The sequence below is a fragment of the Mesorhizobium sp. WSM4809 genome, assembly GCF_055811655.1.
The window spans coordinates 1-57,671 of the sequence record NZ_JBVVQW010000026.1 but is presented as its reverse complement, the minus strand read 5'-3'; the positions used below and the strand labels follow the sequence as shown (position 1 = coordinate 57,671).

The 57,671-nt window shown below is 59.7% G+C and carries 49 protein-coding genes, 4 pseudogenes and 1 riboswitch (1 of these 54 running past the window's edge); of the genes and pseudogenes, 23 read left to right on the top strand and 30 right to left on the bottom strand.

What is annotated here, in order from left to right; genetic code table 11:
* The 6 genes from virD4 to AC0L24_RS31875 form a co-directional block, all read right to left on the bottom strand.
* Nucleotides 1–1,533 carry the 5' portion of a type IV secretion system ATPase VirD4 gene (gene virD4 / locus AC0L24_RS31900; protein ID WP_473564837.1) on the bottom strand. It extends 213 nt beyond the left edge of the window, so the window shows 1,533 of its 1,746 coding nt (coding positions 1–1,533); it begins with the start codon at nucleotides 1,531–1,533; the stop codon falls past the left edge of the window.
* 228 nt (nucleotides 1,534–1,761) lie between these two features.
* Complete coding sequence (locus AC0L24_RS31895) at nucleotides 1,762–2,634, bottom strand: hypothetical protein (RefSeq protein ID WP_473564836.1); 873 nt, start codon at nucleotides 2,632–2,634, stop codon at nucleotides 1,762–1,764.
* 3,232 nt (nucleotides 2,635–5,866) lie between these two features.
* Nucleotides 5,867–6,061, bottom strand: coding sequence for a hypothetical protein (locus AC0L24_RS31890; protein WP_473564834.1), 195 nt, complete (start codon nucleotides 6,059–6,061; stop codon nucleotides 5,867–5,869).
* 24 nt (nucleotides 6,062–6,085) lie between these two features.
* A complete protein-coding gene (locus AC0L24_RS31885) occupies nucleotides 6,086–6,670 on the bottom strand; it encodes a DUF6088 family protein (protein WP_473564832.1) in 585 nt (194 codons plus the stop codon).
* Between the two features lie 124 nt (nucleotides 6,671–6,794).
* Nucleotides 6,795–7,073: a hypothetical protein gene (locus tag AC0L24_RS31880; protein WP_473564831.1), complete on the bottom strand. Its 279-nt coding sequence runs from the start codon at nucleotides 7,071–7,073 to the stop codon at nucleotides 6,795–6,797.
* Between the two features lies 1 nt (nucleotide 7,074).
* Nucleotides 7,075–7,419, bottom strand: a complete 345-nt coding sequence (locus AC0L24_RS31875) for a hypothetical protein (protein ID WP_473564830.1) — start codon at nucleotides 7,417–7,419, stop codon at nucleotides 7,075–7,077.
* Between the two features lie 547 nt (nucleotides 7,420–7,966).
* Between AC0L24_RS31875 and AC0L24_RS31870 the strand changes: the two genes are divergently transcribed.
* Nucleotides 7,967–8,488, top strand: a complete 522-nt coding sequence (locus AC0L24_RS31870) for a helix-turn-helix domain-containing protein (RefSeq protein ID WP_063171389.1) — start codon at nucleotides 7,967–7,969, stop codon at nucleotides 8,486–8,488.
* Between the two features lie 384 nt (nucleotides 8,489–8,872).
* Here AC0L24_RS31870 and AC0L24_RS31865 read toward each other — a convergent pair whose 3' ends face one another.
* Nucleotides 8,873–9,166, bottom strand: a complete 294-nt coding sequence (locus AC0L24_RS31865; protein ID WP_473564829.1) for a hypothetical protein — start codon at nucleotides 9,164–9,166, stop codon at nucleotides 8,873–8,875.
* 610 nt (nucleotides 9,167–9,776) lie between these two features.
* On the opposite strand from AC0L24_RS31865, the gene AC0L24_RS31860 reads away from it, so the two are divergent.
* From AC0L24_RS31860 to AC0L24_RS31830, 7 genes are all read left to right on the top strand, one after another.
* Nucleotides 9,777–10,064, top strand: a complete 288-nt coding sequence (locus tag AC0L24_RS31860; protein ID WP_473564828.1) for a hypothetical protein — start codon at nucleotides 9,777–9,779, stop codon at nucleotides 10,062–10,064.
* Between the two features lie 167 nt (nucleotides 10,065–10,231).
* Complete coding sequence (locus AC0L24_RS31855) at nucleotides 10,232–10,684, top strand: BRCT domain-containing protein (protein ID WP_473564827.1); 453 nt, start codon at nucleotides 10,232–10,234, stop codon at nucleotides 10,682–10,684.
* 469 nt (nucleotides 10,685–11,153) lie between these two features.
* Nucleotides 11,154–11,489: a helix-turn-helix domain-containing protein gene (locus AC0L24_RS31850; RefSeq protein ID WP_473564826.1), complete on the top strand. Its 336-nt coding sequence runs from the start codon at nucleotides 11,154–11,156 to the stop codon at nucleotides 11,487–11,489.
* Between the two features lie 281 nt (nucleotides 11,490–11,770).
* Entirely contained in the window at nucleotides 11,771–11,956 is a 186-nt protein-coding gene (locus tag AC0L24_RS31845) for a hypothetical protein (RefSeq protein WP_473564842.1), read from the top strand.
* A 49-nt stretch (nucleotides 11,957–12,005) separates the two neighbouring features.
* Nucleotides 12,006–12,305, top strand: coding sequence for a hypothetical protein (locus tag AC0L24_RS31840; protein WP_082827325.1), 300 nt, complete (start codon nucleotides 12,006–12,008; stop codon nucleotides 12,303–12,305).
* Nucleotides 12,302–12,733, top strand: a complete 432-nt coding sequence (locus AC0L24_RS31835; RefSeq protein ID WP_473564825.1) for a PIN domain-containing protein — start codon at nucleotides 12,302–12,304, stop codon at nucleotides 12,731–12,733. Before AC0L24_RS31840 ends, AC0L24_RS31835 begins: the two co-directional genes overlap by 4 nt.
* Before the next feature lie 53 nt (nucleotides 12,734–12,786).
* Nucleotides 12,787–12,951 (top strand): DUF5131 family protein, encoded by a 165-nt coding sequence (locus AC0L24_RS31830; protein WP_473564823.1) that lies wholly within the window; start codon nucleotides 12,787–12,789, stop codon nucleotides 12,949–12,951.
* Here the strand turns inward: AC0L24_RS31830 and AC0L24_RS31825 are convergent.
* The 3 genes and pseudogenes from AC0L24_RS31825 to AC0L24_RS31815 all read right to left on the bottom strand — a co-directional run.
* Nucleotides 12,874–13,178, bottom strand: a pseudogene (locus tag AC0L24_RS31825) (nucleotidyl transferase AbiEii/AbiGii toxin family protein); the annotation flags it as partial. The gene AC0L24_RS31830 and the pseudogene AC0L24_RS31825 sit on opposite strands and share 78 nt — an antisense overlap.
* Nucleotides 13,171–13,787 (bottom strand): annotated as a pseudogene (locus AC0L24_RS31820) (type IV toxin-antitoxin system AbiEi family antitoxin domain-containing protein). The pseudogenes AC0L24_RS31825 and AC0L24_RS31820, both read right to left, overlap by 8 nt.
* Nucleotides 13,788–14,411: 624 nt before the next feature.
* Nucleotides 14,412–14,594 carry a hypothetical protein gene (locus tag AC0L24_RS31815; protein WP_065010976.1) on the bottom strand — a complete coding sequence of 61 codons (183 nt, stop codon included), beginning with the start codon at nucleotides 14,592–14,594 and terminating at the stop codon, nucleotides 14,412–14,414.
* A gap of 102 nt (nucleotides 14,595–14,696) precedes the next feature.
* Between AC0L24_RS31815 and AC0L24_RS31810 the strand changes: the two genes are divergently transcribed.
* The 5 genes and pseudogenes from AC0L24_RS31810 to tdh all read left to right on the top strand — a co-directional run bounded on the left by AC0L24_RS31810 (nucleotide 14,697) and on the right by tdh (nucleotide 22,266).
* Nucleotides 14,697–16,034: a serine hydroxymethyltransferase gene (locus tag AC0L24_RS31810; RefSeq protein ID WP_473564822.1), complete on the top strand. Its 1,338-nt coding sequence runs from the start codon at nucleotides 14,697–14,699 to the stop codon at nucleotides 16,032–16,034.
* A gap of 53 nt (nucleotides 16,035–16,087) precedes the next feature.
* The gene (metK, locus tag AC0L24_RS31805; protein WP_473564821.1) at nucleotides 16,088–17,263 is read left to right on the top strand and encodes a methionine adenosyltransferase; all 1,176 of its coding nucleotides are present in this window, start codon (nucleotides 16,088–16,090) and stop codon (nucleotides 17,261–17,263) included.
* Nucleotides 17,264–17,370: 107 nt separating this feature from the next.
* Nucleotides 17,371–18,363, top strand: a complete 993-nt coding sequence (locus AC0L24_RS31800; protein ID WP_473564820.1) for an adenosine kinase — start codon at nucleotides 17,371–17,373, stop codon at nucleotides 18,361–18,363.
* Between the two features lie 369 nt (nucleotides 18,364–18,732).
* Nucleotides 18,733–18,911: riboswitch (cobalamin riboswitch) on the top strand.
* A gap of 114 nt (nucleotides 18,912–19,025) precedes the next feature.
* Nucleotides 19,026–20,575, top strand: a pseudogene (gene metE / locus AC0L24_RS31795) (5-methyltetrahydropteroyltriglutamate--homocysteine S-methyltransferase).
* Between the two features lie 656 nt (nucleotides 20,576–21,231).
* A complete protein-coding gene (gene tdh / locus AC0L24_RS31790) occupies nucleotides 21,232–22,266 on the top strand; it encodes an L-threonine 3-dehydrogenase (RefSeq protein WP_473564819.1) in 1,035 nt (344 codons plus the stop codon).
* 224 nt (nucleotides 22,267–22,490) lie between these two features.
* Here the strand turns inward: tdh and AC0L24_RS31785 are convergent, their stop codons facing one another.
* On the bottom strand, nucleotides 22,491–23,528 hold the full coding sequence (locus AC0L24_RS31785; RefSeq protein ID WP_473564818.1) for a cytochrome-c peroxidase: 1,038 nt from the start codon (nucleotides 23,526–23,528) through the stop codon (nucleotides 22,491–22,493).
* 529 nt (nucleotides 23,529–24,057) lie between these two features.
* Between AC0L24_RS31785 and AC0L24_RS31780 the strand changes: the two genes are divergently transcribed.
* The gene (locus AC0L24_RS31780; RefSeq protein ID WP_027163647.1) at nucleotides 24,058–24,525 is read left to right on the top strand and encodes a Ros/MucR family transcriptional regulator; all 468 of its coding nucleotides are present in this window, start codon (nucleotides 24,058–24,060) and stop codon (nucleotides 24,523–24,525) included.
* A gap of 206 nt (nucleotides 24,526–24,731) precedes the next feature.
* Complete coding sequence (hemN, locus tag AC0L24_RS31775) at nucleotides 24,732–26,069, top strand: oxygen-independent coproporphyrinogen III oxidase (RefSeq protein ID WP_473564817.1); 1,338 nt, start codon at nucleotides 24,732–24,734, stop codon at nucleotides 26,067–26,069.
* A gap of 443 nt (nucleotides 26,070–26,512) precedes the next feature.
* On the opposite strand, the gene AC0L24_RS31770 is transcribed toward hemN, so the two are convergent.
* The gene (locus AC0L24_RS31770; protein ID WP_473564815.1) at nucleotides 26,513–26,917 is read right to left on the bottom strand and encodes a prephenate dehydratase domain-containing protein; all 405 of its coding nucleotides are present in this window, start codon (nucleotides 26,915–26,917) and stop codon (nucleotides 26,513–26,515) included.
* 701 nt (nucleotides 26,918–27,618) lie between these two features.
* Nucleotides 27,619–27,831, bottom strand: coding sequence for a cold-shock protein (locus AC0L24_RS31765; protein WP_008874821.1), 213 nt, complete (start codon nucleotides 27,829–27,831; stop codon nucleotides 27,619–27,621).
* 770 nt (nucleotides 27,832–28,601) lie between these two features.
* On the opposite strand from AC0L24_RS31765, the gene AC0L24_RS31760 reads away from it, so the two are divergent.
* From AC0L24_RS31760 to AC0L24_RS31745, 4 genes are all read left to right on the top strand, one after another.
* Nucleotides 28,602–29,906, top strand: coding sequence for a M16 family metallopeptidase (locus AC0L24_RS31760; RefSeq protein WP_473564841.1), 1,305 nt, complete (start codon nucleotides 28,602–28,604; stop codon nucleotides 29,904–29,906).
* 4 nt (nucleotides 29,907–29,910) lie between these two features.
* A complete protein-coding gene (locus AC0L24_RS31755; RefSeq protein ID WP_473564840.1) occupies nucleotides 29,911–31,293 on the top strand; it encodes a M16 family metallopeptidase in 1,383 nt (460 codons plus the stop codon).
* Between the two features lie 976 nt (nucleotides 31,294–32,269).
* On the top strand, nucleotides 32,270–33,745 hold the full coding sequence (locus AC0L24_RS31750; protein ID WP_473564814.1) for an NAD-dependent succinate-semialdehyde dehydrogenase: 1,476 nt from the start codon (nucleotides 32,270–32,272) through the stop codon (nucleotides 33,743–33,745).
* Nucleotides 33,746–34,241: 496 nt separating this feature from the next.
* The gene (locus AC0L24_RS31745; protein ID WP_473564813.1) at nucleotides 34,242–35,015 is read left to right on the top strand and encodes an HAD-IIA family hydrolase; all 774 of its coding nucleotides are present in this window, start codon (nucleotides 34,242–34,244) and stop codon (nucleotides 35,013–35,015) included.
* 412 nt (nucleotides 35,016–35,427) lie between these two features.
* Here AC0L24_RS31745 and AC0L24_RS31740 read toward each other — a convergent pair whose 3' ends face one another.
* Together AC0L24_RS31740 and AC0L24_RS31735 are read right to left on the bottom strand one after the other, a co-directional pair.
* Nucleotides 35,428–35,772, bottom strand: coding sequence for a DUF2285 domain-containing protein (locus AC0L24_RS31740; protein ID WP_473564812.1), 345 nt, complete (start codon nucleotides 35,770–35,772; stop codon nucleotides 35,428–35,430).
* Nucleotides 35,690–36,235, bottom strand: a complete 546-nt coding sequence (locus AC0L24_RS31735; RefSeq protein ID WP_473564810.1) for a transcriptional regulator domain-containing protein — start codon at nucleotides 36,233–36,235, stop codon at nucleotides 35,690–35,692. Before AC0L24_RS31735 ends, AC0L24_RS31740 begins: the two co-directional genes overlap by 83 nt.
* A 1,018-nt stretch (nucleotides 36,236–37,253) precedes the next feature.
* On the opposite strand from AC0L24_RS31735, the pseudogene AC0L24_RS31730 reads away from it, so the two are divergent.
* Both AC0L24_RS31730 and AC0L24_RS31725 read left to right on the top strand, forming a co-directional pair.
* Nucleotides 37,254–37,825 (top strand): annotated as a pseudogene (locus AC0L24_RS31730) (prolyl oligopeptidase family serine peptidase); the annotation flags it as partial.
* 239 nt (nucleotides 37,826–38,064) lie between these two features.
* Nucleotides 38,065–38,760, top strand: a complete 696-nt coding sequence (locus tag AC0L24_RS31725) for an OmpW/AlkL family protein (RefSeq protein ID WP_473564809.1) — start codon at nucleotides 38,065–38,067, stop codon at nucleotides 38,758–38,760.
* An 840-nt stretch (nucleotides 38,761–39,600) separates the two neighbouring features.
* On the opposite strand, the gene AC0L24_RS31720 is transcribed toward AC0L24_RS31725, so the two are convergent.
* Nucleotides 39,601–39,834 (bottom strand): helix-turn-helix domain-containing protein, encoded by a 234-nt coding sequence (locus AC0L24_RS31720; protein WP_473564808.1) that lies wholly within the window; start codon nucleotides 39,832–39,834, stop codon nucleotides 39,601–39,603.
* Between the two features lie 117 nt (nucleotides 39,835–39,951).
* Here AC0L24_RS31720 and AC0L24_RS31715 point away from each other — a divergent pair, with 117 nt between their 5' ends.
* Both AC0L24_RS31715 and proB read left to right on the top strand, forming a co-directional pair.
* Complete coding sequence (locus AC0L24_RS31715; RefSeq protein ID WP_473564839.1) at nucleotides 39,952–40,236, top strand: DNA -binding domain-containing protein; 285 nt, start codon at nucleotides 39,952–39,954, stop codon at nucleotides 40,234–40,236.
* A 597-nt stretch (nucleotides 40,237–40,833) separates the two neighbouring features.
* Nucleotides 40,834–41,697, top strand: a complete 864-nt coding sequence (gene proB, locus AC0L24_RS31710) for a glutamate 5-kinase (protein ID WP_473564807.1) — start codon at nucleotides 40,834–40,836, stop codon at nucleotides 41,695–41,697.
* Nucleotides 41,698–41,874: 177 nt separating this feature from the next.
* Here the strand turns inward: proB and AC0L24_RS31705 are convergent, their stop codons facing one another.
* The 14 genes from AC0L24_RS31705 to AC0L24_RS31640 form a co-directional block, all read right to left on the bottom strand.
* The gene (locus AC0L24_RS31705) at nucleotides 41,875–42,597 is read right to left on the bottom strand and encodes a LuxR family transcriptional regulator (RefSeq protein WP_473564838.1); all 723 of its coding nucleotides are present in this window, start codon (nucleotides 42,595–42,597) and stop codon (nucleotides 41,875–41,877) included.
* A 156-nt stretch (nucleotides 42,598–42,753) separates the two neighbouring features.
* The gene (locus AC0L24_RS31700) at nucleotides 42,754–43,773 is read right to left on the bottom strand and encodes a CaiB/BaiF CoA transferase family protein (RefSeq protein ID WP_473564806.1); all 1,020 of its coding nucleotides are present in this window, start codon (nucleotides 43,771–43,773) and stop codon (nucleotides 42,754–42,756) included.
* A gap of 322 nt (nucleotides 43,774–44,095) precedes the next feature.
* Nucleotides 44,096–45,283, bottom strand: coding sequence for a mandelate racemase/muconate lactonizing enzyme family protein (locus AC0L24_RS31695; protein WP_473564805.1), 1,188 nt, complete (start codon nucleotides 45,281–45,283; stop codon nucleotides 44,096–44,098).
* Nucleotides 45,284–45,287: 4 nt separating this feature from the next.
* Nucleotides 45,288–45,809, bottom strand: coding sequence for an acyl-CoA thioesterase (locus AC0L24_RS31690; protein WP_473564804.1), 522 nt, complete (start codon nucleotides 45,807–45,809; stop codon nucleotides 45,288–45,290).
* Nucleotides 45,810–45,811: 2 nt separating this feature from the next.
* Nucleotides 45,812–46,597 (bottom strand): enoyl-CoA hydratase-related protein, encoded by a 786-nt coding sequence (locus AC0L24_RS31685; RefSeq protein WP_473564803.1) that lies wholly within the window; start codon nucleotides 46,595–46,597, stop codon nucleotides 45,812–45,814.
* Between the two features lie 88 nt (nucleotides 46,598–46,685).
* Complete coding sequence (locus AC0L24_RS31680; protein ID WP_473564802.1) at nucleotides 46,686–47,813, bottom strand: zinc-binding dehydrogenase; 1,128 nt, start codon at nucleotides 47,811–47,813, stop codon at nucleotides 46,686–46,688.
* A gap of 2 nt (nucleotides 47,814–47,815) precedes the next feature.
* Nucleotides 47,816–48,979, bottom strand: coding sequence for an acyl-CoA dehydrogenase family protein (locus tag AC0L24_RS31675; protein WP_473564801.1), 1,164 nt, complete (start codon nucleotides 48,977–48,979; stop codon nucleotides 47,816–47,818).
* On the bottom strand, nucleotides 48,979–49,821 hold the full coding sequence (locus AC0L24_RS31670; protein WP_473564800.1) for an enoyl-CoA hydratase/isomerase family protein: 843 nt from the start codon (nucleotides 49,819–49,821) through the stop codon (nucleotides 48,979–48,981). The genes AC0L24_RS31675 and AC0L24_RS31670 overlap by 1 nt, the downstream gene beginning before the upstream one ends.
* A gap of 18 nt (nucleotides 49,822–49,839) precedes the next feature.
* Nucleotides 49,840–51,933 (bottom strand): acetate--CoA ligase family protein, encoded by a 2,094-nt coding sequence (locus AC0L24_RS31665; protein WP_473564799.1) that lies wholly within the window; start codon nucleotides 51,931–51,933, stop codon nucleotides 49,840–49,842.
* A 458-nt stretch (nucleotides 51,934–52,391) separates the two neighbouring features.
* Entirely contained in the window at nucleotides 52,392–53,348 is a 957-nt protein-coding gene (locus AC0L24_RS31660) for a GlxA family transcriptional regulator (RefSeq protein ID WP_473564798.1), read from the bottom strand.
* 447 nt (nucleotides 53,349–53,795) lie between these two features.
* Nucleotides 53,796–54,473 carry a class I SAM-dependent methyltransferase gene (locus tag AC0L24_RS31655; protein ID WP_473564797.1) on the bottom strand — a complete coding sequence of 226 codons (678 nt, stop codon included), beginning with the start codon at nucleotides 54,471–54,473 and terminating at the stop codon, nucleotides 53,796–53,798.
* Nucleotides 54,474–54,895: 422 nt separating this feature from the next.
* Nucleotides 54,896–55,999: an alcohol dehydrogenase family protein gene (locus AC0L24_RS31650; RefSeq protein WP_473564796.1), complete on the bottom strand. Its 1,104-nt coding sequence runs from the start codon at nucleotides 55,997–55,999 to the stop codon at nucleotides 54,896–54,898.
* Nucleotides 56,000–56,308: 309 nt separating this feature from the next.
* Entirely contained in the window at nucleotides 56,309–57,238 is a 930-nt protein-coding gene (locus tag AC0L24_RS31645) for an isopenicillin N synthase family dioxygenase (RefSeq protein WP_473564795.1), read from the bottom strand.
* Nucleotides 57,235–57,671 (bottom strand): methyltransferase domain-containing protein (locus tag AC0L24_RS31640; RefSeq protein WP_473564794.1); only part of this gene is annotated, 437 nt, incomplete at its 5' end. The genes AC0L24_RS31645 and AC0L24_RS31640, both read right to left, overlap by 4 nt.

Here is a 57,671-nt window from a genome sequence, read left to right as displayed (position 1 = left end):
GTCGTCATCGAGCAGCCGAATCTGTTCGGGACGCAGCAGCGGTGCACCTTGATGCGAATTCTGAATGTTCCAATCGAACGTTCGCGCTTGGCTGTAGGAAATCGATTTGGCTTCGAACGTGTATTCACCGATGGCTTTGGAAATGTAGGTTGGAGTCTCGTCATCGGCCGTGGCCATGAACACTTGCAGGCCGGTATTGCTGAGAAAATTCTGCTTGCCAGCCTCGCCATAGGCCCCCGTCAGTGCCGAGAGGCTTTGGATGATGAGCATGAAGCGACCCTTGTAGCCCGCGATGGTCGTAATTGCGGTCTCGATCGCCTCCAGCTTACCCAAGTGCTTGAATTCATCGAGCAGAAACAGAACTTCATATTTTTCATCCCGCCGAGGCAGCGACCGCTGTAAAATTGAAACGACTTGCTGAAAGAACAGGCGTATCAACGGCGCGACCACCTCAAGATCGTTCGGACCAACGCAAAGGTAGATGCACGTTTTGCGACGGCGAAGATCGTAGACCGAAAAATCCGAGCGACTTGTTGCCGCCTTAACAGCGGGATCCGCCCACAAATTGAGGCCGCCATCGCCAAGGACGGACGTGTAGGAGGTCAGGATTTTTGTATCGTTCCCCGCCATGTCGTCGAAGATGCGTTGTGCCTCTTTGTTCCGGGTCTCCATGGCGAGTCGCGCGAAGAGCTTAAACTTCTCCCCCGGCTGGGCGAAGAGATCATAGACGGCGCCGATTGTTGGCGTGCCCCGCTCGATGCAGGCGAGGATGCCCGCGACAAAGAGATCTCGCGCGCCGTTGACGAAACCTTGCGCGCCCTCCCCCTTCGCCGTAATCAGGTTTGCCGCCAAGCGGCGGGCCTCGGTGAATTGCTGCTGTGGAGACAGCGCTATGAGGTCCAACAGCGGGTTGTAGCAATTCGTGCGCCGCTCCGAATCCAGCGGCGCAAATTTGAACACCTCCGCGCCGGCGGCCTGGCGCGCTCTCGAGGTAAGCTCAAAGAGCTCCCCCTTTACGTCGAGAGCTATCACCGAGCCTTTGAATGTAAGTAGCGTTGGGATGACGATGCCGACGCCCTTACCAGCACGGGTCGGTGCAACGATAAGGCTGTGAGGCTGCTCGCCATTGGTCAGGTAGTAACCAGGCCAGAAAGGGCCACTCGTCTTCCCAAAGACGGGGCCTACCACGCCACGGTATCGTCGCAGATAACCCGTGTGTCGCATTTCATCCACTCGCGCCCAGCGCGCCGTCCCGTGATGTTCGAGTTTGCGCCGCAATACGATCTGCTGAATCAGCAAGACGACCGCCGACGTTGCGAGCACGATACCTATGCCCCGATAAAAGATGGGGGTTGCGAAACCCAGATAGAAGGGCGTCTCGAACCAAAAGGCACGGATGTCAAACGTCATCAAAGCCTCGCCGCTACCCCCATGGCGGAACGTTGCGTACAGACTTGCCGCGCAGAAGCCCAAGGCGAGTGAGCACGCGATGCTAACGGCTATGTTGGGGGGCGTCGTTTTTGTTGAAGGCATTGTTCCATCGCCGGATTAGCCGTTGCTAATGCTGCTGCGCTTGCTTCAGACACCGGAGCGACGTCGCCGCTCGACAGATCGATGCCTCAGCGGGTTGTGCGATGCTTGCGTCGCACAACCCGGCAGACGTGGTTTTTGAAAGTTACGCTAAGGCAGGTACATCTACGGCCAGCGCATTGGAAATGGCAAGGCCGTCGGGGAGAAGGCGCACTTACCATGGCCAAGACCTCAACGGCCGGAGCGATCTCTGCTTCTGGAGGCAGCCATTAGATCCTCGCGGGCGTGATTGTAGGCGCGGCTTATGGACTGCCCGACTTGACTACCCCGCTGCAGCTGCTGATGGGAGGTTTGCGGGCCTACTGTATCACGGACTGAAGCCGCAATATCTGCTATGTGGCCGTCCAAATTCGCATTCCGTTCCTCCGCTGCATGTTGCGGCGGAGGCATGTTCTGCAACAGGCCATGCAGGTGGGGAAGTGAGTTAGCTTGCGCTTGTTGATTTGGGTCTAACTGATGATACACGGCGACAACAGCATTTTGGGCGGTCGCCTTGACCATTTGGTGCTGATTAGGATCAGCAGCCAATTCCATCGCCTGGTCAAAAATACGAGATTTATGTTCATCATTAAATTTACTGAAGTTTTGCGCCACAAACATAACCCCTAGAGCTTTCTCCATTGGATCCATGTCGCCAATGCGATTGATAAGAGCAGTCTGCTTCTGGGGTCCCAGAAAATGGGCTACGTTACTAGCCGCATGGACTTGGAACAATGCTACATCGGCCGAGTTGAACCCCAATCCGTCCGTCAATCTGTCGGCCAGAGCGTTGGCTGATCCTCCGAGCTGGTTGTTGCGCCTATCAAATCTGCTGAGGTCAGACTCTTGCCCGGGGGCCATGTCCTGAACGGCGCGTCGCATTTGCCTCTCGGCGGATTTGAAGCTCCCAAGATCGCGTGCTGTCTCGCGCGGGTTAGCGGTTACTAGCCGTTCTGCAACATTGGTCAGTGGCCCGGCTGGAAGGCCATCGTGGTTACGCCGTTGCTCGGCCCTCCTCCCCTCGCGGGATGAACTTCCAGCTGCACGTTTGCTGTCGCGATCCATTGCTCGGCCTCCAAAGTCGTTATTCTACCCAATGAGGTTACCACCTAAGCTTGACCTGCTGAACCGATATGATGTTACAGTTGTAGTCTGGCAGAGGGTTCCCAGCTCTGTGGGTCTGCCAAGAGCCCGCCCGAGCCAAGGAAATATGATAAGGCTGGCATCAAATGCGATGAGTGGGGTCTGCCAGAGGACATGAATGGCGCGCCGTCGCCGACTCTTCGCCTCCCCTTCCGGTCCTTGCAAGAGCCCGGCATGATATCCCCGCGGTAGGTTCTCCTTTGGGCGCAGGCTTGCATGCTCAAGGGTTTCGATGAGGACCATCGCCCACTCCGGCTGATCAGCCGCGGCCGAGCTGTCGTGCTCCCTCGGCAAGGAAATCAGTCGAGACCTGACCGGCAATTTGCGCAGCGCCGCGCCAATAGCATCGGTGTACCATGCCATCGCCAAGGCATTCCTGCTGCAGGCCACAAGTGGCAATCCCCCGGCCCAACCGGCGCCAGGCGAAGAGCAAAGGTCCGACGGCGAAAACGCGCGCGGGCGGGCAGCACGGCATCGCGCAATGCCGCTCCGTTCGCGACGCGGCCGCCTGTCGTCGATGCGCCGCGGTCGTCAGCACCAGCCCCTGGCGAGCCAACCGTCGGCTGGGCGATCGCGACATCTTCAATGCCTTTGTGCCGGGATTTTCTCAACGGGAGCCGCCTGGCGCAGCCACTCGAGACGGACGGCATACTTCAGCGCCACCGTGACCAGTGCAATTGCCGCGCGGCTTTGCGCCCCAACCGCATTGATGCAGGCGTGCCACCGACTAACTTGCGTTGGCTGCAACATCCCCTCGCCTTCCGCGCCCCTGGACGGTGCAGGACTCACAGAAACCTTCAATCCCCAAAGACGGTCAGTTTCTCGCGTTCCTGTCCGGGCTAACTGTGGATGGTCCTACGATGGGGTCCAACCGTTCGGTGGATGAGGGTGCAAGTGGCGCCGACGCGCTCTGCTTGTCAGACGCCATTGGTAGACCGCGGGAATGCAGCCATCCTGGCCGACACAATGCCTGTTTTTAAGCACAGCCTGAATGGACGCCTTATCAAGGCTCAAAACGCTTCAGCTTACCGTCGCGGTCGCCTTAGCACGCCCTCACCACCCATATTTCTGCGCGATGCCAAGGTAAACGATCCAAGCTAACAGTCACGCCAGATCTCGAATGGCATCCGACCGCAAAGAAGTATTTTCCAAGGAGGTGTGCACGGTACGTGTTGCCTCTTTTGCCGATGCCCCCGCGCCTCGTCGCCGAGTTGGCTCTGGCTCGCGTGGTCGCGACCGAAGATCTCAAGCCTATGGCCCAGCCAGAACGACAGTGTCGACTTTGTAACAATGTCAGAGGTCCGACTGATACGGGCGGCCCGCAACCGTGCGGTTGAAAGCTTTTCTCTTTTGGCACGCTTGGTGCAGCAGATGATCCTCAAACGTTGCACGGAACCTCGATAGACCGAGAGGGGAATCCCAGGAATGAACATAACAGGCATCATTGCGTCGGTCGCGCTGTCGACTTGGTCTGAAGATGGACGCAGGCCTGATATCGCTAGAGGTCGATCCTACAAAGCGGCATTTCACGTCCTGGGCGAACCGGATGCGGAGAGCAACATGGCGGTCAGCGTTTTTCACGTGTGAAAGCCTGTGACGCGCTTCGAACTTAGTTCGACCGCAACCTATGGGAACAGGGAGCCACCTGCAGCCAGAGCCAGAACCAAGGCACAGTGACCGATATCTACCACGATCACTGCAACATCGACGAGATCGTTGGATCATCAGGCACGGTTGAGGACACCAACTATGATGGAGCATCGACAGCGGCGACGGGTAGGAAAGTCTGCTTAGCGACCAGCATCAGGTTGCTACTTTGAAGGAGCCTCTCACATCGAAGGCATCGTAGAGCCGGCCGGAGTTGCCTCTCGCCTGATGCCGAGGCGCGCCTCAAACCATTGTTGCCTGGCAGGTCTTTGCCGCGCTGTGCAATTTGGGAGACCACGCGTCAATGAATCGGATCAGCTTACTTCTGCTGAGCGCATTCGGGGTTCGGACCTGTGTCCCTCAAGGAAGAGAGTGGTTCGATCCGGCACAGGCCCTTGGGCGGGGGGGCTTGGGTGAGCCGGTGCCGGACCGAACCGTCTCAGGCAACGCCGGCTATGTCGTGGGATATTGCGGCGACTTCGTGGCCAAAACGTGACGGTAATGTGTCGTAGATTCACCGATTCCAACACGCGCATTGCAAACGTGACTGGACGCCTAAGAAACCGCGCAGCGCTGCTGAGTTTGTCGGGAGCTCTGCACGTGGGGGCTAGCTTGGCTGTGAAACAGCCGCCCGATCAGACGTCGGATTGAGGAAGGGAAAAACTCGCAATGTTGTTTCTCCGGGGCGCCGGGCGACATACAACCGCAAGCCAGCCGGCGTCGCCCGGCCACATAGAATTCGACCATCTCCTTCGAAGGGCTCACAACAGAAAAACGTGTGCATCAGGACATTCGGATCCGAAGCAGGAGTCATGCGCTTCAATCTTGCGAGTGATGCAAAGGACCCGGCGATTTTCCTGATCTGGCAAGGCCGTTCCGTTTGTCGGCATGCCGGAATGACGGAATGACGGAAAAACGGACCGGCCCCGAGTCGGGACTATACGGATAAGGCGAGCCGGCAGGGTGTGGGGTCGGGTTATGGGCCGTTGGGGGAGACGGCATAAGGGGCAGGGTTTCGCGGCGCCAGTCGATGGCAGCGGCGGCTGGCGCGGGGATCGCGGTCAAGATCGGTTTTCTGGGCCGGCCCGCATCGGCTGCGCCCATTGCCAATTCGCCCGGCCGTTCGCCAAACTGGATCGGACCGGACGGTATCGGCCGCGTTTTCGGATTGACGCCGTGGCCAAGGTCACCGGGGACAAGACTTCAGCCGCGATTTTCGCGCCCGTGACATAGCGGGCTAGCCGCAAGAAAAGAGCCACACGTTCCTGATCCGCGGCACCCGGGCCGACGCTCCGTTCGACGGGCTGAACCTCCGCAAGACCATCGCGCACAAGGTCTTCGCCGACTATCAATCGGTCGGAGCGAATTCGTCTTTGATCCACCCCGGCAAGCGCTTCCTGACCATCTCAGTTAGCTTGCTCGCCTGCGATCAGCTCGGAGGAATGCCGTCCTCGTCAACGTTCCCACCATCAAGGACTTTGTCATGTCATAGGTCAGATCCAAGTCTTCAGAGACTGTCGATCAGCCGATAGACTTTGGAAAGCGATGTTCCCCCTTTGAAATCCAGGAGGTCCTTGACTGCGGATGTGTAGATAGCGTCAAGCGTCGCGACGACCATGATGTCCTTTTCAAGGATATGCGGCTCGCGTCCCAATGTTTCCGAAGCGGCCAGAAGAGCGTCTCTTTGCAGGCTACGTTTCAAATCGAAGAAGGTTCACCGCTCATTTTATGCTTTCGAGATCGCCGCATGGACCCAAGCGGGCACTTTCGCCTTGAGAGCGACTACGCGAGTCCATTCCTCGGGGGTCAGTCTGTTCTTGAGCAATTTCGCGTAGTGGACACCGTTAGCTCGGCCAAGGTGCGCGATTGCCCGGATGGCCTCGCCCGACCTGTTCTTTGGCAGGCTCGTGATCCAAGCGGGTCCGTGCTTGAGGCGTATTGTGCGGCGGCCAAGTTTCAGGTTCTTCGACTTTCCGGTCGTGAGAAAGACTTTTTGAACCGGAACTTGTGTCGTCAGGCCCAGCTGGTTCGCCGCCGTAGCACCGGAATTGACGACCTTCTCACCTGCCAACGAGGCGTACGACTTCACGACGGCTTCCGCTTCCGGCAGCACATATCCATAGGGCGTTTTTCTAGAGGGCGTGTACATTCCCCTGTAGACGCGCGCCAGTTCGCCCTTTTTCGCAAGTCTGCTCAGAGCTTGATCGGCTGCCGCACGGTTTCCAGAGCCAACGAATTCCTTCGAAGTGAGCAAAGCACCTTCCTTGGCTCTTTTCGTACGCATTTGAACCGCTCGCGTGACCCCTTCCATGGCATTAGCTCCTGTCATAGAGAAGTTTCGAGTTTCTGACCGAATTGGCTCTTATCATATTGATTGCAAAGAAACAGTTCAAGATGGGCTATGGCCCAAATCTGGACGCTATATTCCACCCAAATTATGACGCGGCCTGCCTGTCCAAACCGGCCGTCTGGCATTGAGCTTTTGGAACGGGATCAGGCTGCCGCAGGTCTTCGAGCCTTCCTGCATGGATGAATGAGGCATCCCGGGTAAGGCGGCTGCGGAAGTTGGTCGAGTCATTACCGCCTTCGCCCGCAACTTCAGGCCCGACGAGGTTGCCGATGACCGGCAGCTCCATGTCGGGGCCGCGGCTCGAGGGTTTTTGGGAATCAAATCGCGACCATCTTACGGCCGCACCAAAGTCGAAATCGGCCAATTCAGAATTCGAGCTTCAGCGTAGGATCCACAGTTCCCCGTGTTTTCCTGAAGGTCTCGCCGAAGTCGTCTTTCAGAGCCACATTGGCCAACGCAAATTCGACGAGCTCGGCATCAGATGTCAATCCAGTTCGAGCTTTGGCCATCTTAATGAGATCAGCACTCACCCGTCCCGCAATCCTGCCGTCCTTCTCAGCGCGCAGGCCGGATTCTTCCGCCCTCTGCAGAACGGCGTTAATCCTGGCCAAGCGACGCATCTGCAATTTCTCAGCCAGTTTGGAAAGGGTTCTCGTCCGCTTGCCCTTGGATCCTTGGCCGCGACGCGTACGTACAGCCGTCTTCGTCATCGGGGTTTCCGCAGATTCCGTTTAACAAAAAACGATTTTAAACAACATAGCAGGCAAGGTGTTTTTTCAAAGACCCCAAATAGAAGGCGGTTGTTGTCAGCCCCGGAGGTTGCGTTGCTGAAGCCCTCCAAAAGGAGGGATCGCACGCGCTCGCGGGCCAAGCTCGCAGCTGTGAGTTTTCACCTCGTCCGAGCGGCCCGGCAGCGCCAAGTTGGCGCGATTCGGGAGTGCTAGCACCGCGCCAATTCGAAGACCGGTGCGGCCTTGACCCTCGCCAGCACCTGACATACTTTCTATAAGCAATTTGCGTAGGGAACGCGTGTGCAGCCCGATGATATCGAACTCATTGTGGACGCTGAAATTTCGGAGGACCCATGCCTCCTCTTTGATGTCGTCACGCCCGATGGCGTGCTTCAGCTATTGGGGGACGTGGAGATGGGCAGCAACCATCTTGTTGTCCGTGACCTCCATATTGGGGGCGATGCCCAGGTCCAATGGGGTTGGTCCAAATTGCGCAAGCTCGGTCGAGTGATCGCGGAGAAGCTCAATGTCGACTACATCGAAGTTCATGGAGCGGTTCGGACAACGGGTGCGAACCCGGGACGTCGTCCAGGTGTCGTCAGGCTCTCCCGTCCGGCTGAGCCTCAGCTTTCTACACGGCGCGAATACTCCTGAGGCTGCCAGGGTTCTCGTCAGGAGACAGCTGCCGCTGAGGACGGCCCATGCGGTTCTCACGGAGATGGTCGATCAGGGCAAGGCGTTCGTGACCGTTCCTTGCGTCGACGACCTGCGGGCACTGAAGGACGAACTCTCGTCCGCAGGAGTGATCGCGAAGGTTCATGCGCCGCGGCCGATAAGCGTTCGCGAAGTTCGGGATAGCACCAAGCTGTCCCAGGAGGCGTTCTCCGTGAGGTATGGCCTCGATCTGGCAACGCTTCGAAACTGGGAGCAAGGTCGCTCGGAACCGGATGCAGCGGCGAATACTCTGCTTTGGACCATCGCCCGGAATCCGGAGGCAGTCGAAAAATCGCTCGACATGGAGGACGAAGTGGCGGCGCCGTCTCCCTAGTAGTCTAAGTCTTGGGGAGAGGCCGTCGGAAGGGCCACTCCATCGCGCGGCTACTCGGCATGCCAATGAACTCCAACCCGACCGCGCTTTGCACCATCGTGGGCATATTCCAATCAGATCCGCAAACTGCAGCACGACCTGTCGAGACGCACGGAGCACGCCCTGGAGGCGGCCCTGCGCCTTCGCGCGAAGACGGCCAAGCATCTCCAGTCCCTTAGCCAGAACCGGAATATCTCGTCACCGCTACGGCCCGGAACTGGCCGCCACCGCCTCCCAGATATACCGGCTCACCGCCACCCTTGAAGAGGTGGCGGCAAGGGTCACTGCGTTGATCGCGCGGCCCGCGAGATTACAGCAGGCAGATCTAGCTGCCTCATGGGAGGTTCACGGTCGGGATTCAGCGGCGTCCTCGTCTGCTGCGGCAGCTAGTCCGATGACATGATGCACCACGAACACATCGACGAGGTACGCAGCCTCGTCCCGGGAAATAGGCAACATGTCTGCCGTGATTTCATTATCAACATAGGACTCGGCGTCCCAAAGGGTGCGAGTCAGCTTCTCGTTGGCCGGCTCAATCCGCTCAATGACCCTTTCGAACGCGGCGTTGGCGGCCTCGATAAGCACGGTACGGTCGGCCCCGGCGACTGGCAGGGACGCAATAACGGCATGGGAATCCATGACGAACGTTTCCTTCTGGAGTGGCGGTCTCTTGCCTCAGCATTTTCGGTCGCCATGCCGACGCTGGTTCTTGCTGGAGTGGCTCGTCGAAGCGCCAGGCGCCACCTTGTGCTCACATGCGCAGCCGCAGGATACGCGAGAATTCGGCAGATGCAAACAAAGTGACAAGGCACGGCAGCGCCAGGGGCAGAACAGTGTCGGCGTAGTGGGCGAAAGCGGTCTGCGAGCTTTAGGTTCCCGCGCGAAGCGGTCTGGAACCAAGCCTGATCCCCGGAGCCGCCGTCGCGCGTCCTGTCAAGCGCAGGCGCGCGCTCTCCGCAAGGGCTTGAGCGGAGCGTTCCCTTGAGGACGAGCACGGCTGCGCGAGGGACAAAGCGCGTCGGAGGCGGACCGGGTTCAGGCGGCCTGATTCTTGGTGAGTCCAGAGCGTCTTCTTTGGCCGGCCGTTCGGGCGAGACGCCGTTCCTGGAGGTGGCAAGATAGCCCTGCCATTTCGAAAGCAAGGAGCTAAGGGGAAGCCTTCCGGTTTCGGCACGCGTTTTCTGGTCGGCGGATAGATGAGTGTTGTGATGTCTGCTACAATCGAAAAGTAGAGTCGAGGGGGGCGACAATGGTCGAAGTGTTCCGCGGAAGGAGCGGTAAACTCGAACACGAAGGGGCCGCGCTCGGTAGAGTCCATGCGCAGGCAAATCACCGCAAGGCGTTGGGGTACTGGCTCGGGTTCTTGAAGGGCGTGATGGCCAGCGAGCGGGTCGAGTGGGCGGAGATGCCTCCACTCAGGGTCGAAGCTGAGCAGTTCCTGTCCCTTCTTCACGACGATGATGCTGCCGAGCTCATTCGCGATCTGGATATTTGGGGTAACGCGCCTGAAGAATCTACGCCGTCCTTGAAACAATAATCGGCATACGCTCACGGGAGTTTGTCACCGCTGACGACAAGGACGAAGTCAACGAGTTCTACGGATTCTGTGCCGGTATCGCCTGCGACAACTCCATTACGCCAGCAGAGGTCGAAAAACTGCTGTCCAGGTTGGACTCGAGTGTGGTCCTGCGCAGAGACAGTCGCGTGGCATCTCTCGGAGAAACTGCCAGAAGGTCTTTTGCTGACGGTCGCATAACCGCCGACGAGGCAGAAGACATATGCGGGTGGATTGCCCGTCTTGTCGGCGACAGCGCGACAGACACGGGGCTGCCTACCTTCGGCAATGTGGGTGTCATTGACGGCGCCTTGGAGGATGCAAGCCAGTTCGTGATTCCGAGCCGGATGTTCGTCCTCACGGGAAAGTTCGCCATCGGCCCGCGAAAGGCAATCGCGGCGATGATTTGCGAACGCGGCGGTGATTGGAAGGACACCGTCTGCGGCCAGACCGACTACCTCATCGTCGCGGCCGAAGCGTCTCGGGACTGGAAGCACAGCCACGAAGGCACGAAGATCATCAGGGCAATGGAGCTTCGCGAAAAGGGAGGTCGGCCGGATCTGGTTCTTGAACCGATGCTGGCCAAAGCGTTGGGTTTCTGACCGCCTCCATACGGCAAAGGGAAACCCTATTGTCTGGGAGGTGCAGCTTCAGAGCCTGGTCGGAAGCGCGGAGCCTGAACACCTGAGCCTTAGTGAATCGTGATACGGGGCTCTGGCCGCTCGCCACGCTTTTAAGCAAAACTGGCTCGACGTGGCGCTCGGCTGCTATTCCTCCGTCAATGCCGAGATGACCGTTCGGATCGTGGCCGCTCTCTCGTCTGCGACTTGCCCATCGATCGGATACTGACGGAGACAGACGGCCCTTTCACTCACGTCGACGGTCGGCCCAGCGAGCTCCGCTGACGTGAAAACCACGGTCGCCGCGATCGCCGACGTCGAGGTCCCGATCGATGCCGTCACGACGGCGGTAAGATAGAACCTTGGTTCTTTATTGAGATGGGGGCCTCAAGGCTAGATTTGTAATCTTCGTGCTACATAATGGGTGAATCTGTAGCACCAAGGTGACAGAATGCCCACTCCACACAATCCTCCTGCTGCGGTGCGGCGCGCGCTGCGCAAGCTTGGGGCGGACATCCATGATGCCCGTCGACGCCGACGGCTGCCTATGGCCGTCGTCGCCGAGCGCGCCTTCACGTCTCGCTCGACGCTGCAAAGGGTCGAGTCCGGAGAAACCAACGTCAGCGTCGGCATTTATGCCGGCGTTCTGCAAGCGCTCGGTCTCCTCGACGGCCTGAGCCAGGTAGTCGACATCAGCAACGACAGCGTCGGTCAGGCGCTCGCCAGCGCCGACCTGCCCAAGCATCTCCACCTCAAGCGGCCAACCGGCTCGTCCAGCAATGGCTGACTTCGAGGCCATATCGATTTGGACGGCCGCACACGCCGATCGGACTGGCGAGGATCAACGAGACCATTCTCCTCGAGTTGACGGTGCATGGCTTGAGGCCCGACGTGCCGGACTGAGCGCTGTAATCACGGCGCAGGTAAGAGCCGGCCTCCGGCGGGATCCGGACCGCTTCTCGCATGTCAGCGGGGATAGTCCTCCGCTCGGAACAGGAGCCGGATCGAAGCCCCTCAACGAAGGTCACGCGGTTGTTAAAACAACGAACGCATTGAAGTTACTGCCAAATGTTTTCTGGCAACGAGAACATTCCGACCCTGAGGCGTCAAAAAGTCACGCTTTTGATTTTAGGGAAAATCGCCGAAAAAATATTTGGAGGTTTCGTCAACTATCGCGACCGGTTGGACGATTTTGCACCTCGCGGCCGCCCGGCGGCCTGCTCGACGCTCGACAAAAAATACCGTCGTCCTTGATCAAACCCTGCGTTCTGGTTATATTACTGGAAATATGTCGGAGGCAACTATGGGCAGCTCGCAAAGACGCGCCATTCAAAGCTATCGATCTCGCCTTAGCGAGCGCGGCTTGGCGCGCTTCGAAGTGCTTGGCCGCGATGCCGATCGCGACCTTATTCGATCTTTGGCTCGCCGCCTGGCCGAAGATGGGCCGGATGCCTCTAGCCTGCGCGCTGCTGTCAGCCAGACCATCGCGGGCGAGCCACCCAAGCCTGGCGGGATCCTCGCCGCATTGCGTCGTTCGCCGCTGGTGGGAGCCGACCTCGATCTTTCCCGCTCCCATGAAGAGGGACGGAAGATCGACCTGTGACACGCTACCTCCTCGATACCAACATCATCAGCAATGTCGTCAAATCGCAGCCGTCGGAATCGCTCCTGGCATGGATGTCGAGTCAGCGTGACGAGGATTTGTTTATCGCTTCGCTGACCGTTGCGGAAATTCTTCGCGGGGTTCTGGAGAAGCCGCGCGGGAAAAAACGCGACGCACTCGACAAATGGTTCTCTGGGCCTGAGGGGCCGCAGGCGCTGTTTGCGGGCCGCATCCTCTCGTTCGACGACAAGGCCGGGCTGATCTGGGCGCGGCTGATGGCAGGAGGAAAAGCGGCTGGCAAGCCGCGCAGCGGGCTCGACATGATCATCGCCGCTGTCGCCGGAGCGAACGAGTGCGTGCTGGTAACGGATAACGAAAAACACTTTGCCGGGCTCGAGGTCGTCAATCCGATACGCGGACTGGTTTGATGCGGCGGCGGGTCCAGGAATGCTCGGCACGGTATGACTGAAACTCAGATAGAGTGGACTCCGCTTGGAACTCAGTCGCAGGATGGTTGATCGTTACGGCAGGCTGCGCCCATTGTTATGCAATGGAGATGGCCAAACGCGCCATCGCCAGCGTCCTGCGCCAGGACCTCCCGAAACGTCGCCAGCATCGTCTCCGCGCTCGGATCGCCAAAACCTAGCAGGTCAAGTTCGCGTGTGCCGCGGTGCGGATCATTCGAACAGCTCATCATCAGCATCGCACCCTTCAGCACGAAGCAGTCAGCGTGGGGTGACTGGCTAAGCCGGAAAAGCAGCCGCTCGAGGGCGAAGCGGGTCAGAGCCAGATCGAGGTCTGGCCGCTTACCTTGGCGAGTTGCAGCAGACGTGCGCGCACTGAGGCGCCGATGTTCTTGATCTCTTTAGCCATTGGCAGTCAGCGCCTCGATATACGGCCGGATGACCGTGGCGACACCGCCACGCTCAGCCTGCCTGCCAATTTCGCCGGGCGTGGCCTGCGCTGGCGAAGCGCTTCCTGGAGGCCCTCGATCGCCACCGACAGGCCGATCTTGTTGCGATATCGGAAAAGTCCGCGATTGTTTTGACAACCCCAAAGACCTTTGCGGTCACGCCCTCGACAACATGAGTTTCTACGCTGTCGTTGAGCAGATTTCGGTAAAACGCACGATGCGAATGGGTGTGCCTCGGGTTTGGGAGCCCAGTCTTTCTGGCCGATGACCAGCCATACCTGTCTCGGAAGCTGATCTGTCAGCTGGTGGAATGCCAGGGCTGACAAGGCAACGCCTTTGGGTACGCGCTTGGCAGCCTCCGCTAGGCTATGATTAGCGTCGAGCGGCGCATCGGAGAGTTGGTGGATGCCGCGTGCGAGCCGGAGCACCTCCCCATCCCGTTCCATGCGACTCATCGTGGCCGCTGTTACGCCGGCGTTGCGCAGCTCCGCGAGACGCGCGATTCCGCGCACTGTCAGAACTGCGTGGGCGATTTGGCGCTGGGCAGCGGGCTCTGGCTGATACGACATCTCGGAACTAAGGGGTTACAGTCTGAGGATTTGTATCACCTTTGAGAATCAATGGAAGCCAATCGTCAGCCGCGCCGCAGCCATGCTTTGAGCTCGCCGTGGACGGCGACGCCTTCGAGCAGGATATCGGTTTCCCCTTGGGATGTGGTCCACCGGGACAGAGATCGGAGCCATGGACAAGATGGATTTCATCCCCGCGATGCTGAGCGTCCCATCGCGCGGCGACCGGCGCATGAAGGCCTCGGCCGTACGCCGCATCTTCGCAAGCCGGCCTTACCGCGCAGCCGCCGTTGTGCTGGGGCGCATCCGGTATGCACGTGCCGCAACAATCCTTCAAAGAAAATCGCGGACTTTTAGCACTCTAAACCGCTCAGAATATGTACGTTGAGCCTATCATTTGGGCCGCGGGTCGAGACCGTGGCATATCGGAAAACGATCTGCGATGCGGTCGGCGTATTGGCCTTGTCGGACGACAAGATTGCCTCTGAAAGAGTGGGAGGACGCCAAATGGAGGAAGTTTGCCAGCCGATGATGACACTGGTCAGGCGCCTAAAGGCGGCGGCTCATCTTGATCGACTTCGAATCCTGGGGCTTTGCGCGCATGCGGACCTGACCGTCTGCGAGCTAGCAGAAGTTCTGAGTCTGTCTCGCGAGCACGTGGTCGCACACGTCCGCCAGCTCGCCAGAGCCGGCTTTCTTCTCGGCAACGAACAGCGCCCCTGGCCTTCGTACCACCTCGAAGCAGGAGGCTCGGACGGCGGCTTGGTTCAATTGTTGGTTGATCTCCTGCCCCACGGCGATGGCCATCACAGACAAGACCTACAGCGCCTGGTGGCGATACAGGGCGCGCGGTCCAAGGTGGCCGCCTGCTTGTCCTGAAACTTAGTCTCAATGGAGCGCGAAGCTGATATGAACAATTCGACTGGCGGCGCGATCGCGGAGCTTGACACTTGCGAGTGGCCTCACCTGGCTGTCGCAGATTCTCGCGTTCACGAGCTGCTTTTAAGACAGGAGCGCCAGGAGCGGACGACCCTCAAACTTATCGCCTCGGAGAACTTCGCGTCCTCCGCGGTGCTGGAAGCGACCGGGTCTATTTTCACCAACAAGTATGCCGAGGGATATCCCGGCGCGCGCTACTACGCCGGAAACGAGATTGTCGATGAGCTTGAAAACCTCGCCATAGAGCGATTGAAGGCGCTGTTCGGCTGTGAACACGCCAACGTGCAGCCTTATTCCGGCTCGCCGGCCAATCAGGCTGTCTGTCGAGCGCTGTTGTGTCCGAGAGACAAGATGATGGGCTTGACCCTCCCCGGCGGGGGGCATCTGACGCACGGTTGGGCCGTGAATTTCTCCGGCACTGACTACCAGCGAGTTCCGTACGGGCTGCACGAAAAGACGCAGCAGATTGACCATGACCGCTTGCGCGAGACGGCCAAACGGGAACGACCGAAGCTCATTTGGGTCGGCGGAACTGCTTATCCGCGTATCTTTGACTATGAGGCAATGGCCGACATTGCTTCGGAGGTGAACGCCTATCTGGTGGCCGACATCGCCCACATCAGCGGCCTCGTTGTCGCAGGAGTGCATCCAAACCCTGTTGGCCGTTGCGATGTTGTCACCAGCACCTCTCACAAATCGCTCCGCGGCCCTCGCGGTGGCTTCATCTTGTCAAGGAATGAAGACCGCTATCAGGCGCTCTACCATTCCAAGAGCAAACACAATCTGGCCAAACGCATAGACCGTGCCGTGTTCCCTCTCCTCCAGGGCGGACCGCACATGAATACGATTGCCGCGCTAGCTGTCGCTCTGCACGAAGCAGGCAATGCATCCTTCCGTGTGTACGGTCAGCACATCGTCAACAATGCCAAGGCTCTGGCCCAGGCCCTTCTGGAGCGAGGTTATGAACTCGTCACGGGGGGCACTGACAATCACATGCTGATCCTTGATCTTAGGGACCGGCCGCTGTCTGGGAAAGACTATGCCGAGCGCTTGTCGCAAGCAGGGATCATTACGAACTTCAACATGGTGCCGGGCGACCGGCGCCATCCCGCGCTCACCAGCGGCATACGCTTAGGCACGCCAGCAGTGACGTCTGTGGGCATGGGCGAGGCGGAAATGGTGCAGATTGCCGCTTTCATCGACCTGGTTTGCCGCCAGCCCGATGATTCGGACGTGCATGCCACAGTACGCAGAGACGTTGCCGATTTCTGCGCTGCGTTCGACGTGCCTGGCATCTCCGACAGGTAAGACGGCCGGATCAACTGTCACATCAATTCCAACGTTTGAAGCGAGGACATTCCATGACCAGACAATTCGTGTTCTCTTCCGAATCGGTCGGCGCGGGACATCCCGACAAGATGGCCGACAATATCTCAGATGGCGTGCTTGATGCGATCCTTCGCAAGGATCCTAAGGCCCGAGTTGCTTGTGAAGCGTTGGTGAAGTCAGGGATGGTCGTTCTGGCTGGCGAGATCACCAGCCACGCGCAGATCGATTACAGCCAAGTTGCCCGCGATATCATTTTGGACATTGGATATGACGACGATGCGATCGGCTTTGACGGCCGGCGTTGCGCCGTGATTTTGGCCTTGACCGAGCAGTCGCCCGACATCAGCCAGGGCGTCGACGAGGGACGAGGGCAGGATCTCGATCAGGGAGCAGGGGATCAGGGCCTCATGTTCGGGTACGCGTGCAACGAGACCGAAACATTGATGCCCTTGCCAATCCAACTTGCTCACGATTTGACAAAAAAACAGGCAGAGGTGCGCCAAACCGGACGCCTTGGCTGGCTTCGCCCGGACGTTAAATCTCAAGTCTCCGTCCGCTATGAGGGTTTGCGCCCGGTAGCGCTTGATACCATAGTCTTGTCGACGCAGCATGACGAGGAGGTCTCACAAGCCACGGTGCGCGAAGGCGTCATTGAGGAGATTATAAGGCCGGTCTTGCCTCAGGATCTCGATACGACGGGGATAAGATTCCTGGTGAATCCAACAGGCCGGTTCGTGGTCGGTGGGCCGCGCGGCGATTGCGGGCTTACCGGACGCAAGATCATCGTCGATTCCTACGGCGGGATGGGGCGTCACGGCGGTGGCGCCTTTTCGGGCAAGGACCCGTCGAAGGTTGATCGATCGGCCGCCTATGCGGCGCGGCACGTCGCAAAAAACGTCGTTGCCAGCGGCCTTGCGGAGGTGTGCGAGGTTCAGCTTGCTTACGCGATCGGTGTCGCCGCGCCGGTCTCTGTCCTCGTCAATACATTCGGAACCGCAAAGATTGATGAAAAGAGGATCGAGCGCGCCGTCCTTGAGCTTTTCGATCTCCGGCCGAAAGGCATCATCAAGGCGCTTGATCTCTTACGGCCGATTTACCGCAAGACCGCGACATACGGACACTTCGGCCGCGAAGAGCCGGAGTTCAGCTGGGAAAAGACGGACAGAGCTGACGAGCTGTTGCGTGAGGCAGGACCGGCAGCCGCGTGAGGCGCCGGTATTGGACGCGTCGGCATAGAGCGACCGATTCCACACTCGTAAGAAACACCCGCTAAGGCGTGGCAAGAAGCCGGCTCGGGTTTTTGGCGGAGATTTTGATGCCGGATCATGACGTGCTTTGCATCGGCAATGCCATTGTCGACATCATCGCCCAGTGCGACGAGGAATTCCTCGAGACCAACGGCATCATCAAGGGCGCGATGAACCTCATCGACACTAAGCGCGCCGAACTGCTCTACAGCCGCATGGGCCCAGCGATCGAGGCGTCCGGCGGCAGCGCCGGCAACACGGCGGCCGGCGTTGCCTCCTTCGGGGGCCGCGCCGCCTTCTTCGGCAAGGTCTCCAACGACGCGCTGGGTGAGATCTATGCGCATGACATCCATGCCCAGGGCGTCGCCTTCGACACCAAGCCGCTTCAGGGCGAGCCGCAGACGGCACGCTCGATGATCTTCGTCACCCCCGACGGCGAGCGCTCGATGAACACCTATCTCGGCGCTTGCGTCGAGCTCGGGCCGGAGGATGTCGAGGCCGACAAGGCGTCGGGCGCCAAGGTCACCTATTTCGAGGGTTATTTGTGGGATCCGCCGCGGGCCAAGGAGGCGATCCGGCAGACGGCCAAGCTGGCGCACGCGGCGGGCCGCGAAGTGTCGATGACCTTGTCGGATTCGTTTTGCGTCGACCGCTACCGCGACGAGTTCCTCGACCTGATGCGCTCGGGCACCGTCGACATCGTCTTCGCCAACAGCCATGAGATCAAGTCGCTCTACCAGACCTCGTCCTTCGACCAGGCGCTCGCCCAGATCCGCAAGGACTGCAAGATCGCAGCCGTGACGCGCTCGGAAAAAGGCTCGGTCATCGTGCGCGGCGACGAGACCGTGGTCATCCAAGCGACGGCCATAAAGGAGCTGGTCGACACGACGGGCGCCGGCGATCTCTATGCCGCCGGCTTCCTGCACGGCTACACGCAAGGCCGTGACCTGCAGACCTGCGGCGACCTTGGCTCGCTGGCCGCCGGATTGGTGATCCAGCAGATCGGCCCGAGGCCCCGGCAGAATCTGCGCCGCGAGGCTGAGCAGGCGGGGCTGTTGTAGGGCAGCATCTCGGCCACGTATTGCCCACCTTCCGTTGTGCAGGCTGTCCAGACAAGCGCGTGTAAATCGAACGTACCAGTCCGAGAAGCATGCCGGTTTTTCTCAAAATTCCTGATTGTTGAGGCTCAGGAACGTTGTCGCACTTCGGGCCAGTACTGCCGCCCGATGATGAATGGCCAACACGCGCCCTTTGACGAAGTCGTTTTGAGACGGGATCGTACAAGAGGCAGATTGCCCGAGGGGCGAGCCACAGTCTGCACACACCGGAAAGTCGCTCAGAAGGCTCAGCTCTACGGGGACATGGAAACAAGCCGCAAGCGAACAATCCACATAAACACATAAACATTTCTTTATACGGCATTGACAAGAAAGTGGGCTGCACCGCAAGGCGCTGCCGTAGCGGAGCTAAGTGGGAAGCCGGTGCAATGCTGGCGCTGCCCCTGCTGTAAGCGGCGAGCCAAACCCATCAATGTCACTGGGGCGAACTGCCCCGGGAAGACGGGGCAGAGGCTGTGACCCGCAAGACCTGCCACGGCTAACAACGTCCACGGGCGGGGTGTCTGGTGGCCGCGGCAGCTCGGCGTTGATGCCGGCCTGCTAGCGCCTTCCTTTTCCCCGCCCCACCATCGGGGTATGGAATGAATGTCTCCCAGCAAGTTCCCATAGCAACGCTTGGCGTGCCGCGTATCGGTCGCCGGCGAGAACTGAAATTCGCGCTCGAAAGCTACTGGTCCGGAAAATCTTCTGCTGCCAACCTTCTGGCGACGGCGAAGGCGTTGCGTGCCGCCAGCTGGAGCGAACAGCACGACCGCGGCGTGTCGAAAATTCCGTCGAACGATTTCTCACTGTATGACCATGTGCTCGACACCGCAGCAATGGTCGGCGCCGTCCCAGCTCGTTACGGCTGGACGGGCGGCGAGGTCCCGCTCGACATCTACTTCGCGATGGCGCGCGGGACGCAGGGCGACACCGCGGGTTGCGGACCGGCCAGGGCCCAAGCCTTGTCCGAAGGCAGGGAGGCCGTAACAGGCGGGCTGAAGGCTTCTGATGAGGCGGCCGCCGCGCGCGCAATGTCGACAAAGGCCATAATCCGCTCGTCCGCGGGCGCGTCAGCAGCATTGACGGCGCCATGAAGCAACGAAAGAGCGCATTTGCCAAGCGCTCGAGAGTCCAGGCTGACACGCTCGCCCTGCCGCTGTTCCCGACGACGACCATCGGGTCCTTCCCGCAGACGCCCGAGGTGCGCAGGGCACGCTCCGCTCATGCGAAGGGTCGGCTGAGCTATATCGACTACCTTGACCTTCCTGAAGAAAGAGACTGAGGGCGCCGTTCGTTGGCAGGAGGAGATCGGGCTCGACGTGCTGGTACATGGCGAGTTCGAACGCAACGATATGGTGCAGCATTTCGGCGAGCAGTTGTCCGGCCTCGCCTTCACCCAGCATGGCTGGGTGCAAAGTTACGGCTCCCGGCTCGTGCGCCCTCCCATTATCTTCGGCGACGTATCGCGGCCCAATCCGATGACGGTTCTCTGGTGGCAATTTGCCCAGTCGCTGACGAAAAAGCCGGTGAAGGGCATGCTCACTGGCCCAGTGACGATTCTTAACTGGGTTTTGTGCGCGACGACGTACCCCGCGCCGAGGTCTGCCGCCAGATCGCACTCGCCATCCGCGATGAAGTGGCCGACCTCGAGAAAGCTGGCGCAAGGGTGATCCAGATCGATGAGGCCGCGTTTCGCGAAGGCTTGCCCCTGCGAAAGTCCGATTGGAAACATTATCTCGGCTGGGCTGTCGAATGCTTCCGGCTCGCCTCGACGGGTGTAGAGGACGCGACCCAAATTCACACCCACATGTGCTATTCGGAGTTCAATGAGATCATCGACTCGATCGCTGAACTGAACGCCGACGTGATTTCAATCGAGACGTCGCGCTCCAAAATGGAACTGCTGGAGGCCTTCACCAAGTCGAAACATCCGAACGAAATCGGTCCCGGCGTCTACGACATTCACTCGCCACGTGTCCCCGAGATCGGCGAGATTTTGCATCTCGCCCAACTTGCTCGCGAGCGACTGTCGGACGGCCAACTGTGGGTGAATCCGGACTGCGGCCTCAAAACAAGGAAATGGGAAGAGGTCCGCCCTGCCCTCATCAACATGGTCGCCGCAGCCTGCGCGCTGCGGGAGGAAGTGCAGTCGCAGGCCGCTGAGCCACTGTAACCGTCAAATATGTGACCAGCGGGCCTCGCGGATAATTTAAGATGGAAAGGACGGCATCGAAAAGCCGCGAAGAGGTCGGTCGACGCTTGCGAGTCCAACCTTGTCGTCCAGCCGAAGGCCGCTGGACGGCTGAGCGGCGGGGCAGGATTTGGGACGCCGATTCTGGTCCGAGGACGGATGATTTCGACCACGAAATAGAGGAAGGCGGTTTTGTCCGTGAGCTTCTGCCTCTCACACAGCCAGCGGTCAACAGACACTTCACCGAGGGCGAACGATGCCCCCCGTGCACCGGCACTATCGAGATATCGGCGGCGAGGTCGACCCATCAAGAGCGTCGGTGTCGATTGACTGCGTCGCATGTGTCGGACGACAAAATAGCCATACCGCTCAGCCGCAAGCTGCGACCATTCCTCATCGCTTGAATTGAAGCCGGCTGCATCTGGCACGGCGTGTGCTCCGCTCCTGCTGAAGTTCGCTGGGACAGAGCTTTTCACGCGCGCACGGCTCGCGGTGGTGTGTTGCTTCGACACAAACGCCCCCGTGGACATTACGATCGGTCCAAGAAACACAGCTGCTCCCCGAGCCTATCTTTCGTCATGCAGGCTACCCGAGCAGTCGGGAGGAGTGGAACCAACCAAGTTGTAAGGAGCACCTGTATGTCTAACATGATGAAGGCGCTGGTGAAGGCCAAGGCCGAACCGGGCGTCTGGATGGAAGAGGTGCCGGTGCCGGAGATCGGCCCCAACGACGTGCTGATCAAGATCAAGAAGACGGCGATCTGCGGCACCGACGTGCACATCTACAATTGGGACCAGTGGGCGCAAAAGACGGTGCCGGTGCCGATGGTGACGGGCCATGAATTCGTCGGCACCGTTGCCGATTTCGGCGCAGCGGTCACCGAATACAAGGTCGGCCAGCGTGTATCGGGCGAAGGCCACATCGTCTGCGGCCATTGCCGCAACTGTCGCGCCGGGCGAGGGCATCTGTGCCGCAACACGCTCGGCGTCGGCGTCAACCGTCCTGGCGCCTTCGGCGAGTATCTGGCGATCCCGCAGCACAATGTCGTGCCGATCCCCGATGATGTGCCCGACGAGATCGCCGCGATCTTCGACCCGCTGGGCAATGCCGTCCACACCGCACTCTCCTTCGATCTGGTTGGCGAAGATGTGCTGGTGACCGGCGCCGGGCCGATCGGCATCATGGGCGCGCTCGTCGCCCAATGCGTCGGCGCGCGAAAAGTGGTCATCACCGACATCAATCCGGTGCGGCTGGCGCTGGCGAAAAAGCTCGGCGTCCAGCATGTCGTCGACGCGTCCAAGGAAAAGCTGCGCGATGTCATGCCGGCGCTCGGCATGACCGAGGGTTTTGACGTCGGCCTTGAAATGTCGGGCGCCGCACCGGCCTTCCGCGACATGATCGACACCATGAACAATGGCGGCAAGATCGCCATTCTGGGCATCGCCCCGACCGGCTTCGAGATCGACTGGAACAAGGTCATCTTCAAGATGCTGCATCTCAAGGGCATCTACGGCCGCGAGATGTTCGAAACCTGGTACAAGATGATCGCGCTGGTGCAGGGTCCGCTCGATGTTTCGGGTCTGATCACGCACCGCATCGGCATCGACGATTTCCAGGCCGGCTTCGATGCAATGCGCAGCGGCAGTTCGGGCAAGGTGGTGATGGACTGGTAGGGCGACGGCCGGCGTGATTTTGCGAAGGTGGTGACGGGACACCTTCGCCTGCCGACGATCTCCTCGCGCGGGAGCATGGCTGGTGCAACGCAATGGCACCCCTCCAACGTGCGCCGCTCAACCGTGGGGGTATCGCGGCCCAATCCGACCACGCTCGTGGCAGGTCGCCCAAATCGGGCAACAAATGGTGACGGCCCCGACGTGATCGTCTTCTTCCCCCATGCCTAGGATCGAGGCCGAGGTGTCCTGGGCGTTTCAGGCGGCAAGATGGGATATGTGATCTCCGGTCGCTTTCCGGTCAGCGAATGAAGGTAGGCAACGATCCGATCGATTTCGATTTGGGTCAGCTCTTGGCCAAGCTGGGTGGTGCCCATGATCGCGACCGCCTTGCCCAGGTCCCAGACCTTGCCCGAATGAAAGTATGGCGCGGTGATTGCTACATTGCGCAGCGACGGCACGCGGAAGACATAGGAATCCTCTGGTAAATTGGTGACGGCAAATCGTCCCTTGTCGTTCTCGGGGAGAATGTCGGCGCTAGGCTTCTCAACGAGGCCGAATGGATAATAACCGTCCCCACCAAGATTGACACCGGAATGGCAGGATGAGCAGCCCTTTTCGATGAAAAGGGCCAGGCCCTGTTTCGCTTCTGGGCCGATGGCGGTGTCATCGCCATTGAGATAGGCGTCGAAGGGGGCGGGCGTGACCAGCGTCGCCTCATAATCTGCGAGTGCGATGGCTAGGTTATCGAAGGTGATGGGTTCGGCCCCCCGCGGGAAAGCTGAACGGAACCACTCCACATATTGCGGCATCGATTTGAACGTCTCGACCACTTGGTGCGGTGTGTTGGCCATCTCGGCACCGGCCTGTATCGGCCCTTTGGCCTGAGCTTTCAGGTCTTCGGCGCGACCGTCCCAGAACTGCGATTTGTTGAAGACAGAGTTAAACACCGTCGGCGCGTTGCGCTGCCCCTTCTGCCAACCATGGCCAATCGAAGTTTCACGATTGTCGTCGCCCCCGGTGGCCAGGTTGTGGCACGAGTTGCACGAGAAGACGCCTGAGGACGAGAGGCGTGGATCGAAGAACAGGGCCTTGCCGAGGGCAATCTTCTCCGGCGTGCTCGGGTTGTTGGTGACTTCCGGTATCGATGGCAAGGGCTTGAAGATGGCCAGTGCCGTTTCTCTGAGGTCTGGTGGAATGGACTGCGCAGCAAAAGCCGTGGCTGCGACCAGCGCAACAGCTATCGCAGGAAATAGAATTTTCATAAATGGAGTCCTTACGATGTGCACGGAAACCATTCTCCACATGCGGCCCGGGAACGCCCTGCGCTAGATCAGCGGATCAAGGGAATGGTGCCTGCCGACCAAGAGAATCGAGCGGCGGAACAGTGTTTGCGATTCCTCGCGCGATGACGGTTCCAATGGTGGGCGCGCGCAATCGCTGTTTGTGCGCCTGAGGGTTGGTCGGTTCCGTTGCCCGTCTCCACATGCTGCCGCAACGCCCACCTGTTTCATGCGGCAAAGTTTCTGCCCCCGGCGCATGCACGGCTCAGGTCTACAAGCTTTCTGCGTCCTTCTTTGCAATTCAGACCGACGCGATCGGGGCTGAACGGCGGATACCGGCGCAGTTATGGACAGCGATTACCGCGCAGATTAGTGACACGACAGCGTGGAGTGGCGCTATAGGCCTCGGTCCTGGACGAGCAATGAACAATCCTGTCGGGAGATTTGTTGCTTTCATCGGAAATCACCCCTAGAAGCGACCGCTCCGCAGACCAATCCACCGGAGAGTTTCATGCCAGAAGAAGACTTTGAAAACGCCAACAACCTCATCGACCTTACCGCGGATGTTGTCTCAGCCTATGTTTCCAACAATCCCGTGCCGGTGGGCGAACTGTCTACCCTGATCGGCCAAGTGCACGAAGCTTTGAAACGCACGGCATCCGGTCGCGTCTCGGCACAAGAGCCGACGGTGTTGACGCCGGCCGTCCCGATCAGGAAATCGGTGACACCGGACTACATTGTCTCCCTTGAGGACGGCAAGAAATTCAAATCGTTAAAGCGTCATCTGGCGACCCATTACGGGCTGACCCCCAACGAATATCGCGCCAAATGGGGTCTGCCATCAGACTATCCCATGGTCGCGTCGAACTACTCGGCTGCGCGCTCTGCGTTGGCCAAGACAATGGGACTCGGCCGCAAACCGAAAGAGCCTGAGGTCTCGACGCCCGAGAAGCGGTCTAGAAAGAAGGTACCAGCGTGACTTCCTCCATCCAGACCCGTTGTGGGGCTGGCGGCTCGATCAGCAAGATGTGAGCGAAACACTCGAAAAGGCGGGATCAAAATCCCGCCTTTTCCCTTGGCACGGTGTGATTACACGCCGCGAAGCGGAATGGAACTGACATAGCGCAGAGACACAGGAGACCGCAGGGGTAAAAGGACCAACTTTTCAGCTTGGGACGGAAACCGTTGCAGACCTCTATCCTGAAAGAATATCGCGAGGCTCTCCTGCCTTGGTACACCATCTATCCGACTGTAGCGGAGTTCACCGCCAGCGTCGGGGCCGAAAGCTATGAGGATTGGCTAAGAGGTCTGCCTGCTGACGATTCGGTGTCGCTCTATCTCCACATTCCGTTCTGCCAATCGATTTGCTGGTTTTGCGGCTTCCCGACCACGATTGCCCGCAATCAGGGGCCGATCCTCAACTATGTGGAGATTCTGCGTAACGAGATTCGTTTGGTCTCGGAGAAAGTGCAGCAGGGGCTCGTGGTGAACGACGTGCATTTTGGCGGTGGAACCCCGACCCTGATCGGGGCAGCCGAGTTCCTGGCCACTATAAAACTCCTGCGCCACCGCTTCGCGTTCAGGGAAGCCGCCACGATCGCCGTCGAAATTGATCCGCGCACCTTCACAGCCGAGATCGCCGAAGCGTTGGGAGCAGCGAACGTAAGCCGCGCGAGTCTGGGGGTGCAGAGCTTTGATCCGATCGTTCAAAAAGCGATCAACCGGGTCCAGAGCGAGGCGCAGACGGCCGCTGCCGTCGAAAAGCTGCGCCGGCACGGCGTGAGCGGCATCAACTTCGATCTCATTTTCGGTCTCCCGAACCAGACGCTAGAGTCCTGCGTCCAGACTGCGGCGGCGACTGTCGCCATGCGTCCCAGCCGACTTGCGGTGTTCGCCTACTCCCACATTCCATCGGTGATAAGAAATCAGCGCCTGATCGAGAAGACTGCGCTGCCGGACAGCGTCGCCTGCGCCGAACAGGCTGCCGCCGTGGCAGAGACGCTGGTTGCGGCCGGCTACCGTGAGATCGGCCTCGACCATTTCGCCTTGCCGGACGACGAACTTTCGCTGGCGCAGACCAGCGGTCGCCTACGGCGTAACTCGCTGGGTTACTCGGCCGACACCTGCAAAACCCTGATCGGCTTCGGCGCGTCCTCAATCGGGCGGGTCGGCGAGGGCTACGTCCAGAACGAGGTGACACGTGAGTCCTACATCCGGCACATAGCAGTTGGCCGTCTGGCAACGTCAAAAGGCTACCGACTCACAGATGAAGACCGCGCGCGAGCCACAATCATCGAGCGGCTGATGTGCGATTTGCAGGCCGATGTGCCGGCAATTTGTGCGGCCTATGGATTCGATCCAACTCGCCTTCTCGATTCGGCTGCTGAACGCCTGGCGAAGCTGGCCGAGGATGGGATAATGGACATCGAGAAGGGTTTCATCCGGGTGCGTCAGGAACATCGCTTCGTAATTCGCGCTGTTGCTGCCGCATTCGATGCTTTTCTCGACCGGGCTGTCCCATAGCACAGCCAAGCATGAGGGGGCCAAAGCGATCGCTTATGCCAAACGGCCTGCTCGTAAAGCCGCCGCAGGCCCCCGTCACGGCGCCCTGCGCGGATTAAGCGTTTGACGTTCCCGAATGGGCGAGCTTGCCGTAGGATCATAGTGTGACAACGGTGACGGGTTCGCGCCCGATGAGTCGACTCCGTGCCTATGAATACCACCGTTTCGCAGGCAAGAAATTGGGTCGACGAAAGATCGTCGGCGCGATGATCTCGTCCACTTCCCGAGGCACGCTCGTGCTCATCGCATGAAACTCGATGCGGCGGTCCCCTGTTCGTCAGTAATGAGGATCAACAGTTTTGGGACTATGGCGGAAACTAGCCTAAGCCAGCTAATAGCGACTGGGTAGGATCCGAGAATTCTCAGGCCACCAATCTCCGCCAATGCGGCCAGGCCCGGGTGCGTCAAAACTGCCCTGCGACATCGAGGACAAATTGATGGCTGTCCAGCCGCTCGCATATCGGACGCTGGTAGACAGTGAGCACGGCTAAATTGTGCTTCGAGAACCTGGTCAGGACACAACTAAGATTTTGCTCCGGAACGCGGAGGTGAAGTTTTGTCCGGTCAAATCCTGTTGGCGCAGGGCTCCTGCGCCCGAGCACCCACCAACGCGTAACGTTATGCAGGCCTTCTTCAATTCCTGCTCGCAATATCTGCAGATTATACAGCTTGGCACCAAGCGCAGGACCGAATGCCGCTATCGAGGGAGAGTTTTGCTCAGCCACGAAATATGTCGCTCCCCCACGGCTCTCTCGCTCGACGTGGGGCATGTTCTGTCGAGCCACCCCGGCCACCTCCTGCAGGGCCACGGGGTGGGCCGACCACCTTAGTGATCATCGAGAAATTCGCATCTCTGCTGGCCATCAGGCTGTAGCTCAGGATCTTAGGGTACTCGGCGACAATCGTGGGAGACGTCAAGCGCAGAATTTGGTCGAGGTAGGGAGTGCCGACCAGCGAGGTCGTAGCTGGGACGCATGCAATGTCGACGCAGCCATTCTCATATGCTTCGAACAATCCGTCGCCGAACGGGTGAGTTCAACTCGGTCACCAAGAGGTCCAGCGAGGCTTGATGGGTCCAGGTCCCCTCAGGGCCAATGTACCCTGCCCTCTTGATTGCGGAGGTGTCGATGGCTGGAGGCTGGCTGAATTGCTCGTTCCCCGGCGCACTCGATCGATAATGCGTCAAAGCCCACATTCACACGCACGCGGTTCATGACCGAACATATAGCAGTGATCGGTGTGAAGCGACCCGGCCCACAAGAAGCCCGCAGCTTGATCTCAGTCGTTCTGATACGCGCTTGTCGCTGTCGGCATCTGCTAGGTAAGAACTATTGTAGACAATAAGAGGGCTGGGACCCGCTCTCTTCGCTTGCAAAAATCTGTTTCAGCAGAACTTAGCAGATTGCCGCAATCCCCCGCCCGGTCGCCGGGAGTCCGTGTTCTTGCCCGCTCATATGGCGCGGTCAGTGGCCCTTCTGCCCGGCTCTTGCCGGGCAGAAGCAGAAAAAGATCAGCCAGCTTTGCTGAGACTGCCTGCGGAGGACTTGCCGGTACGGCGGTCCTGTTCGACCTCGTAGTTAATCTTCTGGCCCTCATTGAGGGTCGAAAGGCCCGCTCGTTCGACAGCGGAAATGTGTACGAAAACGTCCTGACCTCCGTTGTCAGGCTGGATAAAACCGAATCCCTTGGTGCTGTTGAACCACTTCACCGTTCCAGTCGCCATAACGTATTCCTTTGTAACCATCCAATGTAGACAGGCTATAAGCCAGGTCCGCTTCATATCCGAGATTTTAGGGACAGCAAAAGCGAAAATAGCAAAAGCCCCGGTCAAATCGCAAATCGGCTCGAGAGCTCCATCGTGACCGCCTGTCGCAGACAGCGTCTCCCGCTGGCGCTCCGAATGGCAAACACAAGTTCTGCAACGCTCCGGTAAATTCAAGAACCGCGTCTATCGCCGGTTCGGAGCCGTGTTAGGGACCACCGATCGGCCGATGTTAGCAAGAGCACGCTGATGAACCAGCAACTGCGCGCTAACGTCACCATGTTCGCGCCCCTCTGCGAAGGATGCACCTAGCAACTCTTAAACGTGAAGCGCTCCCAGGCGGTGTCTGACGTCGGACAATGTCAGGGGTACCGCAACACAGATTCCGGTGGATCGCATCGCCGAAACGGCTTTCCTCATCTGGCACGGCTCGTGCGCGGGTTCATGCAAACGCGCAGGAGAGTCGTCCCATGATCCCCAAACAGAGAAATGCCGTCCCATCTTTCGCCGGCCTACTCAAAATTGCCACACGAGCGGGGCCTGGCAGCATTGTCAGGGCTTGTCTGGACCGGCGCTGCCCACCGATCCGCCTTCTCCCCGTGAGGGCGCCAGGGACGCAGCACCTTGAAAGTGACGGACAACTCACTTCCGTTCGAGCCTTGTCCATCGCCCCCTCACTAAAACCGAAGCGACCGTCTGTCTGTCTGCGGGGTGCACTCTATGCGACCGCGATGGCATTTCTGACGACCGAGCCTGCGGCGGCCGCCAATGGCATCAAGGCAACGAATTTCCTGCTCGAAAATGGCATGGAGGTTGTCGTCATACCCGATCACCGCGCGCCCATCGTCAAACATATGCTGTGGTACAAGGTCGGCAGCGCCGACGAGCCTCCGGGCAAATCCGGCATCGCGCATTTCTTCGAGCATCTGATGTTCAAAGAGACGGCCAATCACGGCGCCGGCGAGTTGGACCGCGCGGTGGCCGAGATCGGGGGCTCGCTCAACGCCTTCACCTCTTACGATTATACTGCCTTCTACGAAATAGTGCCGCCTTCGGCACTGGAGCAGATGATGAGCTACGAGGCTGATCGCATGCGCGATCTCACCCTCACAGATGACGTCATCGACACCGAGCGGGACGTGGTCCGCGAGGAGCGTCGCCTGAGGGTCGACAACAATCCGCAGGCGCTTCTCGATGAGGAGGTCGTCACGACGCTTTGGCAGAGCCAACCTTACCGCATCCCGGTGATAGGCTGGATGCACGAGATCGAGAAGTTGAATCGCAGCGACGCCGTCACGTTTTATTACAAATACTACTGGCCGAACAATGCCGTGCTGGTTGTGGCGGGCGATGTCGAACCGGAGAGCGTGAGGGCGCTTGCCGAGAGGATTTATGGCAAGCTCCCACGTGGACCTGAGCTGCCGCCGCGTGAGCGCGCCTCCGAGCCGGTGCAGAACACCAAGCGCGTATTGACGCTGAGCGACGACCGCGTTTTGGTCCCCCTCTTCTCCAGACATTGGGTCGTGCCGTCCTATCGCACCGCCGAGCCTGGCGAAGCCGAAGCGCTGGACCTCCTGGCGGAGATCCTCGGCGGCGGCAACCGAAGCCGGCTTTACCAGGAGCTCGTTGTCGAGCAAGGCATAGCCGCCGCGGCCTACGCTGATTTCCAAGGCAACATGCTGGATGCTGGCAAGTTCAGCATCCGAGGCTGGCCGCGCGGCGACGCCGAGCTTGCGGATGTCGAGGCTGCCGTCGACGCCGAGATAGCGCGCATCGCCAGCAACGGCGTCACCAGCGACGAACTGGAGCAGACGAAAAACCGCTATATCCGCTCGTTCATCTTCGGCCATGACGAGCAGGGCACCGTCGCCCGCCTGTATGGCGCCACGCTTGCCACGGGCGGCAATGTGAAAGACGTCGAGGAATGGCCAGACCGCCTCCGCAAGGTCACGGCCGATCAGGTTAAGGCCGTGGCGGCCCGCTACCTCGTGTCTGACCATTCGACAACCGGCCATCTCCTGCCCAAGGAAAATTGACATGATGACGAACCTCTACCGCAGGGCCATTCCACAGGCATTGCCCTCTCCTTTTGGACAAGGCTGGCGCCTCGCCTCTTCGCTGGCTGTGCTTTGCCTTGCCATTTTGTTCCTCACTCTCCCGGCACTTACCGCGCGTGCTGCCCTGAACATCCAGGAGGTGAAATCTGAACAGGGGATCACCGCCTGGCTGGTAGAAGACCATACGCTGCCGATCATCACGCTCCAGTTCGTGTTCGACGGCGGCACCAGTCAAGACCCGGCCGGTAAAGAGGGGCTTGCCGAATTGATGGCCGGCTTGTTCGACGAGGGCGCAGGCGATTACGGCGGCGACTCCTTTCAGGTGCGGCTCGATGATGCCGGCGCTGAGATGGGCTTTCACGCGGGGCGTGATGGCATCCATGGCTCGGTGCGCATGCTTTCCCTGCGCCAGGACGCCGCTTTCGATCTCATCAGGCTCGCGTTGAACAGGCCCCGCTTCGATCAGGAACCCCTTGACCGAATCCGCGCTCAGCTTCTCTCCGGCATCATCGCCAACGAGCGCGAACCTCACGCGATCGGCGAGGATGCCTGGCGGCGCAGTATCTATGGCACGCACCCGTATTCGAGGCCGCCCGAGGGCACCAAGAAAAGCCTGACCCGCATTACGCCCGCCGATCTAAGCGCCTTCCACAAGGCCGCTTTCGCCAGCGGCGGGCTGCACGTCGCGGTCGTGGGCGACATAGATGCCAAGTCCCTGAGCGCAAGGCTCGACGAGTTGTTCGGCGATTTACCCCCGAAACAGACGCTTGCGCCGGTGCCTGATGTCACGCCGAAGCTCGGCCGGTTGACCTGGGTCGAATACGCCCTGTCCCAGACTTCGCTCCGGCTGGCTTTTCCCGGCATCGGGCGCACCGAGCCGGAATTCTATGCTGCGCAGTTGATAAACGATATATTGGGTGGGTCATCTACCTCACGGCTGTACCGGGAAGTGCGCGAAAAGCGCGGCCTTGCCTACGGTGTCTCCTCTAGCTTGGAAAGCCACCAGCATTCCAACACGCTTGTCGTGGCCACGTCGACGCGCGCCGACAGGGCGGCCGAGACGCTCGGCCTGATAAGACAGATAATCAAGGAGCTGGCGGACACGGGCCCAACAGCGGCCGAGCTCGATGCGAGCAAGAAGCATCTGATCGGCGCCTTTGCTATCAACCATCTGGGTTCCTCCAGATCCATTTCAGCCACGCTTCTCGCGTTGCAACTTGACAAGCGCGGCATAGATTACATTCAGCGCCGCCAGGCCCTCATCCAACAAGTGACGATCGACCAGGTCAGGGCGGCGGCGAAGAAGCTGCTTTCGGCCGAGCCCGCCATTTTGGGCATTGGCACGGGGCTTGCCCCAGCCCCGTGACAACCAGCAGTCTCGCGCTCTGCCAAGGTCCGCATTGATCGTCTTCGGAACTGCGTAAATGCTGAGTGGCTAACCATTGGCAAACAAGGATTCCAACTTTCCCATAAAACGCGAAAGTTAGGATCTCTGTTCACCTTGGACCTGATCGGCAGATCGAGGAGCGCCTCGCAGGCACAATAAGTAGCCCGAGGGGCGTCAGCGCTTGTACCGAGGCGACGGGCGAGAGACACGGGTCCGGCTGCAATGACAATATCGGTCAAGACGGCACTTGCCGAAGTGCCAGACGCAGATGGCGGGACACTGGACTCCACAGCCCCGACGAGGAGTGCTGTTTTCCACTCGGGATCGTCACCTGCTGTGGTCGAAGCGCACTCTTGCGGTTCGGTGGCCGTAAGGATAACGCTCGCCCGCCGTCCCACAGCCCCACAACCATGGCAGTTCGTTTCGTTGGGTATTTAGGTCTTTATCGTATAAAAGCCGCTTCTCTAACTCGTTCAAGGTCATGTGCGATGCAGGCCAGTGCTCTGTTCGCACAAGCGGCGATGGAGCCGGCTTCCGTTCGGAGTCGCCACTTTACTAGTTACTAGGGCCGGCGGACCGATCGGTCTTTCCACACGAGCCTCAAACGGTGCCCATGAGAAGCTTGGAGGAACCGTGCAGAGCAACTTTTTGGAAGGAAGCTCCACCCCAGTTTTTGCTCAGTGATCGTTATGATCTCAACCTCACCTTCGCATTGACCCGAGGACTCCGATCTTGATCCGCAGCGCTGGCCGCGGTGGGGAAGCCGATGCCTGTTGTTCAGGTTGCACTGTCGAGAACCGCGAGTCATCGACAGAAGAATTGAAAATTCTCGCGGCGAGCTGAGTGCAATGGTCTACCAGCCGTCTGACCGAGGCCCTATAAGCACCCGAAGGTGCGGAGTACCACCGACGCCCTGTCGACATACATATCAGCCGAATTTGAGAGGAATCCGGTATTGCCCTTGTGCCTGCCGATGATCCGCCACTTGAAATCCCCGGACCTGTTTGGCGCCATCGATCGCCTGCCGGCGCTCGGCACGCCGATTAGCGAGCGAACATTCGAGGTCCTCAATCCGTCGAGCGGTGAGGTCCTGGCGGCACTTCCCGACATGGGCGTGGAGGAGACACGCGCTGCGATCGACAAGGCCTATGTAGCGCAGCCTGGTTGGGCTGCGCTGACCGCCCGAGAACGCAGTGACGTTTTGTGGCGATGGCATGAGCTGATCATTGAACACGCCGATGATCTTGCCGCGATACTCACTGCAGAGATGGGCAAGCCGTTTGCCGAAGCCAAGTCGGAGATTTCGCACGCGGCTGCGTATCTGCAATGGTACGCCGAAGAAGCCAATCGCATCTATGGCGAGACGATCCCCGCACCGTCGACAGACCGTCGCATGCTGGTGATCAAGCAGCCCATCGGTGTGGTCGGCACGATTACGCCATGGAATTTCCCGGCGTCGATGGTGGCGCGCAAGATCTCGCCGGCCCTGGCGGCGGGCTGCACGATCGTGCTCAAGCCTGCTGAACAGACGCCGCTCGTGGCAGGTGCAATGTTCGCCCTCGCCCACCAAGCCGGCTTTCCCGACGGCGTGGTGAACCTAATTTATGCGTCTGAAGGTGATGGCGTCGGACGTGAACTTTGCTCCAACCCGAAGGTCCGAAAGATCAGCTTTACAGGCTCGACCGAGGTTGGCAGGCTGCTCATGCGCCAGTGTTCGGACCAGATCAAGAAGGTCAGCCTCGAGCTCGGCGGCAATGCGCCGTTCATCGTCTTCGACGACGCCGATATCGACGCTGCGGTTGACGGCGCGATCCAGGCGAAGTTCCGCAACGCCGGGCAGACCTGTGTTTCAGCGAACCGTCTTTACGTTCAATCGAGCGTTCACGATGAGTTCGTTGAAAAATTCGTGGAGAAAGTCCGGTCTTTGTCGGTTGGCGACGGCTTCGCTCCGGCAGTGGACGTCGGACCGCTCATCGACGTGCATGCTTTGGCCAAGATCGAGTCCCACATCGCAGATGCCGTTGCCAAGGGTGGCGCAATTCGATGCGGTGGCGAACGCATCGGCAAGGATGGGACCTTCTTCAAACCCACAGTCCTCACTGAAATCACCAGCATTATGGCGGTTGCGCAAGAGGAGACTTTCGGGCCGCTCGCCCCGATCATTCGCTTCCATGATGCGGATCAGGTTGTGCGTGAGGCCAACGACACGATCTACGGTCTCGCCGCTTATTTCTATGCCTCGAATCTGAAGCGTGTCTGGCGCGTTGCCGAGGCATTGGAATATGGCATGGTTGGCATCAACACCGGGCGTATGTCTTCGGAAGCGGCGCCCTTTGGCGGCATGAAGCAGTCCGGCATTGGGCGAGAAGGATCCCGCCACGGGCTCGAAGACTACCTCGAAATGAAATACCTCTGCATGGGCGGCATCTGATCTCTATGTGGATGGATACCTCAGGCGCAAAATGAACCAAAGGCATGATCGAGCTTTGGCGAACCTTCTGTCGGCTGGTTTCGGGGTCGTTCACCGCGACCTGCGGCCTGTGCGCCTTAAGTGAGATCCAGACGCCCAGCTACGTGAACCGCCTCTACGGCCAGGAGGCAATGCGCCGCTAGCGGACGTTGCTCATCCTATCCAAGCGGCACGTCTCGCCAGGCTAGCGGTTCACTGGAACTAGAGACGCTATTGTCCATCAGCTGCGCTAACGCAGCGAATGTCGTCAAGCCGACGATGCAGGGCGTCTGCACGGTGAGCGGGTGCCACCGACACGTTTACGCCGCAGCCTCCTAATTGCCGCACCGCCAACTGAGCGCCCTTCGCGCATCGCTCTCAATCGGTACAGTCGCCGGCATTCTCGCCTGGAGAAGATTCAGTGAAACCAGACGTGCCCAGGCCCTGCATGCACGAAGACATTGAGGGTTGAGATCGAATGACTACAGCGCATCTGCTCGACATGGACGGGGTCTTGGTCCGGGGCGGCCAACCGATTGCTGGTTCCGTCGGCTATGTCGCCGGGCTAATTGCCAGGGGTGAGCCGTTTCAGATCTTCACCAATAACTCGCGCTTCACGCCCGAAGATCATGCCGAGCGTCTAAGAGCGGTCGGCTTCGCCGTGCAGCCAGAGCACATCTACACCTCGGCGCTCGCCACGGCGCGGTTCATGGAACTGCAAAAGCACGGATCATCTGCCTATGTCATCGGCGACCATGGCCTGGTCGAGGCTCTGCGGCAGGCAGGCTGCCGCATAACGGAGTTTGCCCCCGAGTTCGTGGTCCTCGGAGACACGATTTCGTATCACTACGAGCAGATCGCAACTGGCGCCGAGCTTGTGGCTAAGGGCGCGCGTTTTCTCGCCACCAATCCGGATGCGACTGGCCCGACCGAGCGGGGCTCCCATCCGGCGTGCGGGGCAGTCGCGGCACTAATCGAAAAGGCCACCGGCCGTCAGCCCTATTTCGTCGGGAAGCCGAACCCGTTCATGATGCGCAACGCGCTCGACCGACTGGGAGTGCGAGCTGTCGATACCATCATGGTCGGTGACCGCATGGACACCGACGTGCTCGCTGGGCTGGAATCGGGCCTGAAGACGGCCCTTGTGCTTACTGGGGTGACCAAACGGGCTGACATAGAGCGGTTTCCGTTCAGACCCGACTACGTGGTCGAGTGCCTTGCCGATCTGGGCCAGACCATCGTGAACCGATAAGCCGAACGCAACCCAATACCGACTGGGCGCTTGCTCTAGTCCCGACCGTTACACGCATGCCCGGCAGGAGACTGAGCTCGCTGCCGGGCCGGGTACGCCTTGGGAGGTGGCGTAAGTCCGCGACCTTCGTGGCGGGGGGAACCACTCAGTCCGCGCGTTTTGCCGAGCGTGCATGTACCGTGCCAAGACAAAAAGAAGTTAAAAAGGCCCGAGAGGCAGATTCCGCTACGTTGCGGACTCGACATTGTCGGCTATCGGACGATGCCGAACGTGCCTCTCGTCGTCGACCGACGTTTGAGCAAGAGTGCACCCACAAGGCCGTTCGCTGCCATGTCGAGCCGGCGCACTGGTGGCGACCCCGGTCTAGCTCCGGACTGTTCGCCGGCTGATGCAGAGGGCGGACTGTCCCTTTTCAATGAAGGAAACCCCTGTACCCTCCATGCATGAGGGCGCGGCCACGAGAGACAGCGCGGCGAATGCGGTCGCGCAGATGGTCGCGAGGATCCGTCCAGTCGGCATGGACGCGCCGTTGACCAATCAGCGCTTCGGCGAGCTCGCGATGTGACGCCCCAGCAATTGAGCCGTCGAGCGCACGAAGAACGAAGGTCAAACGGGGACCCCTTTTTTCTGGCGGGAATGAGCGGGCAGGGAGCGGTTGACCGACATTTAGACCATTAAGGCACTCGAGCGCCCTTAGCCGGTGCTTCGAAAGCGTCGCGGGCCAGATGGCCTCGGTACGGAGGCAAACGGGGTGCAAGATATCCGCGCCAGAGACGGCGAGCTGGAGCGTATGCTGCGCGTTGCGAAGAAGGACATGCTGGCTCTTGTCGGGCGCCAGCAGGACTGTCGCACGGCACGGCAATGCCGAGAGCTCGAACGACGCTGTCGCCGACCACACGGACAGCCGTTCTGCAATGACCGGCAGCACATGAGCGCACCATAGCGGAGACCAGAATATGACCGAATTGCACCCATAAGACTCGGCGAAACAGAACACCCCAGCGTGACAGGTCGCCGGCCGCCGCGACCACATCGAGAAAAGGCCGGAAGGACAAAGTATTGGCCTGCTGGCTTGCAGCGGTCACATCAGCCTGGAATGCTGGATTGCGGCGTAAAAACTCCCAGGCCCATTCGCGCGGCGTCAGAGCTGAGGTGTAATTGTATGATCTTTCATCGCGCCAATCAAACTCATCGGCGCCATTCACGAGGACTGCAGGCATGATTTTGCTCCCCTGCCCGCCCCAGGTGAGGTCGAAACTTGCCGCCTGCCAAAGCACCGGCTCCGGGACCACCAGAACTCGATGGATGCATTTCGTCCAAGCGTGTGCCATCGGCATTGTGGAGGGCAGAACACGCCGGCAAATAGCGGCGAGACCGTCGGACCAGCGGAGTGACAGCCAGCACGGCCTGAGCACCCCAAACGAATTGGCTCGATAACAATAGTCGAATCCTGCGTTGCTCTCCTGACGTTCCTTGAAGATCTAGCGGCGTGGCGGTGGATTGAACGCTGATTGTGGGCAGATTGTCGTAGCGCCGGCGTTATAAGCTTAGTCATGGAAGGTCTCCTGGGGGAAATTCCCACCATTGGAGGCCAAGTTTCAGGCTATGGCAGCCTGTATAGATGTACAGGGATGCCGACAGTTCAGCGGACCCGTGGGCGATTGCTTTGCGGTGGTGCTCACGCCGTGCGAACGGTGTGCACGTGGAGCGCGGCGGCCGGGATGCGCGTGTTGGCAGAGGATGATCAACCATCCAGGTGGGCCAAAAGGAGCCCTCCGGATTTCCGAGTTTTTGCCGCTCCGGCGTGGACCCCAGACGCTCTCAGTTCGCTCAAGGCGGCAATCGACTCGTGGTGTCGTTTGCCAATTGGTCCGGAAGCGTTCTGGCGCGAAGGTGTTGCGGTCCAGCCAAGTTCATTGTGAGGTTCACTCTTGAGTTCTGCATTGTGCCGCCGAAATTGCCGCCCGAGCTTGATCCGGCGATTACGCGGTGCGCCCGTTGTCGCATACTCGACGATGTCGGACATGCGACACAGCGCTACTAGAGTCATCGCACTGTTTTGAAGCGTTTTCTCAGTTGGCACGACAGATGCAGTCCTGTGCGCAAGAGCACTCTGGCGCCGACTGAGTAGAACCCTCTGATGATCACGCTTTTCGAAGATGCGGGCGCGCCCGCCAACACTGAGCATTCCCGCGCGTACCGAAACCTTTGCGCTTTCACTCGTCCGGTTATCGGGACATGACCGAGTTCGATTTCCGACCAACAGTGAATGCACCCGACGACGACCCCCATCTTTGGCTTGAAGATGTAGAAGGCGAACGGGTCCTTGCGTGGACGGAAGGCCAGTCGGCGAGGACCCTGAAGTATCTCGGTGGAACGCAGTTCGAGCGTGACCGGGCGGCGCTGATGGCGGCAATCGACCGCCCCGATAGGATTCCCCTCGTCACGCGCCGGGGTCAGTACCTCTACAATTTCTGGCGAGATGCCGGAAATCCGCGCGGACTCTGGCGCCGGACCACCCTTGCCGTCTACCTGACGACGGATCCCCAATGGGAGCTACTGCTCGATCTGGATGCCCTCGCGGCTAGCGACGGAGAGGACTGGATCTGGGGCGGGGCGTCCATCGAGCCGGAGAAACGGAAAAGAGCCATTCTGCGGCTCTCGCGCGGCGGCAGTGACGCGGTCGTGCATTCTGAATTCGACTTAGTGTCGCTGACGGTTTCAATCTTCCAGATGCCAAAGGCCACATTCGTTGGCTCGACCCTGACACGTTTCTGCTTTGCGGTGCCCTTGGTCATGGCATGGCGAGCGATCCGCATTCATCGCCCTATGCGACAATTTCCTTAGCAGCGCCATCGGCTGGCAAGCGGAGAGCCCTCATTGACGACCGGGAACCCGACAAAGCACGCGAAAAACCAGTGAGTATAGGTTTGGTTGCGACAAAGATGCAAATGCAAAGGCCTCACCTTGACCAAGTGCAGGCCGGGCTTGGCGGGATAATTAATATTCGCAACAGTCTACTATTTCTGACGAGCAAGGAGAGAATATTATGGCGACGACACTAACAAACTTGGCGCGCGGTGTAATAGCGGCCACCACCCTTATCCTGGTCGGACAGCAGGCGGTCGCGGCTGACGTCCCAGAGGTGCCGTGCGACCCCGACGAGGGTGCCTGGGTGTCGGAATGGGCTAGCCCTTGGCAGATCCGCCTGCGCGCCTTGGGGGTTATTACTGAGGATTCGGGCTACGTTAGTGCGGTTCCCGGCTCCGGTCTTTCCTATTCGAACACCGTGATTCCGGAACTCGACGTCTCGTACTTCTTCACGGACAATATCGCCGCCGAAGTCATCCTCGGCACCACATATGCCAATATCACGGGCCAGGGCTCGATTAGTGGGCTTGGCAACATCGGCAAGGCTTGGCTGTTGCCGCCGACGCTGACATTGCAGTACCATTTTACCGATTTCGGCCCCTTCAAACCCTATATCGGCGCGGGCGTGAACTATACGATTTTCTATCATCAGAAAGCCGGCAGCGCCGATGATCTCAAGGTCAAGAACACATTCGGCACCGCACTGCAGGTCGGGTTCGACTACATGGTGGACCAGCATTGGGGCGTCAACTTCGACGTGAAGAAGCTTTTTCTCAAGCCAGACTTCGATGTTACGGTGGCCGGCGCCAAGCTGACCGGGAAAGCGGCGCTCGATCCATGGCTGATAGGCGCAGGTCTCACCTATCGTTTCTGACGACGGAAGGCGAAGGCAGCTTACTCACAGCCGATTGGAATTAAGGGCGCCTCGGGCTGGGCATCGCGCGCTCCTTTTTGCGGTTGTCCCTGCAAGGGAAGGGCGAGCACCATCCTGCGGTGGGCCAAGAACCCTCCTCACACTTAAGGCGGCCTCAACTGGCCGCCTGAAATGGAAGTGCTTAGTGGCGGTCGACCAAGAAAGCTTTTCGTATTGTTGACGGAACGCTGAAGGCAGCCGTTGCCGGCATCGGTCTCCCGGGCTTCATGTCTGAGCTTATGCGCCTGTGCAAGCAAGCACGGACCTCCTCGACACCACCAGGTGCGCACTTCAGCGACGGGTGAGCGCTGCCGGTTCCTTACTGCAGCACCCGGTGCCTGGCATCTGGGAAACATTCCTCGGCCGCCTGAGCCACCTTTGCCTTGCCCCGGCATCCACGGTAGGGTGCCGAGCTACAGCTGGGCCAATGATGACGGTTTGTGATCTCCTGGTAGAGCCTGGCGTCAGAGCCCCGCCCTCACCTGTGTCTCCGCTGGCGGTTGGCTCCCGTCTTGCATGCATCATTTTGTCTCCGCTGCCGATCGAGGGCGGCGAGTTACGACCGGAAAAAGACGGACTGCACCCGAAGAACCGAACAAAGTGAAGGACCCTGAGTGGCGAAGGGCTGCGGGACGCCTCGGCGGGCCTAGAAGGGAGTGCCGCCTGTCTGCGCCATCGGGAGGCCCAAAAAGAAGAGCTGCGCGCGCCTGCGACCCGCGCCAGGGGCGGGAGCTTGGGATTGCGAAGAAACCGGGGCTGGAGGCGCGGCAACCGGTGGCTCCGGGAGGCGCGCTGGCCCAGCTACGTTCGCAGGCTCAACAGAATCTCGCACGGGTCAGCGTCAAGCACTGCTGTTACGTCGAGAAATTCAATGACGTCGAGACGCCGCTCTCCACCCTCGTACTTGGCCACGAAGGATTGGGGACGGCCAAGCCTCTCGGCCAGCTGCTCCTGGGTCAGGCCTTTGGCCTTGCGCAGTGATCTCAGCTGGTCCAGGAACCTCTGGTGGCGGGGAGATCGGAGAGATTTGGGCATCTAGGCGAACCGGACGGATAAAGACCGGCTCAGCCACTAATCCTGGTTCCAGATAATCCCATTTTGGGATATTCTGTCCTGAATCCAGCGATCAACATGCGGGGTTTCGCGGCAGAGATGGATCGATCAACGGGAACGGACGGGGCTCAGAGTTCAGCACTGCGCGACGAGGTTCCCTGGTCGGAGAGCCTCACGAGCTATGACCGGGAGCATTTCAATATCTATCTGAGGATTATCGACGCCTGCGCCGACAATGCTAGCATAGAAGAGATGGCAGATCTCATCCTCGGCATCGACCCCGTCCATGAACCGGTACGCGCCCGCAACGCTGTCCGTAGTCATATCGACCGGGCGAACTGGATGGTGACGACCGGCTACAAGGAACTGTTCGCCGCTGGATGAACGAGCTGTGCGCTCCGTCACGCCACAGGCAAATGAGCACGGCTAAGCCGGTCGGCGATGGATGCATGTTGCCGAGCGCGCGTACCATCTGGATGCTATTCTTTATGATACCAAGCCTCAATTGCTGGTTAAGCGGGGCGACGAGACTGCGATCACTTTTGTTCGCTCCTTGGCCAACGAAATAACAGTAGAAGCTTGCCAGAGCGAAGCCGCTCCAGCGGATTCGGCGGCATTGCATAGGCATCCGCCTCACTTGCATTCGGCTGGAGACCATCTATCGCCACTGGCGAAAGCACCGGCCCACCGCCGTGCTTGCCGGTCGTATCGAGAACGGCCTCATCAGTCCCGTTCAAGCTGCCTCCAATCCCCTTCAGTGCGGAGCGCGTCATGTTCGCCTCTCGGTGATGAAACCGTGAATTGCCGCTACATAAGTTTATACAAGCTTCATGAGCGCCAATCGCCAAGGGTGCTAGGTTCCTCACCAAAATGTAGAGGGTGGCCGCAACTCCGGGCCGTCAAAAAGAGGTCTGACGCTGCTTGTGCTTGTGCACCACAGAGCCCTGTCGCTCGTGTATCGCCAAGAAGAGAGTGGAAATCATGTCTTCATTGTCACTGCAGCTAGACCCAGTGGCAGCAGCGACAAGATCGATCCAATTACTTTCGGCTCAGCGGCTAGTGGTCAAGATTGGCTCGGCACTGCTCGTCGATGAAGTGACTGGCGATATGCGCATTGGCTGGCTTGAAACGCTGATTGCGGATGTAGTGCGCTTTTTCTCACGTGGGCAGCAGGTGATCATCGTCACGTCCGGTGCAGTCGCGCTCGGATCTGCTCAATTCGACGGTCTGGGCAGACCGCTGCGAATGCAGGAGAAGCAAACGGCCGCCGCGATCGGTCAGGTTCGGCTCATCCTTGCTTACGAACAGAGTTTGAAGCGCCATGGTTTCGCTGTGGGACAGATGTTATTGACCGGCGAAGTTATGGAGAACAAGCATCGCCGCCATAACGCAAGGTCGACACTTGAACAACTTCTCAAAATTGGCGTCGTACCTGTCATCAACGAGAACGACACGACTGCAACGGCAGAGATCTGCTTTGGCGACAATGACCGGCTGGCGGCACGCGTCGCACAGATGGTAGGCGCCGACCTTCTCGTTCTGCTTTCCAACGTAGATGGCCTGTTCACCGAAGACCCACACAACAATCCGCTGGCTCGTCTGATTACAGAGGTGCGATGTATTTCCCCCGAGATAGAGGCCATGGCGGGCCATTCCCACACCTGTCACGGTTCGGGTGGCATGGTGACAAAATTGATGGCAGCAAAGACAGCCATGGACGCGGGATGTGGCATGCTCATTGCGAGAGGAAACGAAGCTTACCCACTCACCGCGATCGAGAACGGTGCGCCATCGACGTCGTTTGTTCCGCTCGCCAGAGACAGGGCCACACGCGGGAAACATTGATGAAGTCCTCGCCGCTTGAACCATTGCAACCACTGTCGATTCGGAGGCAGCTTGCAATCCACCGGACGCAGCAAGTTGCATCACAGGCCGGCAGCAATGACGCCTGGGCTCGGGGCCAGTGTACCAACGCCGAAATGACTTGTGCCCAGCATAGGGCACCCAGGGCAGGTCGGTTTTTTAGAGAATCGAAGATCGTGAGGAGGCCAGCAGCGCCACCGCTTGGTCTTTTGTGCGCACGCCGAGCTTGCTCCTGGCATTGTCCAGATGAAAAGCGACAGTGCGCGACCTGATGCCTAGGATGCAGGCTGTGTCGGAGGCGGACTTGCCGCGCGCCGCCCACTGCAGGCACTCATACTCACGTGGTGTCAGCAGAATGCCATCCACCATTCGACCGGTCGAGAGCTTGCGGCGGACATGAACGTGAAAGCATGTTGCCATGAATTGGAGCGCCTGCTCATACCGCTCGGCAACGCGCAGCAAACCGGACGGCTCACGCGCGGCAAAGGTCATCGCCGCAGCACGTCCCCTGAGATCAACAATGGGGATCGTCAATCCACAGCAGATGCCGAACTCTGCAGCTTCGACGAACAGCCTTTGCTGAACCTGCGATATTTCAACGCCACGAAGATCCGAATCCCATAGGAAGGGGCAACCGGCAAGGCGCGCACGCATTATTACGGGATCGATTCGCTGATACTGGTTTCGGAAATAGTGCGCGGTCCAATCGGGCGGATAATTGGAGATCAGCTTGGGCTCGCCGGAAGGTCGCGACGGAAGGGATAGATAAGCGAACGTGAGTAGATCAAGTCCCGAGACAGCGCTGGCCAAGGCTTGCCGGAAATCTGTTTCGTCGACACTCTCCGACAGCTTTTCCAGGAGTGTCTCGAACAAGCGCGGTATGCCTTTCGTCATTGTCCTTACTTAATGTTCCACCAATTGCGACCGATAATATGGTGCCGTCTCTTTCTGTCGATCGGGGGGCTAGACCACGGAGGCTTCTGCAGCAATAGGCGGTCGCGGCGTGAGGATAGTAACCTGCGATCATTCGGTCGCTTCCTACTCCATCGCGCGCTCTCCCGCCACGTCAGTCAGTTCTGGCATGCCGTCAGGATGCGCCTCCGCCAGTGAAAGGACCGGTGTCACGCAAGCGTCGCTATCCGCGAAGACTTTGCTCCAATCGTCCAGCGTTCGAGCCTTGAAACGCTCCGTCAGGCCTCTTCTGGCCTCCGGCCAGCCTTCCTTGCGCTCCATCAATCCGGTTAGTTCGGGCCAGCCGAGCTTCCGCCCGATCTCCGCAATGAACTTCGGCTCCAGCGCACCGGCCGCGAGCCAGCGGCCGTCAGAGGTAGCATAGGTGTCATAGGTAGGCATCCCGCCGCTCAAGGATTCACGCCAGGATTCCTCCAGGTGACCGCCGAGCACGGTCGCAGCCGAGATGTCCGACAAAAGATAACGGACGCCGTCCGTCATCGAGAGGCAGATGCGCTGCCCCTGGTCCGTGCGCGAGCGTTCGAGCAGTGCGGCCAGGATCGCGCAGACGGTGAGGGTACCCCCTGCCGCGTAATCGCCGATGATGTTCTGGGGGGCGACCGGCTTGCCCTGCCGGTCGCGGATCAAGGAGAGCGCGCCGGACATCGCTAGGTAATTGATGTCGTGGCCTGCCCGCGTCGCATGCGGTGCCTTACTGCCGTAGCCTCTGATCTCGCATACGATGAGGTGCGGGTTCTCCGAGCCGAGAACGTCCCATCCGAGTCCGAGCGCCTCAAGCTTTCCTGGACGCATCTCGCTGATAAAGACGTCCGCAGTTCGAACGAGTTGCAGGAGGTCGACACGCCCCTCTTCCGACTTCAGGTCCAGCGGCAGCCGCGACTTGCCCCTGGCCAACGCGTCGTTTGGACCTCCGCGTCCGGCGAGCATCGGGTCGTCGGCGGCTCCCGCATAGTCTGGCTTCGCCTGCATCGGGTTTACGACCGCAATGACTTCCGCTCCCATGTCCGCGAGCACCATCGACGCGAACGGTCCAGGCGCGTTGACAGAAATGTCGATTACCTTGATGCCTGTCAGGGCTGTCTTCATCCGAGGGCGTCTCCAGCCACGATCATGATCTCTTCACCGATCTCGGAGGTGGTGATATGCACAGGGACACTCGTCCGTGCCAGAGTGGATGACCCGCGGGATCATGACTACGTCTCCTGCCTCCATGACACGATGCACAGGCTCGCGCCCTAGACGGCGATCGGGATGATTGACCCTGTCAGGTGCATGCGGTTACGCGAGCATTGGCGAAGTTGACCGGTAGGCCTCCAGTCTGTCTTCGGCCGGCAGCTCGCCAGGCCGCTGGAGTGTACAGCGGGCCGGTCGCGATAGCACGCCGGACTGCTGCGGTGCTCTAGTAGGGTCATGAATGACTCCCGGAATCGGATTGGACAGCTGCTGGATGATCCCTGCCCGGAGCCGTCCCGTGATGCCTGCTGGCCCCCAGAACCACGACGGGATCACCAAGGATCGCCTCGTTAACTTCGACGCCAAGCCCCGGTCCGCAGTTGTCGGGAAGCCGGATTTCTCCGTTGACGACACGAAGGGGGTTCTTCACGAGGGGAAGGTCATCGCTGACGTAGTCATACAGTCCGAAGACGAGATTGCGTGGCAGCGTATGCGCAAGGTGCGTCACCGCGGCGAGCAAGATTCCCGACCCGTAGTAGTCCTCAATCCGGACAGGCACTCCGAGAATGCTGGCAAGCGACATCGCCTGCCGGGTGGCCTCAATACCGCCAATGCAGGAGGTCTTCAGCGAGGCGACGTCCAAAACTTGGTTCTCCACCGCCTCGAGAAAGCGCCGTGGGCTGTCAAGCACTTCGTCGAGCATGATCCGGACACTGGTGCGCTGGGCGACCGTTCGGCACTCCTCGTAGGTATCGCAGGGATTCTCGATCATAGGCGAGAGCTCGCGCAACGTGTTGATCACGCGGATCGTGTCATCGACAAGCCAGCCGCGGTTCGGGTCGTACCAGATGCGCTCATGAGGAAGCGCTATCTCTTCGACCATCCGGATGGTCTCGATATCCTCATTTACCTCGCCTGCCCCGACTTTGATCTGGAAGCGCGAGTATCCCCTCTTACGCTCCCTGTCGAAGGCGGCAAGCGTCTGGTCGCGCGTTCCAATGCGGACCACAGCGAGAACCGGCACGGAATACGAGACGCGTCCGCCCCAGAGGTCAATGAGCGGAAGGCCGTGTGCCTTCGCTGCGAGATCCCACAGCCCCATCTCCAGCGCTGTCTTGGCGTTGCCGTGCCCTCTGAGAGCTGCGGACACGTCCCTCAAGATGGCCGCGACCTGTCGCGGATCGCGGCCCAGCACCACCGGGGAAACGTGTCGGATGCCTTCGCGAGCGCCTGCCGATAGTTCCGGCAGATAGTAAGGTGGCGCCGAGGAAACTTCGCCCCAGCCGACGAGACCGCCATCGGTTTCGATCTTCACCACGAGGATATCGAGCGCCGGATTGATTGACTGGCTCGACACATACCGCGTGAGCTCCATGCCAACGTCGATCGGCACGGAGTAGAGCGTTATCTTCTCGATGCGCATCGGATCACCTATTCTTCAGGGCGACGCCCTGTCCGGCTACAGCGGGAACTTCCTGTCCGGTCTGGGAGTGCATAACCAGTTCGAGCCTCCCTGCGACGACAGGCCGCCAGTTCTCTGGCCGCCGATCTGTCAGGTTGAAACCGAGACACTTTACCTCGTTCGTGGCTGCCAGCTCGTTCGTCTTCGACTTCCAGATGTGGTGGAAGAGGACGAAGCGCTTGTTGTCCACGCCAATGAGCTGCGTGGTCACATGGATCGGCGTACCCAACGCCAGCTCGTTTATGTAGTGGACGTGGTTTTCGACAATGACGTATTCATGGCCATTGCGGACTTCCATCGTGCTGTCAGGACCGTTCAGCCAGTTCCAGAAAGCCCAGTTGGCATGGTCACCTATGGTCAGGTAATGCGCGACATTTACGTGCTGAAAGACGTCGATCCACTCTTCCCGGACTTTCGCCCGGAACAGCGTAAGCGGCGATTCGATATCGCCTGTCCAAGGCAATGGGGCATCATAGGCCTCTGCCATTGTCAGCGTCCTTTCCAGTTGGGCGCGCGCTTCTCCGATAGAGCTGCCATTCCTTCGGCTGCGTCCTGGCTTGCATAGACGCGCCGATACACGGGCAGATCGGCCTCGCGCATTATCCGGTAGGCTTCCCGTTCGCCGTGGCCTTCGGTCGCTCGGTCGATCTCTTTGATCGCCTGCAACGAGAGAGGCGCCGATGCGGCGATCCGATCGGCAAGCTTATGCGCGGCAGACATCAGATGGCCTGCGGGCACGACCTCATTCACCAGACCCCAGCTCTCCAGCATGTGCGCGCTGACTTGCCTTCCGGTGAACAACATCTCCATTGCTATGGGCCGTGGAAGTCGGCGCGGAAGACGGATCACGCCGCCAGCATCGGCTATTAGACCGATGGCGGCTTCCGTGAGGCCGAACTTCGCGTGGGAGGCCGCGACGATCAGGTCGGCAGCCAGCGCAAGCTCGAACCCGCCGCCGAGTGCCAGCCCATTCACTGCCGCGATGACGGGCTTCTTCAGGCCCCAGTACTCCGTGAGGCCAGCGAACCCTCCGATGCCCTGGTCGGCGTCCGCCGCTTCGCCCTCGGCAGCCGCCTTGAGGTCCCAGCCCGCAGAAAAGAACCTGTCGCCGCCCCCTGCGATGATAGCAACCGAGAGGCTGTCGTCTTCGTTGAGCGTGCGGAACGCCTCGCCCAGCTCCTTAGACGTCGCGGCGTTGATAGCGTTGGCCTTCGGACGGTCGAGAACGATCTCGAGTACGCGGCCGCGCCTTTCGGTCTTAACCAACGAGCTCACACACACCTCTCCATGATAGGGACTTGGGTAGCGGGTTTCGATGCTCCACTTGTTGAGAACAAACCGATAGGCCGCGGTCCGGTGATCTTCACTTATAACTCTCCACTTTGGGAGGCACGAGGACGAAGCTGCCGACGTGTTTCTTCTCGAAGAACTCCGACTGAGCAGCGTGAATCTGATCCAGCGGCCAGGACTTCGTACTGAAAGGTTTGATCTGGCCGGAGACGACTAGATCAATCAGACGCGGGAACGTGTCGCGCAGGTAGACCGTGGAACCAAACAGGGATAGGTTTTTGAGATAGAGCGTCCGCAGATCGAGATTGACCTTTGGGCCGCCGATGGCTCCTGCGGTCACGTAACGGCCGCCACGGCGTAGCAGCTTCAGGAGATCGGGAAACTGATCGCCGCCGACCACGTCTGCCACGAGGCTAAGCTTCCTCCCGCCCGTGATCTCCAACACCGCGGAGACGAGGTCCGGTGTGTCGCGGTCGATCACCTGATCGGCGCCCAGTTCGAAAACGTCCGCCATCTTCGTCTTGCCCGCGACGGCAATGGCGGTCGCACCGAGAGCCTTAAGGATCTGCACCAGGAACGTGCCGACGCCACCGGAGGCGCCTGTGACGAGCGCAAGATCGCCTGCCTTCGCACCGGCGATCGAGAGCATGTTCATGGCTGTGCCGCCCGAGCATGGAAGAGTCGCAAGAGCCGCATCCGAGAGCGGAAAGTCTTTCGGGACAGAGACGGCATTGACCGATGGGACGGTAGTGAACTGGGCAAATGCGCCGTCGTGCTCGGCCCCTAAAAAACCAGCGCTGTCGAGTCCTTCGACATCTTCCGGATCGCGGATGTAAGGATCGCAGACGACACGCTCACCAATCCGGCCCGCCTCCACGCCCTCGCCAATGGCCACTATGTAGCCAGCGGCGTCGGCGCCCTGAATGCGCGGGAACGTGAGCCCGCCCTCCCAGTCACCCATGCCCTTCTCGGCCACCCCGAAACCGCTCTTGCCGCCTTCTGCCGTGGTGCCTGAACTAACCTGCTTGTTGTACCAGCCTGTGCGCGTGTTGATGTCCGTGTTGTTCACGCCAGCCGCAGTCACGTTGACGAGAACCTCGCCGGGACCAGGCAGACGAACGGCAACGTCGTCGCGAAGGACCAGCCTGTCGAGGCCGCCGTGACCGACGAGGTGCACGGCCGTCATCGTGTTCGCCGTCATGTTCAGGCTCCTTTCGCACGCATGAGCTGTCGGCTTATGATGTGACGCTGTATCTCGGAGGTTCCCTCCCAGATGCGCTCGACGCGAGCGTCACGGTATATCCGTTCGAGCGGCAGGTCGGCCATTACTCCCATGCCGCCGCAGGTCTGGATGGCCTGATCGGCCACGCGCCCAAGCATCTCGGAGCACCAGACCTTCGCCATGGCGCAGTCCTCAGCGATCGTCGGGGCTTTCTGGTCTACCTTCCACGCCGTGTTCATCAGCAAAAGGTCGCCAATGCGGATGTCGATCGCCATGTCGGCGAGCGGGAAGCTAATTCCCTGGAACTTGCCGATCGGCTGCCCGAACTGCTTTCGCTGAGCCGCGAAGTCGACAGCGACCTCGAAAGCACGCTCCGCACGGGCAACGCATACCGCCGCCACGGTTAGGCGGCCCGGTCCGAGCCAGTCACTCACCACCTTGAAACCCTCGCCTTCGCCGCCGACCATCTGCCAGTCCCCCACGCGGACGCTGTCGAAGTTCAGGACGTTGTTGTAATAGCCGCGGTGCCCCATGTGGTCATAGCCCCTACCGACTTCGAGACCGGGAGTGTCAAGGTCCACGAGGAAGCACGAGATGCGCTTGCGGGGACCACTCGACGTCTCTTCTTCCCCGGTCGCGGCGAACAAGATCACGAAATCCGAATTCTGGGCATTGGAGATGAAGTGCTTCGTCCCATTGATGATCCAGTCGCTGCCGTCCTTGACCGCGCGGGTCTTCATGCCCTTGAGATCGGAGCCCGCGTCAGGCTCCGTCATGGCGATGCATTCCCGCTTCTCGCCCCACATCACGGGTTCGAGGAAGTGGGCGATCTGCTCTCCCTGGCACGCCGCGAGGATGTTGTTCGGTCGACGAACGCATTCGGCCAAAGCCAGTGATGCCCGTGACAGCCCTTTCTCGACGAGTGTGAAGGAAACGCAGTCCAGTGCGGCTCCGCCCACGCTTTCTGGCATATTGCAGGCGTGAAGTCCGAGCGCCATCGCCTTGCGGCGGATGTCGAGTTCCAGTTCGCGCGGCAGTTCACTCGTCCGCTCCAGCAACGTTTCGTGCGGGATGAGTTCGGTTTCGCAAAAGTTGCGGACCGTCCTGGAGAGCATCTCCTGCTCTTCGCTCAGCGAGAAGTCCATTAGTCCAACCCGTCGTAACGAGCATTTGCGTGATCGAGGGCGGTCCGGAGTCCCTTCTCGGCGGTCATCCGGCTGAACTCAGCGTATTCCGGGACAGGCTGTGCGCCCATGATGGCAACCTGCTCGAGGTAGTAGTCCGTCGCGGTCCTGAGTCCCTGCATCTCGTAGACGCGGTTCAAATACATCTTGTGCATCCGCTGCATCTCGCGCGGCATACGCGCCATCAGGGTAGCCTTCCGACGGGTTGACTCCGCGAGTTGGTCCGACTCGACCACCTCGGTGACCAAGCCCATTTCCTTCGCCTGGGCGGCGGTTAGCTCCCGGCCGGTCAGGAGAAGGTCCTTGGCGGTTTTCATGTTCACCACCCAAGGCAGAAACATGCAGTGCCCAGACACGCCGTAGCGTACCTCATTGTAGCCCATTCGAGTGTCGGAGGTGACGATCGAGACGTCGCAGAACAGCGAGAGCTCGAACCCCTTGCCGATCGCGTACTTATGGATCGAGGCTATTACCGGCTTGGTGACGGTCCAGGGAGTGGTGAACTCCTCGAACTGATGGATGTAGTGGGCGCGATACTCGTAGATCGACGTGCGATCCTCCGCGGCGTCTTCGTCAAGATCGTGTCCGGCGCAAAATCCCCGGCCGTTGCCGCGGATGACGATAACATTGACATTTTCGTCCCGGTCGGCGCGCATAAGGCCCGCCTGTAGTTCGGCGATAAGTCGGAGGTTCATCGCATTCAGCTTCTCCGGCCTGTTCAGCGTCAGCCAGCAGATGTGCTCGGAGTCTACCTCGTAGATAAGGTGCTTGTAGTCGGTGGTTTCAGGCGTGATACTCTGCATGGACTTCCCCCTTGGGTGTTAGGCAACACACTTCTTGCGGTGTGCAAGCTTCAGAACCGCGTCCACGGCAAGCGCGCCTTCTCGGCCGACCAGGATCGGGTTGATTTCGATTTTCTCCGCGCCTTCGGCGATAGCGAAGAAGCCTAGGGCCTCGAGCGTGTCGAGCAGCGCCTCGCGGTCGCCTGCGGGACGGCCCCGCCATCCCTTGAGGCGCTCGGCCACCTTCAGGCGGTCCAAGGCACGCGAGAGTTCTTCCCGTCGGAAAGGCGCGGCGACCAAAGTGCTGTCGTTCCAGAGCTCGGCTTCCACTCCGCCGCCGGCGATCATCATGACGGGACCGACGGATGGGTCGTAAGTCACGGAAGCCAAGACCTCGGCAACGGTGTTCGCCGCCATCGCCTCTACGAGGACGAGGCCCAATGGAATGTTCGGTGCGAGGCGACCCATGTCCGATCGCATCTTCTCGACCGCGTCCCGCACGTCCTGAGTCGAGGACAGGCCGATGCGAACCGCACCGACCTCTGTCTTGTGAAGGAGGCGGGAGTCGAGAGCTTTGAGAACGACCGGGAAGCCGATTTCGGCGGCGACTTCGTGGGCCTTCTCGGAATTGCAGACTGTCGACTTGGGAACCCGCACTCCAGCCCCTGCCAGCATCGATTTGGCTGACGCCTCATCTTGATAGGTGCCGGCTTCAGGAACGATCGGCGTTGCCGCGGTCAGCCGCTCCAGACCTGCGGCATTTAGCTCTTCGCGGCGCTCGCGCCACCAGACACCGTGCGACATCGCACGCATGCACTCCTCCAGGCCCTGCATGGCGGCAAGGCCGAGGCTTTGGGTGTGATCGCGGGCGTGGGCCGGGAAGCAATCGATCATGGGGGCCAACTGCATGGCTGCGACGTCCCGCCCTATGCAGGCCGCGCCGAGAGCTTCGACCTGCGCGGCGTATTCGCTGATGTCCCACATGCCTTCACGAGGATAGTTCTGCACCATCAGGGCAGCGTCGTAGCCTTCGTCGAGTAGCGCTGAGTAGATGGCCGTCTGACGCTCCGTATCGTTCCAGGCGCCCATAGTGACATCCTGTGGATTGCCAGGCGTTGCCATCAAGGGAAGGACTTCCCGCAGGCGGGCGAGCCGGTCCCCGGTCGGCTGAGGAAGCTCGAATCCCGCGGCACTGAGGTGGTCGGCGAGCATCACGCCTAGCACCCCGGACACAGCGGTCACGAGAACCCTGCGTCCCTTTGGCACCTGCCCTGAATGGAACAGCTTCAGCGTCTCGAAGAACTCCGATTCCGAGTTGGCGGAGATGATGCCAAGCCTGTCGAAGAGGGCATCCCAGGCAGCCCCTGCACCGGTCATCGACGCGGTATGGGAAGCTGCAGCCTGCGCGCCTGCAGGCGTCTTGCCGAACTTGATGGCGACGATCGGCTTGCCGAGCTCGAGCGCCTTCGCGGCGGCCTTGCGGAGAACCGAGACATCTCGAAGGCTTTCGAAGGAGAGGCCGATGGCAGTAACGCGTGGATCCTCGAGCAGGTAGTCGACGCAGGCTTCCACGCCGGTAACTGCCTGATTGCCGCCACCGACGAGATGCGTGATCGGCAGACCTCGATCGGAGAATACTGCGTCGCAAAGCAGGCCACCGCCCTGGCTGACGACGGCGACGCCCTTTTCGACCGAGTGAAGCCCGAACTGATCCATCATGGCTGCCATCGGATCGACGAAGTTGACCAGTCCGACGGCGTTGGGGCCGAGCATGACCATTTCGCCAGCCGCAGCGACGAGTTCCGCCTGCAGTTTGATACCGTCAACTCCCGTCTCGGCGAATCCGGCGGCGTTACAAACGATTGCTCTGCAGCCCTTGATACGGAGGGATCTAACCGCTTCAAGCGCGGCTTCGCGACGGATCGCGATGAAAGCCAAATCAGGCGCCTGCGGAAGCGCCTCGATCCAGGGGACGCACGGAAATCCTTGCAGGGTCTCGTATTTGGGATTCACCACCCAGGTGTCCCCTGAGAAGCCGAGGTCGCGGTGGTACTTCAATGCGGGATTCAGATTGCTGCCTCCTATGAACGCCACGGACTTGGGGCGGAAGAGGGCGTCGAGCGGCTGTGTCATCTGGTTTCCGATAAGAAGAAGCTTGCCCGGAGCTTAATGTTTAGCTCAACACTGCGTTTGATCCCAACAAACAAAAATATGACCTGTTTGAACAAAGATCTACCAAGTAGGTGGCCGGGCTTCTCGCTTGGCTCGCTATCGCTCACCCCGAACTGGTGGGATTTGTTGAGGCTGACCAAGCGGAAGGCAGCATACGGGCTCGCCGAACATCCCGCGCCGCTGCAATCCGCACCCTAGACCTTCCCCTGGAGTTCCAGATGGTCTTGTTGAACCGGCTGGCGCACAGTCCGCAGGCTTGGTCTCACGCAGAAGTCAACACTGTTACCGAGGTATACCTTCCATTCCTTTCGGCGAAGCCTTTTTTTGAGAAACTGTTGGGGTCACACCAGGTGTGCGCTGCCTGGGCGATTGTCTGTCTTCCTGGTTCGATGACACGGCCTCAAGTCTCCAAGCGAAGGTCACCGTTCCTCTCCGGCTGACCCATAGAGCGATCTGTCGCGGCTCGGAGCCATCTTGAACCGCTTTCGATAGGCACGGCTCAGGCTTTCACTTGCCGGGAACCCGCACATCAGCGCGATGTTGCCTACCCGCTGCTTTGAATTCCGCAACAGATTGCGAGCCCGATCCAAGCGTAGCTCAAGGTAGTACGCTTGCGGCGATCGCCCAAGATGCCGCTGGAAGAGCCGACGGAGCTTCCATTCCTTGGCCTCGAGGCGGTTGGCGATCTCCTTGATCGAAAGCGGCGATTCCATGTTCCCAAGCATCATGTCGATAGCTTTCGCGAGCTCCCGGTCGAGGCGTGGAATCGACCAGTCAAACCCAAAGGATCCATCCGCCCGTCCCGATTCCAGAGGTCGATAATTCAGGATTTCGGCGACGCGCCGTGCGAGTCGTTTGTTCTCGAAATGGGCAATCATGGCCAGGGTCATGTCCATCGTTACGACTCCGCCAGCACTTGAACAGCGGTCATTGTCGAGATCAAACAGGCGATCGGCGAAGAAGGCTTCACCACGACTTTCACGGAATCCGACGATCGCCTCATGGTGTGCGGCGGCAGGCCGCCTGTCGAGCAGGCCCGCTTCGGCGAAGATGAGAGCTCCGGTATCGACGCAGCCCATCAAGCAACCAGACCGCGCCCGGCGCCTCAGCCAATTCAATACCGCATCGGTCTTCATACGGTCCGGGGCGTAGGAGGCCAGCAGGATCACGGCATCCGTCGCTTGTTCATCCAGTCCGCCTTGGATCTCCAGTGAATGGCCCGAAGACGACCGCGGCGTCATCCCATCTATGCTCAGGATGCGCCAGTGGAAGACTGGTCGATGGCTTTCTCGGTTCGCCAACCTCAATGGTTCGGTGACGAGCGACAGCGAGAGAAGCGGAAATCCTTCGCCAATTAGGATCGTTACCAACTTCATATTCGTTCAGGTCATCCCTTGTTGGTTCGGGTCATCCGAAAAGTGTGGCCCGTCGGCAAGTTTCATTGCGGAGGAAATAACCGGGAACTCACGAATTTACTTTGCAGCGTCAATCTGACAAGTCACCGGTTCCATGAGCTTAGACCGGCTGACATTTGTTCGCATGAGCTAGATGGCTGAGTAGCCGACTGGGGCATCAACATTGGGGATGATATCAACACACAGCCAGTCCTACTTCGTCGCCGCCCATCGCCGCAACATAGGTTGCGATACAACGGTCACAGCGAGTGCTCTCCCCACGGCTGAGGCACGACACCAACGGAACGATCGCCTTTCTTATAATAAATCCGGCCTCGTCGACGACCGGGACACAATCCTCATCGCTCCAACGCCTCCACTACCAGTCGCCAACTGGCATCTGATAGCCGCTCCGCTCCGGACCGGCATCTAGGTCGGCCGGCGGCCCCTCAGATGGCAGGGAATGAGGCAGCCGGAGTCCAGTGCGGCCTGGCGGCCCCTCGCGCTGGCGAGCCGGCTATCGGCTACGTCCTTCCCGACGATTGCCTCCAGCTTCTGACACGCCGGACCTTCGAGTAGGGCAACCTCCATGCGGTTGGCCTCCTGCATCTCACGGCGGTAGTCGCTGACCTTGGGTTCGACGAAACCGGCGTCTATGAGACCCTGGAGAGCCTCCGCCGGCTGCGTGAAGGCGAATTTTAATTGCAGCTTCGAGAGCCAGGCAATCACGACTGGGCTCTCGGCGGCGTTTTCCGACCAAAGCCAATCCGCGGCAATGAACCATCCACCGGGCGCCAGCACGCGCAGGAGTTCTGCATAGAGCGTCCGCTTATCGGCGATGTGTAAGAGCGAATCTTTGGAGAAAACAACGTCGAAGCTGGAATCCTTCAACGGGAGCTTACCGGGCATGACCAGTTGGAAGGCGATGCGCTTAGCAAGCCCTTTCTTCGCCGCCAGATCGCGGGCGGATTCAATCAGCTGCGGTTCGACATCGATGCCGAGGACTGTGGCCGCGCCATGCTGCGTCGCCAACAGCATGTCGATGCCGCCCAGGCCGGAGCCGATGTCGAGCACCCGGCGGCCGGAAAGGTCGATGCCCTCCAGCATCTGCGCGACCGCTTTCGGCCCGCCCGGCGAAAGGATACCCTCGCCCCAAACGAATTCCAAGGCATCTGTCAAATCGGTGGGATACTGCATCGGTAGTTCTCCGGTAGCGAGAGGAGTGGATGACTTCCACGGCAGCCTTTTTGCGTCTTCGGATTAGGAATACCAGAGCTGCACATTATCGAAGAACTTGCGCTCTACTGGACTATAGGAATTCAATCAAGTATACGAATTTCAAAGACAATAATTTCGGTGGCTACCCTCTTATTTTACTATTAAATTGGCACCACATGGCGCATCGGACGAATAAATAATCACGCGGCTCGACAACCGTCTCTATACACCACGACCCGAGTTCTGGACCGCTGATCGTGCGCTGCGCGTTCTGCTGATGCGCAGCAGATTTCCTGTGCTCGCAGATTACGTCAGACAGTGACAACGATGTTCCCAACGTGGCGCTTTTCCATGAAAGCCTGTTGAGCCTTTGCAAGGTCCGGCAGTGCATACTCCGCTGCAACAAGAGGCCTAAGCAAACCACGTTCAATCAGGTCGATCAATCGCCCTGCCGTTCCTGGAGGCACGATGGTCGCGCCGGAGAGTTGAAGGTCCTTGTAGATGAGTAGCCTGAGGTCAAAGTCGACTATCGGCCCCGAAATGGCGCCAGAGCTCGAATAGCGTCCACCTTGGCGCAAGGCGCGGACGAGGTGGAGGAAGATACGACCTCCTACGACGTCGAGTGCTACATCGACGTCGCCGCCCGCCGCCGTTCGGATCGAATCAGACAGTTCCAGTGTCTCGCGATCGACCACCGCATCGGCACCAAGCTTCTTCAAAACGCTCGATTTGGACCGTGATGCAATGGCGATGATCCGGGCTCCTCGTAATCGGCACAACTGGATGGCAGCAGTTCCAACGCCCCCCGAGGCGCCGGCGATGACGACGGTTTCTCCAGGTCTCAGGCCTGTGCGCGCGACCAAATTCTCCGCCGTGGCGTAGGCGCAAGGGAACGTTGCGAGTTGAGCGTCAGACAAATTGCAGTCAACGCGAAGCGCGTTTTCGGAGCGTATAGTCGTGAATTCAGAAAAGCCGCCGTTGCGTTCCGATCCGAAGTAGATGGCGCTTGAAGGACTCATCCAGTCTCCCGAACCGAGAAGCCACGGATCCACGATGACCCTTTCACCAATCCGAGTAGCACTCACGCCATCACCAACTGCGGCGATCCTGCCCGCCACATCGGAGCCTTGAATGAGCGGGAAAATTATCGCAGAGCTTCCCCAACTGCCTGCGTTGAACTGAGCCTCGGGAAATCCCGCGCTCCCAGTCGTTGGCGAAATGCCGTCGGTAACATGCCTGGAGTACCAAGCCGTCCGCGTGTTGATATCTGCGTTATTCAAGCCGCATGCGCCGACCGCGATGAGCACTTCCCCCGCGCGGGGCCTCGGAACTGGCCAGTCTTCTCGATACACCAGCTTGTCGAGACCGCCGTGTCCAGTGAGTATGACGGCACGCATGAATTTTTTCAGGCTCATAATTGCTCCTCTACTCTACGAGCACAGCGATACCCGATCGCGAAACTTTCGATATCGGGAACGGCTCCAATGGAGGCGCGGGAGGGGCCACAGCTAGCCAGTCAAATGTGTTTGACCCTCCATCCGGGAACCGCATGGAGTCGACACGGTATAAGCCAGTTCGCCAGATGTGTCTGAGGGTCTCGCCGCATGCGTTGTCTTTGCGAGCTATCGTTTCGATGAACCCGACCATGATGCCGTAGAGTTCTTCCAAGCGGGCTGCGGTGCGTCATTGCCGCAAATTTGGGGCAACATCGAGAAACGAACGAGCTACCGCAACTCTCGTGCACGGCCGGCGCCGCTTCCGGTTTGCCAGATCGAATCGAAGTTTTGTAACATCACCTCCGCGACGCTAAAGGTGTGCTTTCCCTGCCGGGAAGTCAGGCGAGCGTCAATGTCGGGATAGATAAAGAAGGGAAGCGAAATTCGTTCGGCTGGACCGGTGTGCACGACCTGATGGGGCGTGCTCTTGAATTGATCATCGCTTAAAGCCTGAAGCATGTCGCCCAGATTGACAACGAGACGGTCGGGCAAGCTCGGCGCCGGCACCCAGCGTCCCCCGAACCACACCTGCAAGGAGCGCGTGGCGAGTTCCTCCTGCAGCAGCAGCGTAAAGAACCCGTTGTCGGTATGCTTTCCGGCCGTGCCGCCAGTAGAGGGATATCGGATCACACGCTGGAGTACCGTCGGTGGGCTGAAATGGCGCCGGAACCAGCCCTCTTCCATATCGAGCAAGTCGGCCAGCGCGGTCCCGAGCTGCGGCACAACCTCGTTGACCACGGTCGCCTGCAAAGCTAGCAGGCTTCGAGCGAAACCAGGAGCTAACGCTTCATCCGGAAGGCGTGTCCGACCAGCAAACGGACGCCGGTCACCTTCATTCTCGATTCCGAGGTCGAACATCTCCTTTGGATCAGGGCCGGCCTCGGGATGTAGTGTTTCGCCGTTTAACGGACTGTATCCACGGGCGGTGGCGGGGTACACATATTGGGCGGAGTGACCGTAACGTTCCTTTGTCGACTGTGGCAACGAGAAGAACCGCCGGGAAGCCTGGATCGCTTTTGCGATCTGTTCCTTCGGAATTCCGTGCTCAAGATAGAAGAACCCAAACTCTTCGCAGGCTAGGCGTAGCCGCTCGCGCTCTTCGTTTCGCGTTGCATCAGCTGTCAGTTTCGCCAGTGAGATTTGCGGTAGTGTAGTCATACCTGTTTCTCCGTTGGTGCGCAGGCCCTATCGGGCACTTTGAAAACCCAGTAATGTGCGCCCTCCTCCGCGATGTATTTGCCGTCGTTTAGACGCTGGGTCGTCAGAAGTACGCCCGCATCCTCCAGACGACGCACCTCACCTTCAAAGGACGAAGCCTCCGCATAGCTCTTGCGGGTGCTTACGATGATGAATCCGTTAGGACGCGTGACGCGAGCCAGTTCGTGCAGTGCGTCCGGTCGGATGTGACCGACCGTGAAGACGCCGCAGCAAACCGTGATATCGTAGGTCGCACTGGAGCAGTCGGAGAGCGGCCCGTTAAGATCAACCTTGGCTTGGATGTGCCGGTAGGCGCTGGTTTTCCGGGCCTTTTCGGCCATCTCCTCGGAGAGGTCGATCCCGTCAATCAACTGGAAGCCGAGGCGTTTCAGTT

Bases quoted from the DNA above. Each gene is read 5' to 3' on its own strand.
- AC0L24_RS31760 (WP_473564841.1), top strand. From the start codon at position 28,602: ATGGCATTTCTGACGACCGAGCCTGCGGCGGCCGCCAATGGCATCAAG.
- AC0L24_RS31860 (WP_473564828.1), top strand. From the start codon at position 9,777: ATGGTCGAAGTGTTCCGCGGAAGGAGCGGTAAACTCGAACACGAAGGG.
- metK (WP_473564821.1), top strand. From the start codon at position 16,088: ATGACCAGACAATTCGTGTTCTCTTCCGAATCGGTCGGCGCGGGACAT.
- AC0L24_RS31645 (WP_473564795.1), bottom strand. From the start codon at position 57,238: ATGACTACACTACCGCAAATCTCACTGGCGAAACTGACAGCTGATGCA.
- AC0L24_RS31745 (WP_473564813.1), top strand. From the start codon at position 34,242: ATGACTACAGCGCATCTGCTCGACATGGACGGGGTCTTGGTCCGGGGC.
- AC0L24_RS31870 (WP_063171389.1), top strand. From the start codon at position 7,967: ATGTCGACTACATCGAAGTTCATGGAGCGGTTCGGACAACGGGTGCGA.
- AC0L24_RS31725 (WP_473564809.1), top strand. From the start codon at position 38,065: ATGGCGACGACACTAACAAACTTGGCGCGCGGTGTAATAGCGGCCACC.
- proB (WP_473564807.1), top strand. From the start codon at position 40,834: ATGTCTTCATTGTCACTGCAGCTAGACCCAGTGGCAGCAGCGACAAGA.
- AC0L24_RS31735 (WP_473564810.1), bottom strand. From the start codon at position 36,235: ATGCCTGCAGTCCTCGTGAATGGCGCCGATGAGTTTGATTGGCGCGAT.
- AC0L24_RS31720 (WP_473564808.1), bottom strand. From the start codon at position 39,834: ATGCCCAAATCTCTCCGATCTCCCCGCCACCAGAGGTTCCTGGACCAG.
- AC0L24_RS31840 (WP_082827325.1), top strand. From the start codon at position 12,006: ATGGGCAGCTCGCAAAGACGCGCCATTCAAAGCTATCGATCTCGCCTT.
- AC0L24_RS31670 (WP_473564800.1), bottom strand. From the start codon at position 49,821: ATGCAGAGTATCACGCCTGAAACCACCGACTACAAGCACCTTATCTAC.
- AC0L24_RS31650 (WP_473564796.1), bottom strand. From the start codon at position 55,999: ATGAGCCTGAAAAAATTCATGCGTGCCGTCATACTCACTGGACACGGC.
- AC0L24_RS31655 (WP_473564797.1), bottom strand. From the start codon at position 54,473: ATGCTGGAGGGCATCGACCTTTCCGGCCGCCGGGTGCTCGACATCGGC.
- AC0L24_RS31690 (WP_473564804.1), bottom strand. From the start codon at position 45,809: ATGGCAGAGGCCTATGATGCCCCATTGCCTTGGACAGGCGATATCGAA.
- AC0L24_RS31665 (WP_473564799.1), bottom strand. From the start codon at position 51,933: ATGACACAGCCGCTCGACGCCCTCTTCCGCCCCAAGTCCGTGGCGTTC.
- AC0L24_RS31785 (WP_473564818.1), bottom strand. From the start codon at position 23,528: ATGAAAATTCTATTTCCTGCGATAGCTGTTGCGCTGGTCGCAGCCACG.
- tdh (WP_473564819.1), top strand. From the start codon at position 21,232: ATGTCTAACATGATGAAGGCGCTGGTGAAGGCCAAGGCCGAACCGGGC.
- AC0L24_RS31815 (WP_065010976.1), bottom strand. From the start codon at position 14,594: ATGGCCATCGCCGTGGGGCAGGAGATCAACCAACAATTGAACCAAGCC.
- AC0L24_RS31850 (WP_473564826.1), top strand. From the start codon at position 11,154: ATGCCCACTCCACACAATCCTCCTGCTGCGGTGCGGCGCGCGCTGCGC.
- AC0L24_RS31875 (WP_473564830.1), bottom strand. From the start codon at position 7,419: ATGACGAAGACGGCTGTACGTACGCGTCGCGGCCAAGGATCCAAGGGC.
- AC0L24_RS31765 (WP_008874821.1), bottom strand. From the start codon at position 27,831: ATGGCGACTGGAACGGTGAAGTGGTTCAACAGCACCAAGGGATTCGGT.
- AC0L24_RS31845 (WP_473564842.1), top strand. From the start codon at position 11,771: ATGTTTTCTGGCAACGAGAACATTCCGACCCTGAGGCGTCAAAAAGTC.
- AC0L24_RS31680 (WP_473564802.1), bottom strand. From the start codon at position 47,813: ATGACGGCGAACACGATGACGGCCGTGCACCTCGTCGGTCACGGCGGC.
- AC0L24_RS31885 (WP_473564832.1), bottom strand. From the start codon at position 6,670: ATGGAAGGGGTCACGCGAGCGGTTCAAATGCGTACGAAAAGAGCCAAG.
- AC0L24_RS31660 (WP_473564798.1), bottom strand. From the start codon at position 53,348: ATGAAGTTGGTAACGATCCTAATTGGCGAAGGATTTCCGCTTCTCTCG.
- AC0L24_RS31700 (WP_473564806.1), bottom strand. From the start codon at position 43,773: ATGAAGACAGCCCTGACAGGCATCAAGGTAATCGACATTTCTGTCAAC.
- AC0L24_RS31755 (WP_473564840.1), top strand. From the start codon at position 29,911: ATGACGAACCTCTACCGCAGGGCCATTCCACAGGCATTGCCCTCTCCT.
- AC0L24_RS31865 (WP_473564829.1), bottom strand. From the start codon at position 9,166: ATGGATTCCCATGCCGTTATTGCGTCCCTGCCAGTCGCCGGGGCCGAC.
- AC0L24_RS31715 (WP_473564839.1), top strand. From the start codon at position 39,952: ATGGATCGATCAACGGGAACGGACGGGGCTCAGAGTTCAGCACTGCGC.
- AC0L24_RS31780 (WP_027163647.1), top strand. From the start codon at position 24,058: ATGCCAGAAGAAGACTTTGAAAACGCCAACAACCTCATCGACCTTACC.
- AC0L24_RS31800 (WP_473564820.1), top strand. From the start codon at position 17,371: ATGCCGGATCATGACGTGCTTTGCATCGGCAATGCCATTGTCGACATC.
- AC0L24_RS31695 (WP_473564805.1), bottom strand. From the start codon at position 45,283: ATGCGCATCGAGAAGATAACGCTCTACTCCGTGCCGATCGACGTTGGC.
- AC0L24_RS31895 (WP_473564836.1), bottom strand. From the start codon at position 2,634: ATGGATCGCGACAGCAAACGTGCAGCTGGAAGTTCATCCCGCGAGGGG.
- AC0L24_RS31675 (WP_473564801.1), bottom strand. From the start codon at position 48,979: ATGGACTTCTCGCTGAGCGAAGAGCAGGAGATGCTCTCCAGGACGGTC.
- AC0L24_RS31810 (WP_473564822.1), top strand. From the start codon at position 14,697: ATGAACAATTCGACTGGCGGCGCGATCGCGGAGCTTGACACTTGCGAG.